Source organism: Streptomyces sp. NPDC104313, from assembly GCF_055583985.1.
This window is the reverse complement of sequence record NZ_JBVJMW010000013.1, coordinates 54,876-112,546: the sequence shown is the minus strand read 5'-3', so window position 1 is coordinate 112,546 and position 57,671 is coordinate 54,876. Positions and strand designations below refer to the sequence as shown.

At 70.6% G+C, this 57,671-nt stretch carries 42 protein-coding genes, 1 tRNA gene, 3 pseudogenes, 1 CRISPR repeat array and 1 riboswitch (1 of these 48 only partly in view); of the genes and pseudogenes, 12 read left to right on the top strand and 34 right to left on the bottom strand.

Features of this window, described 5'->3' with window-relative positions:
* Window positions 1–201, bottom strand: partial view of an NUDIX domain-containing protein gene (locus ACZ60Q_RS27085; protein WP_469639747.1) — the 5' end (the start) only. The gene continues 369 nt to the left of window position 1, outside the view; 201 of the gene's 570 nt are visible here — the first part of the coding sequence; it begins with the start codon at window positions 199–201; its stop codon lies beyond the left edge, outside the window.
* Window positions 202–536: 335 nt separating this feature from the next.
* Window positions 537–1,010, bottom strand: coding sequence for a hypothetical protein (locus ACZ60Q_RS27080; RefSeq protein ID WP_469639745.1), 474 nt, complete (start codon window positions 1,008–1,010; stop codon window positions 537–539).
* Window positions 1,011–1,206: 196 nt separating this feature from the next.
* On the opposite strand from ACZ60Q_RS27080, the gene ACZ60Q_RS27075 reads away from it, so the two are divergent.
* Both ACZ60Q_RS27075 and ACZ60Q_RS27070 read left to right on the top strand, forming a co-directional pair.
* On the top strand, window positions 1,207–2,025 hold the full coding sequence (locus tag ACZ60Q_RS27075; protein WP_469639991.1) for a helix-turn-helix domain-containing protein: 819 nt from the start codon (window positions 1,207–1,209) through the stop codon (window positions 2,023–2,025).
* Entirely contained in the window at window positions 2,003–2,230 is a 228-nt protein-coding gene (locus tag ACZ60Q_RS27070; RefSeq protein WP_469639744.1) for a DUF397 domain-containing protein, read from the top strand. Before ACZ60Q_RS27075 ends, ACZ60Q_RS27070 begins: the two co-directional genes overlap by 23 nt.
* A gap of 280 nt (window positions 2,231–2,510) precedes the next feature.
* On the opposite strand, the gene ACZ60Q_RS27065 is transcribed toward ACZ60Q_RS27070, so the two are convergent.
* Complete coding sequence (locus ACZ60Q_RS27065; protein WP_469639740.1) at window positions 2,511–3,911, bottom strand: cystathionine beta-synthase; 1,401 nt, start codon at window positions 3,909–3,911, stop codon at window positions 2,511–2,513.
* 159 nt (window positions 3,912–4,070) lie between these two features.
* Here ACZ60Q_RS27065 and ACZ60Q_RS27060 point away from each other — a divergent pair, with 159 nt between their 5' ends.
* From ACZ60Q_RS27060 to ACZ60Q_RS27050, 3 genes are all read left to right on the top strand, one after another.
* Window positions 4,071–5,072 (top strand): SGNH/GDSL hydrolase family protein, encoded by a 1,002-nt coding sequence (locus ACZ60Q_RS27060; RefSeq protein ID WP_469639990.1) that lies wholly within the window; start codon window positions 4,071–4,073, stop codon window positions 5,070–5,072.
* Window positions 5,073–5,358: 286 nt separating this feature from the next.
* The gene (locus ACZ60Q_RS27055) at window positions 5,359–6,579 is read left to right on the top strand and encodes an acetyl-CoA C-acetyltransferase (RefSeq protein WP_469639738.1); all 1,221 of its coding nucleotides are present in this window, start codon (window positions 5,359–5,361) and stop codon (window positions 6,577–6,579) included.
* A gap of 334 nt (window positions 6,580–6,913) precedes the next feature.
* Complete coding sequence (locus ACZ60Q_RS27050) at window positions 6,914–7,765, top strand: hypothetical protein (RefSeq protein WP_469639988.1); 852 nt, start codon at window positions 6,914–6,916, stop codon at window positions 7,763–7,765.
* 45 nt (window positions 7,766–7,810) lie between these two features.
* Here the strand turns inward: ACZ60Q_RS27050 and ACZ60Q_RS27045 are convergent, their stop codons facing one another.
* The 3 genes from ACZ60Q_RS27045 to ACZ60Q_RS27035 all read right to left on the bottom strand — a co-directional run bounded on the left by ACZ60Q_RS27045 (window position 7,811) and on the right by ACZ60Q_RS27035 (window position 9,528).
* Complete coding sequence (locus ACZ60Q_RS27045; protein ID WP_469639737.1) at window positions 7,811–8,128, bottom strand: hypothetical protein; 318 nt, start codon at window positions 8,126–8,128, stop codon at window positions 7,811–7,813.
* A gap of 178 nt (window positions 8,129–8,306) precedes the next feature.
* Window positions 8,307–9,191: a Bax inhibitor-1/YccA family protein gene (locus tag ACZ60Q_RS27040; RefSeq protein WP_469639735.1), complete on the bottom strand. Its 885-nt coding sequence runs from the start codon at window positions 9,189–9,191 to the stop codon at window positions 8,307–8,309.
* Between the two features lie 251 nt (window positions 9,192–9,442).
* Window positions 9,443–9,528: transfer RNA gene (locus tag ACZ60Q_RS27035), tRNA-Leu, on the bottom strand.
* Window positions 9,529–10,106: 578 nt separating this feature from the next.
* On the opposite strand from ACZ60Q_RS27035, the gene ACZ60Q_RS27030 reads away from it, so the two are divergent.
* Both ACZ60Q_RS27030 and ACZ60Q_RS27025 read left to right on the top strand, forming a co-directional pair.
* Complete coding sequence (locus ACZ60Q_RS27030; protein ID WP_469639733.1) at window positions 10,107–10,877, top strand: ABC transporter ATP-binding protein; 771 nt, start codon at window positions 10,107–10,109, stop codon at window positions 10,875–10,877.
* 118 nt (window positions 10,878–10,995) lie between these two features.
* A complete protein-coding gene (locus ACZ60Q_RS27025) occupies window positions 10,996–13,530 on the top strand; it encodes an ABC transporter permease (RefSeq protein WP_469639731.1) in 2,535 nt (844 codons plus the stop codon).
* 97 nt (window positions 13,531–13,627) lie between these two features.
* Here the strand turns inward: ACZ60Q_RS27025 and ACZ60Q_RS27020 are convergent, their stop codons facing one another.
* The 15 genes and pseudogenes from ACZ60Q_RS27020 to ACZ60Q_RS26950 all read right to left on the bottom strand — a co-directional run bounded on the left by ACZ60Q_RS27020 (window position 13,628) and on the right by ACZ60Q_RS26950 (window position 30,124).
* The gene (locus ACZ60Q_RS27020; protein WP_469639729.1) at window positions 13,628–14,929 is read right to left on the bottom strand and encodes a class I SAM-dependent methyltransferase; all 1,302 of its coding nucleotides are present in this window, start codon (window positions 14,927–14,929) and stop codon (window positions 13,628–13,630) included.
* Window positions 14,930–15,260: 331 nt separating this feature from the next.
* Window positions 15,261–16,646, bottom strand: a complete 1,386-nt coding sequence (locus ACZ60Q_RS27015; RefSeq protein WP_469639727.1) for an NAD(P)/FAD-dependent oxidoreductase — start codon at window positions 16,644–16,646, stop codon at window positions 15,261–15,263.
* 431 nt (window positions 16,647–17,077) lie between these two features.
* The gene (locus tag ACZ60Q_RS27010) at window positions 17,078–18,019 is read right to left on the bottom strand and encodes a Ppx/GppA phosphatase family protein (RefSeq protein ID WP_469639725.1); all 942 of its coding nucleotides are present in this window, start codon (window positions 18,017–18,019) and stop codon (window positions 17,078–17,080) included.
* Window positions 18,016–18,630, bottom strand: coding sequence for a DUF501 domain-containing protein (locus tag ACZ60Q_RS27005; RefSeq protein WP_469639723.1), 615 nt, complete (start codon window positions 18,628–18,630; stop codon window positions 18,016–18,018). The genes ACZ60Q_RS27010 and ACZ60Q_RS27005 overlap by 4 nt, the downstream gene beginning before the upstream one ends.
* 92 nt (window positions 18,631–18,722) lie before the next feature.
* Window positions 18,723–19,202: an FtsB family cell division protein gene (locus ACZ60Q_RS27000; RefSeq protein ID WP_469639722.1), complete on the bottom strand. Its 480-nt coding sequence runs from the start codon at window positions 19,200–19,202 to the stop codon at window positions 18,723–18,725.
* 93 nt (window positions 19,203–19,295) lie between these two features.
* Window positions 19,296–20,576, bottom strand: a complete 1,281-nt coding sequence (gene eno, locus ACZ60Q_RS26995; RefSeq protein WP_398360480.1) for a phosphopyruvate hydratase — start codon at window positions 20,574–20,576, stop codon at window positions 19,296–19,298.
* 324 nt (window positions 20,577–20,900) lie between these two features.
* A complete protein-coding gene (locus tag ACZ60Q_RS26990; protein WP_469639720.1) occupies window positions 20,901–21,605 on the bottom strand; it encodes a transglycosylase family protein in 705 nt (234 codons plus the stop codon).
* A 5-nt stretch (window positions 21,606–21,610) separates the two neighbouring features.
* Window positions 21,611–21,793: riboswitch (cyclic di-AMP (ydaO/yuaA leader) on the bottom strand.
* Window positions 21,794–22,082: 289 nt separating this feature from the next.
* Entirely contained in the window at window positions 22,083–23,153 is a 1,071-nt protein-coding gene (locus ACZ60Q_RS26985) for a transglycosylase family protein (RefSeq protein ID WP_469639718.1), read from the bottom strand.
* Window positions 23,154–23,328: 175 nt separating this feature from the next.
* Complete coding sequence (locus tag ACZ60Q_RS26980) at window positions 23,329–24,645, bottom strand: cytochrome P450 family protein (RefSeq protein ID WP_469639716.1); 1,317 nt, start codon at window positions 24,643–24,645, stop codon at window positions 23,329–23,331.
* A 253-nt stretch (window positions 24,646–24,898) separates the two neighbouring features.
* Complete coding sequence (locus tag ACZ60Q_RS26975) at window positions 24,899–25,906, bottom strand: nucleoside triphosphate pyrophosphohydrolase (RefSeq protein ID WP_469639714.1); 1,008 nt, start codon at window positions 25,904–25,906, stop codon at window positions 24,899–24,901.
* 43 nt (window positions 25,907–25,949) lie between these two features.
* The gene (locus ACZ60Q_RS26970; protein ID WP_469639712.1) at window positions 25,950–26,606 is read right to left on the bottom strand and encodes a SurA N-terminal domain-containing protein; all 657 of its coding nucleotides are present in this window, start codon (window positions 26,604–26,606) and stop codon (window positions 25,950–25,952) included.
* 141 nt (window positions 26,607–26,747) lie between these two features.
* On the bottom strand, window positions 26,748–28,385 hold the full coding sequence (locus ACZ60Q_RS26965; RefSeq protein WP_469639710.1) for a protein kinase domain-containing protein: 1,638 nt from the start codon (window positions 28,383–28,385) through the stop codon (window positions 26,748–26,750).
* Window positions 28,382–29,011, bottom strand: coding sequence for a hypothetical protein (locus ACZ60Q_RS26960; RefSeq protein WP_469639708.1), 630 nt, complete (start codon window positions 29,009–29,011; stop codon window positions 28,382–28,384). The genes ACZ60Q_RS26965 and ACZ60Q_RS26960 overlap by 4 nt, the downstream gene beginning before the upstream one ends.
* 124 nt (window positions 29,012–29,135) lie before the next feature.
* Window positions 29,136–29,324, bottom strand: a pseudogene (locus ACZ60Q_RS26955) (cysteine hydrolase); the annotation flags it as partial.
* 53 nt (window positions 29,325–29,377) lie between these two features.
* Entirely contained in the window at window positions 29,378–30,124 is a 747-nt protein-coding gene (locus tag ACZ60Q_RS26950) for an N-acetyltransferase (RefSeq protein WP_469639707.1), read from the bottom strand.
* 101 nt (window positions 30,125–30,225) lie between these two features.
* On the opposite strand from ACZ60Q_RS26950, the pseudogene ACZ60Q_RS26945 reads away from it, so the two are divergent.
* Window positions 30,226–30,453 (top strand): annotated as a pseudogene (locus tag ACZ60Q_RS26945) (hypothetical protein); the annotation flags it as partial.
* 202 nt (window positions 30,454–30,655) lie between these two features.
* On the opposite strand, the gene ACZ60Q_RS26940 reads toward ACZ60Q_RS26945, so the two are convergent.
* The 9 genes and pseudogenes from ACZ60Q_RS26940 to mfd all read right to left on the bottom strand — a co-directional run bounded on the left by ACZ60Q_RS26940 (window position 30,656) and on the right by mfd (window position 45,298).
* Complete coding sequence (locus ACZ60Q_RS26940; RefSeq protein WP_469639705.1) at window positions 30,656–32,635, bottom strand: hypothetical protein; 1,980 nt, start codon at window positions 32,633–32,635, stop codon at window positions 30,656–30,658.
* Between the two features lie 63 nt (window positions 32,636–32,698).
* Entirely contained in the window at window positions 32,699–33,490 is a 792-nt protein-coding gene (locus tag ACZ60Q_RS26935; RefSeq protein ID WP_469639703.1) for an HNH endonuclease family protein, read from the bottom strand.
* A 133-nt stretch (window positions 33,491–33,623) separates the two neighbouring features.
* A complete protein-coding gene (locus ACZ60Q_RS26930; protein ID WP_469639701.1) occupies window positions 33,624–34,238 on the bottom strand; it encodes a recombinase family protein in 615 nt (204 codons plus the stop codon).
* 507 nt (window positions 34,239–34,745) lie between these two features.
* Window positions 34,746–36,110 carry a DUF1214 domain-containing protein gene (locus ACZ60Q_RS26925; RefSeq protein WP_469639699.1) on the bottom strand — a complete coding sequence of 455 codons (1,365 nt, stop codon included), beginning with the start codon at window positions 36,108–36,110 and terminating at the stop codon, window positions 34,746–34,748.
* Between the two features lie 358 nt (window positions 36,111–36,468).
* Window positions 36,469–37,377 (bottom strand): hypothetical protein, encoded by a 909-nt coding sequence (locus ACZ60Q_RS26920; RefSeq protein WP_469639697.1) that lies wholly within the window; start codon window positions 37,375–37,377, stop codon window positions 36,469–36,471.
* Window positions 37,378–37,628: 251 nt separating this feature from the next.
* Window positions 37,629–40,613 carry a Tn3 family transposase gene (locus tag ACZ60Q_RS26915; protein WP_469639695.1) on the bottom strand — a complete coding sequence of 995 codons (2,985 nt, stop codon included), beginning with the start codon at window positions 40,611–40,613 and terminating at the stop codon, window positions 37,629–37,631.
* A 125-nt stretch (window positions 40,614–40,738) separates the two neighbouring features.
* Window positions 40,739–41,015 (bottom strand): annotated as a pseudogene (locus ACZ60Q_RS26910) (GntR family transcriptional regulator); the annotation flags it as partial.
* On the bottom strand, window positions 41,012–41,551 hold the full coding sequence (locus ACZ60Q_RS26905; protein ID WP_469639693.1) for a GntR family transcriptional regulator: 540 nt from the start codon (window positions 41,549–41,551) through the stop codon (window positions 41,012–41,014). The gene ACZ60Q_RS26905 and the pseudogene ACZ60Q_RS26910, both read right to left, overlap by 4 nt.
* 213 nt (window positions 41,552–41,764) lie before the next feature.
* Entirely contained in the window at window positions 41,765–45,298 is a 3,534-nt protein-coding gene (gene mfd / locus ACZ60Q_RS26900) for a transcription-repair coupling factor (protein ID WP_469639691.1), read from the bottom strand.
* A 638-nt stretch (window positions 45,299–45,936) separates the two neighbouring features.
* Between mfd and ACZ60Q_RS26895 the strand changes: the two genes are divergently transcribed.
* Window positions 45,937–46,647: a helix-turn-helix transcriptional regulator gene (locus tag ACZ60Q_RS26895; protein WP_469639689.1), complete on the top strand. Its 711-nt coding sequence runs from the start codon at window positions 45,937–45,939 to the stop codon at window positions 46,645–46,647.
* Between the two features lie 138 nt (window positions 46,648–46,785).
* On the opposite strand, the gene ACZ60Q_RS26890 is transcribed toward ACZ60Q_RS26895, so the two are convergent.
* The gene (locus tag ACZ60Q_RS26890; protein WP_469639687.1) at window positions 46,786–49,371 is read right to left on the bottom strand and encodes an ABC transporter permease; all 2,586 of its coding nucleotides are present in this window, start codon (window positions 49,369–49,371) and stop codon (window positions 46,786–46,788) included.
* Window positions 49,368–50,156, bottom strand: a complete 789-nt coding sequence (locus ACZ60Q_RS26885) for an ABC transporter ATP-binding protein (RefSeq protein ID WP_469639685.1) — start codon at window positions 50,154–50,156, stop codon at window positions 49,368–49,370. Before ACZ60Q_RS26885 ends, ACZ60Q_RS26890 begins: the two co-directional genes overlap by 4 nt.
* Window positions 50,157–50,657: 501 nt before the next feature.
* On the opposite strand from ACZ60Q_RS26885, the gene ACZ60Q_RS26880 reads away from it, so the two are divergent.
* Together ACZ60Q_RS26880 and ACZ60Q_RS26875 are read left to right on the top strand one after the other, a co-directional pair.
* Window positions 50,658–52,526: an MFS transporter gene (locus tag ACZ60Q_RS26880; protein WP_469639683.1), complete on the top strand. Its 1,869-nt coding sequence runs from the start codon at window positions 50,658–50,660 to the stop codon at window positions 52,524–52,526.
* A gap of 503 nt (window positions 52,527–53,029) precedes the next feature.
* Window positions 53,030–54,130, top strand: a complete 1,101-nt coding sequence (locus ACZ60Q_RS26875; RefSeq protein ID WP_469639681.1) for a MarR family transcriptional regulator — start codon at window positions 53,030–53,032, stop codon at window positions 54,128–54,130.
* Between the two features lie 267 nt (window positions 54,131–54,397).
* Window positions 54,398–54,914: a CRISPR direct-repeat array (repeat unit 29 nt; unit sequence GTGGTCCCCGCGCATGCGGGGTTGGTCCC).
* Between the two features lie 362 nt (window positions 54,915–55,276).
* Here ACZ60Q_RS26875 and ACZ60Q_RS26870 read toward each other — a convergent pair.
* Window positions 55,277–55,792, bottom strand: a complete 516-nt coding sequence (locus ACZ60Q_RS26870; protein WP_469639679.1) for a hypothetical protein — start codon at window positions 55,790–55,792, stop codon at window positions 55,277–55,279.
* Window positions 55,793–55,801: 9 nt separating this feature from the next.
* The gene (locus ACZ60Q_RS26865; RefSeq protein ID WP_469639677.1) at window positions 55,802–57,253 is read right to left on the bottom strand and encodes a helix-turn-helix domain-containing protein; all 1,452 of its coding nucleotides are present in this window, start codon (window positions 57,251–57,253) and stop codon (window positions 55,802–55,804) included.
* Window positions 57,254–57,412: 159 nt separating this feature from the next.
* Between ACZ60Q_RS26865 and ACZ60Q_RS26860 the strand changes: the two genes are divergently transcribed.
* Window positions 57,413–57,565, top strand: a complete 153-nt coding sequence (locus ACZ60Q_RS26860) for a hypothetical protein (RefSeq protein ID WP_469639675.1) — start codon at window positions 57,413–57,415, stop codon at window positions 57,563–57,565.
* Window positions 57,566–57,671: the final 106 nt, after the last annotated feature.

The following is a 57,671-nucleotide window of genomic DNA, read 5'->3' as shown; positions in this document are numbered from 1 at the left end:
TTCCCGAATCCCGCCGAGGGAGCCAGGCAGGACCCAGATGTCTTGTGCCACGGGCTTGACCATGAGGATGCGGTTCCGGGGGTCACGGACCAGGACTTGCGCGCCGAAGCTGTGTCTCAGCAAGGGCCTGGTGGGCGCTTCCTCTTCTGCGGTGAGCAGCGCGCCGACAAGGTCGGTCTCGATGGTCTCGGCTTTGGTCATTTCAGAGCCTCCCTAGCAGGGTCAAGGTGATGAGAGCGGTACTCAGTGCCGCAGCCGGGGCTACGAGGAACTTCCAGAGCAGGCCGGACGAATCGGGCCGTCGTGGGTGCGGTGGGGTCACACGTAGCCCCGGTAGGTCGTGGACCGGGCGTTCAGATCGGCTGCGTCTCGACGGGCCAGTTGCTCGGACACCATCCGTTCAACCCGGGCAATGCAGTCGTCGCAAGCGAACATGTCGGCGTCGCCTGCCGCTGTCCGTACGGGACCGAACCACCGGGACCACGTGCACTCTTTGCCGCAGCCCAGCCAGCAGGGACCGAGGATCGATTGAAGAATCATGGTGAGGTTGAGCCGTAGAACTTTTCGGCCGGTCGGAAGATGATCCGGGGGCCGGTCATGACGTAGGGCTGCCGTCCCTCTAGCACCAGGATTCGGCTGCTTGCACCTGCCCCCCGCATATCCACGACGCGGTAGCAGCCCTCATCGAGGGGGAGGTAATCGCCCACCTGCACCTCATAGTGCTGGACCTCCAGCGGCAGTGTCCCCGGGGGGCGGAGGCTTTCCAGGGTGGCACTTGGACGCCCGGCAAAGGACTCCAACTTCTCCGCCAGGCGTGCCGCCGCAACCACGCTGATGTTGCCGGAGACAGAGACCACGGGCAGCCCGCTCACAGAGTCGGGTCGCACTCGTTCGAAGAAGATGTTGCAGCCCCGTAATGCGCGAGTGAGCCGGGTGGCAGTGGCGGTTGCGTCTGCGGCTGTGGGCGCGGCGAGTTCCTGTGGCACCGTCGGCAGCGGGAAGCGGGTCATGTCGGCACTCCTGGTGGGGGCTGTCGTCACGGCGGCAGGTCGCCCTTCGTTCCCACTCGGGCACGGGCTGCCCCGTGACATCACTCTCCCCGTTTCAACGAGCCGGGTACACGAAGGGCGTGTAACCAAATACCCTGAGTGGACAAGCTTTTGAGAGGAGGTCAAGGCGTTGGAGTTGGAGCCAGAGCAGGACGCAATGCCAGCGACACCAGCGGGGATGCTGGCCACCCGTGCCACACGGGCACGGGCTAAGACCGGTCTTTCTTTGCGCGCGGTCGGTGCGAAGATCGGCTACCCGCACACTTACCTCAGCAGGGTCGAACGAGGGGAGCAGCCCCCTTCAGAAGCGCTTGCAGAAGCCATGGACGACTTCTACGGGACAGACGGCCTCTTCGCGGACTTGCTCCGGGTGGTAGTCGCGGCGGAGGTTCCTGTTTACGGCCGTAAGGTCCTGGAACAGGAGACGCGTGCCGCTCGCATCCAAACGTTCAACAGCAGTGTCGTACCCGGGCTGTTGCAGACCGAGGCGTACACCACCGCCTTGTTCACCGAGTCGATGCCGGGCAAGGACGCAGAGAAGGTTGCGCTCCAGGTTGCCATGCGATCACACAGGCGGGCGGTACTGGACTCGGCCACACCCCCGTTCTACTGGGCGATCATGGATGAAGCCGCGTTGCGCCGGCCGGTTGGCGGTTCAGCGGTCATGGTGGAGCAGATCCGGCACATACTTCACGTGATCGAGGCTTCCAGCGCGGTACGGGTGCAGGTGCTCCCCTTTGGGCGTGGAGTGCACCCGCTGTTGGGCGGTAGCTTGAGTTTGCTCACCCTTCGGGATGGCACGAGCTTCGCTTACGTCGAGAGCTTCGCGTCCGGCACGTCGGTTGACGCCCCTTCTGATGTCCTGGACTTGACGACGCTTCTGGACATCACTCGTTCGAAGGCCAATGACAGCGAGGACAGCGTCTCTCTGTTCCGCGAGTATCTGAGAGAGTATGGAAATGATCTTGAGCCCTGATGGAAACGCAGCCGCCCCGATGTGGGTAAAGAGCAGTTACAGCAACGGCCAGGGGGCGGAGTGCGTCGAGTGGGCACCTTCGGTCGCCGCCTCTACAGGCATCGTCCCTGTTCGCGATTCCAAGGCCCCTGAGCGCCCCTCCCTGGCCCTGTCGCGGTCCGCGTGGACTGGTCTGGTGGAGTACGCCAAGGCAGCTACGATCTAGCGCAGAGCAACCAAAGAGGCCCCCTCCGCTCGGAGGGGGCCTCTTTGGTTGCTGGGGGCCGCACGGGACGGCCTACGAGCCTTACGGGACCACGGGGGCGGGCTGGATGACTTCCCAGACTTCGCCCCACGACGATTCCGAGATTGCGGGCAGGAGCAGTTGGAGCTGCTGAGCTACCCACTCATCGCGTGTCGGTCGGCTGTCCTTGGTGTTCTGCGTCTCTGCCATCAGCGTCTCGTTCCTTCTCGTACCGTTGATGTTGACGCGACCCCCCACGGGGTTAGGTGGTGAGGGCCTGCACGTTCCCGCTGTCAGCCAGGTACGCAAGGAGGTCTTGCCGGGTGATGATTCCGGTGGGCTTGCCGTCCACCAGGACCACCGCCGCGTCTCGTCCTTCCAGCGCGGATGCCACCTTCGCCAACGGTTCTGCGGAACCGACGACAGGTAGAGCCGGGCTCATGTGCTTCTCCAGCGGATCGCCCGATCCGGCGCGGTCGGCGTACAGAGCGCGCAGCAGTTCCCGTTCCTCCACGGCTCCGATCACCTCCCCCGCCATCACGTCCGGGTGTCCCGCTCCCGGTGCTACCACCGGCATCTGAGACACCCCGTACTTCCTCAGCACCTCGATCGCGTCGCCAACGGTCTCGGTGGGGTGTACGTGCACGAAGCTCGGGATGCCGTCCGTCTTCTGTGCCAGCACGTCACCCGCCGTGGGCTCTGCGATGGGGTCGCTGAACCCATGTTGCGCCAGCCACTCGTCGTTGAAAATCTTGCTCAGGTAGCCGCGCCCGCTGTCGGGGAGCAGCACCACGACGACGTCCTCGGGACCGAGCCGCCCCGCGACCTCCAGGGCCCCGACGACCGCCATGCCGCAGGAGCCGCCGACGAGCAGCCCCTCCTCCTTGGCGAGCCGCCGCGTCATCTGGAAGGAGTCCTTGTCCGACACCGCGACGATCTCGTCGGTGACGGTGCGGTCGTAGGCGCTGGGCCAGAAGTCCTCGCCGACGCCCTCGACCAGATACGGACGGCCGGAGCCGCCGGAGTAGACCGAGCCCTCCGGGTCCGCGCCGATGACCTGGACCGCGCCCTCGCTGATCTCCTTGAGATAGCGTCCGGTGCCGCTGATCGTGCCGCCGGTGCCGACGCCCGCGACGAAGTGGGTGATCTTCCCCTCCGTCTGCTCCCACAGTTCGGGACCGGTGGTCTCGTAGTGCGAGCGCGGGTTGTTCGGGTTGGAGTACTGGTCGGGCTTCCAGGCGCCCGGCGTCTCGGTGACCAGCCGGTCGGAGACGTTGTAGTACGAGTCCGGGTGCTCGGGGTCAACGGCGGTGGGGCAGACGACGACTTCCGCGCCGTACGCGCGCAGCACGTTGATCTTGTCCGTGGACACCTTGTCCGGGCAGACGAAGATGCACTTGTAGCCCTTCTGCTGGGCGACGATGGCGAGCCCGACGCCGGTGTTGCCGCTGGTCGGCTCGACGATCGTGCCGCCGGGCTTCAGCTCCCCGCTCCGCTCGGCCGCCTCGATCATGCGCAGCGCGATGCGGTCCTTCACCGACCCGCCGGGGTTGAAGTACTCGACCTTGGCCAGGACCGTCGCCTGGATACCTGCCGTGACGTTGCGCAGCCTCACCAGCGGGGTGTTGCCGACAAGACTGATCATCGAATCGTGGAATTGCACCGTGTACTCCGGGATCTCCGAGATGGTCCGGCCCAGAGTATGCGTACGGGACGCACTCCGCGTACGGGAAGGAGTACACCGAGCCCCTGGCGGGGCAAGTAGGTACGTGTACGGCTGTACGGCGAGGAGGAGGTGGACCGGACTGTGTCGAGAGCAAGGGTGGCACGGCGGATCGCGGCGGGCGCGGCCTACGGCGGTGGCAGCATCGGGTTGATCGGTGCGGCGGCCGTGGGCGTGTTCCTGGCGGAGGTCCAGCTCGCGAAGAGGCAGGTGGGCGGGGGGACGGCTCCGGTCCCACCGAGCGCGGACGGGCGGTACGGAGTGGCGTTCGCCGGGCCGAACGACGCGATGCGGCTCGGGATGCTCGGGGACTCGACGGCCGCGGGCCAGGGGGTGCGGCGGGCCGGGCAGACCCCGGGCGCGCTGCTGGCCTCCGGGCTCGCGGCGGTGGCCGAGCGGCCGGTGGACCTGCGGAACGTGGCCCTGCCGGGGGCGCGGTCGGACGATCTGGAGCGGCAGGTGTCGCTGCTGCTGGCGGATCCGGCACGGATCCCGGACGTCTGCGTGATCATGATCGGGGCGAACGACGTTACCCACCGGATGCCCGCGACCCAGTCGGTGCGCTGTCTGACGACGGCGGTGCGCAGGCTGCGGACGGCGGGGGCGGAGGTGGTCGTCGGGACCTGCCCGGACCTGGGCACGATCGAGCCGGTCTACCAGCCGTTGCGCTGGCTGGCCCGGCGGGTGAGCCGGCAGCTGGCGGCGGCGCAGACCATCGGCGCGGTGGAGCAGGGCGGTCGCACGGTGTCGCTGGGTGATCTGCTGGGCCCGGAGTTCGCGGCGAACCCGCGCGAGCTGTTCGGCCCGGACAACTACCACCCCTCCGCCGAGGGTTATGCCACGGCGGCCATGGCGGTACTGCCCACCCTGTGCGCGGTGCTGGGCCTGTGGCCGGAGACCGACCGGCTGGACGGCGGGCGCCGCGAGGACATCCTCCCGGTGGCGAAGGCCGCGTCCCAGGCGGCCCGGGAGGCCGGTACGGAGGTCACGGGGGCGCGCGCTCCCTGGGCCCTCCTCAAGCACCGCCGGCGGCGGCGTCTGCCCGCCTCCACGGAACCCACGCCGCACCCGCACCCGGACGCCGCCCACGGGCACGCATAGGGGCCGGGCACACCGATCGATCCCGAGGGCCCCGGCCGCACCGGCCCGACCGTCGGTGCGGTCGAGCCGCTGCGGTCCGACGGTCCGGTGCGGTCCGACCGGTGCGGCCCGACCGTCCGGTGCGGTCGGACCGGTCCGACTCGACGGAGAGAAGAAGCCTGAGCGAGCGCTTAGAAAAGAGTCCCGCATCACACGGCCCGCCGGGTGACCCCGGCGATACGTCCGGGTAACTTCCAGGGGAGTTCTGCCCGTCCACACAGCCTTCCAGCCCCCTTGGAGCCGCGTGATGCCCGAAGCCGTGATCGTCTCTGCCGCCCGTTCACCGATCGGCCGCGCCTTCAAGGGATCCCTGAAGGACCTGCGCGCGGACGACCTGACCGCCACGATCATCCAGACCGCGCTGGCCAAGGTCCCCGAGCTGGACCCGAAGGACATCGACGACCTGATGCTGGGCTGCGGCCTGCCCGGCGGCGAGCAGGGCAACAACCTCGGCCGCATCATCGCCGTACAGATGGGGATGGACCACCTCCCCGGCTGTACGGTCACCCGCTACTGTTCCTCCTCGCTGCAGACCAGCCGGATGGCGCTGCACGCGATCAAGGCGGGCGAGGGCGACGTCTTCGTGTCGGCCGGTGTCGAGATGGTGTCCCGCTTCGCCAAGGGCAACTCCGACAGCTGGCCCGACACGCACAATCCGCTGTTCGCCCAGGCCGAGGCCCGCACCGCCGCCCGCGCCGAGGAGTCCGGCGCGAGCTGGCACGACCCGCGCGAGGACGGCCTCGTGCCGGACGCGTACATCTCGATGGGGCAGACGGCGGAGAACCTGGCCCGGTCCAAGGGCGTCACCCGCCAGGAGATGGACGAGTTCGGCGTACGGTCGCAGAACCTCGCCGAGGCGGCCCTGAAGAACGGCTTCTGGGAGCGGGAGATCACCCCGGTCACCACCCCCGACGGCACCGTGGTCTCCCAGGACGACGGCCCTCGCGCGGGCGTCACCATGGAGGGCGTGCAGGGCCTGAAGCCGGTCTTCCGCCCCGACGGTCTGGTCACCGCGGGCAACTGCTGCCCGCTCAACGACGGCGCGGCCGCACTGGTGATCATGTCCGACACCAAGGCGCGCGAGCTGGGTCTGACCCCGCTGGCCCGGATCGTCTCCACCGGCGTCAGCGGCCTCTCCCCCGAGATCATGGGGTACGGACCGGTCGAGGCCAGCAAGCAGGCACTGAAGCGGGCCGGCCTGACCATCGACGACATCGACCTCGCCGAGCTCAACGAGGCGTTCGCCGCCCAGGTCATCCCCTCCTACCGGGATCTCGGCCTGCCGCTGGACAAGGTCAACGTCAACGGCGGCGCGATCGCCGTCGGCCACCCCTTCGGCATGACCGGCGCCCGCATCACCGGCACGCTGATCAACAGCCTCCAGTTCCACGACAAGCAGTGGGGCCTGGAGACGATGTGCGTGGGCGGCGGCCAGGGCATGGCGATGGTGATCGAGCGGCTGAGCTGAGACGCGGCGGAGGGCAGGAGCCGCCTGAGCACGAAGGTGGCACCTGCCCCCTGCGGGGGTGGAGCCCGGCGCGACCACCGGCACGAGCGTCTCGGCCGACCCCGCCGAGCTCCGACCGTGACCGAATCTCCCCCAGGATGTGATCTGCATCCGGGGGAGATTCGTTTCCGCAGGTCACCGCCGATACGGGGCTAAACATCGGACCGAAAGACCTGTCCATTTCGTGACGTAATGCACTGACAGCGCGTACCGGTACAGGCCAAGCTGATGTAGGAAGTCGGGGGTATCGATAGAAAGCGGGAGTATGTCAGTGAGCGCCATGTCATTTGCCCTGTTGCTGACCACCGCCGCTGCCACGGCCGTCGGCGCCGCCGCACTGCACGCCGCTCACGGGCTGCGCAAGCAGGTCGCGGCGCTGCGCACGGAGCTGGCCGCCGGTCACGCCCTCAGCGCTTCCGTGCCACCACAGAGCCGCAGTACGGCCACTCCCGCCGAGGAGATACGCGCGGCCGTCGCCGAAGCACTCGCCGAGGAGCGCGAGCGTGAGCTGGCCGAGGCGCGCGCCTTCTGGGCCGCCCAGGAAGCCCGTGACGCCGCCGACGCCCCGTCCCTGCTGGGCGGCCTGTCCGGCCTCGGCGACGACGCCCCGTACTACCTGCCCCGGCAGGCCGACTTCGCCGGTCTGGAGTCGATGGACCTCGAAGCGGCCGAGGCGATGGAAGAGCTCGCGGAGCTGAGCGAGCGGACCCTCGCGGAGCACGAGATCGGTGAGCTGACCGACCTCCCGGAGATCGCGGAGTTCCCCGAGGACTCCCCCGAGCTGGCCGCCGCCCGCCGCCGCCACCCCTCGCACCCCGACTTCATCCCCGCACAGATACCGGTGGTCACCGACCACGAGCGCACGGTGAACCGGCTGGAGGAGCTGGCGGACACCGCGACCGAGCTGACCGACGTGCGGCCCGGCCCGCTGGGCACGCTCGACGTGTACGTCTTCGCCGACGGCACCACGCTCTGCATGACCCCCGGTCACCGCGAGACCGCCGAGCGCCTCGCCGACGCCCTGCGGGCGGGCCGGCAACCGGTGCTGCTGGGCGGCTCGGGCGTCTCGGGCGCCTACGCGCTGACCTTCTCCTGCGGCGAGGACAACGTGTACATCCTCGCCGACCGCGTCATCGCCTCTTTCTGACCGGGATCCACCCCGTACCGCTCCGGCTCCCCGGGCGCGGGCCGCTCACGCGAAAGCCCGCGCCGCCGCTTCCCCGACATACCGCACGGCCTCGTCCAGCTCCTGGGACGGGGCCGTTTCCAGTGCCACGGCCAGGTCCCGCCCCGCGACGGCGAGTTGGTCGCCCACCGCGAACATCCCGGCGTCCGGCAGCTCACGCGGCTCGGCGGCCGGGTTCTCCAGGCGCTGGGCCCTGGCGGCGAGCTCGCGGGCCGCGGTCAGCGCCTCGGCCGCCGCACCACGCTGGAGGCGGCTCTGCGGGGCGGAGCGCAGCCGGTCGGCGAAACGGTCCACGGCCAGGATCAGGGGCGTCATATCGAGCACCCGGCCGACCCTACGCGGCCTTCCCGCCCGGCCGCCAACGCCCCGGGGGCCAGGAGCCCCATCGCGGGGCCATGGGAAAGGGAACGGCGGCGGAACGCAGAACGGCCCGCGGGCGCGAGGCCTGCGGGCCGTTCCGGTGTCGCGGGTACTGCTGGTGCTACGGGTGCTCTGCGGTCGGTCAGTCGTCGCCGCTGAGGATCGCGACCAGGCGCAGCATCTCGATGTAGATCCACACCAGGGTCACGGTGAGGCCGAAGGCCGCCAGCCAGGACTCCTCGCGCGGAGCGCCGTACGCGATGCCGTCCTCGACCTGCTTGAAGTTCAGGGCGAGGATGCACGCGCCGATGACGATGGCCACGATGCCGAAGATGATGCCGAGCGCACCGCTGCGGAATCCGAGGCCGTCACCGCCGCCGAACACGGCGAACAGGAGGTTGACCATCATCAGCAGGGTGAAGCCGATGGCGGCCGCCATCACGAAGCCGTAGAAGCGGCGCGTGACCCGGATCAGTCCGGTGCGGTAGGCGATCAGCACACCGGCGAAGACCGCCATGGTGCCGATCACCGCCTGCATCGCGGCGCCGGGAGCCCAGTAGACGCTGACGATGTTGCTGATGACGCCGAGGAAGACACCCTCGAACGCGGCGTACGTCAGGATCAGCGGCGGCGAGGGCCGACGCTTGAACGAGTTCACCATCGACAGCACGAAGCCGATGATCGCGGCGCCGATGGCGACGCCGATCGCCGTGCCGACGTTCTCCTTGTCGACCGGCAGCGTCCACCAGGCGGCGGTCGCGGCGACGATCACGGTGCCGAGCGTCATCGCCGTACGCGTCACCACGTCGTCGATGGTCATCACGTCGGGACGGGCGGGCGCCTGCGGGGCGCCCTGGATGTCCGTCTGCGCGTAGGGGTTGGTGGCGTACGGGTTGGCGGCGGTGCCCTGCGCGTACGGGTTGGCACCCGTCGCGGTGGCCCCGGCCTGCGGCGTCGCGTTGAAGCCCGCGTGGCCGTTGTCGCGGCTGAACCCCCGTCGCGAGAAGACCGGGTTGCTGCTCCTCATCTCACTCCTCCATGGCCACACTGCGTGGCCTTGGCACAAGAGTAATGGGTGGGCAAAAGAATCACCCCAGTGCCAGGGGAGGATCTTTGCGCCGGCCCGCGTCGGGGCTCCCGAGCGGCCGGGAGGACCGGCGTACGAAGCCGGGGTCACGGGGCGCACAGGCGGCCCGGCTCACAGGACCGGACGCCGGTCACGGCCTGGGCCGTCCGGGTCACGGTCCGGGCCGTCCGGGTCACGCTCTGTGTGGCGCGTGGTGCCCGGAGCCGGACTCGAACCGGCACGCCCCCGAGGGGCAGCGAGGTTTAAGCTCGCCGTGTCTACGTTCCACCATCCGGGCGTGCCGCGCGGCTCCGCTTTTGGCTACCGACCATAGCCGGGGACCTCCCTCGACCAGCGGAACAGTGGCGCGATGTTGTCTTATTTTATTGACCGCTTGAGGGTCCGTCAGGACATCCGGCCCGCGCTGACCACATACCCGCGGCCGATCTTGGGCAGTCCGCGCGCCGCACGGGAATGACGGAAAGTCGCCGCACTCGTACAGCCCAACGCGCCAGGTCCGCGCCAGGCTTCGCCAGGGCATCCGCCACCCTCGGGTCCGACGCCGATCCGGCCCCGGGTCCGGCATCGCTCCGGGAGGGTCCGCCCGCCGTCCGTGCCGCTCCCCGCCCGCGTCCCCGCGCACTCACGGTGGGTGACCACGAAGCGGTGGCCACGACTCCGGTCAGGGTCGGTGTCATACCCGAGGAGGACGGATCCACGCCCTCGATGCGACTCAAGACGGCCACCCGAACGGGCATCGGGAGTGACGACCGGGCGCGATCGGGACGTAACGATGGAGTAAGTCCCCGGGGTACGGCTCAGCGCCCGCCCCAGCACGGCCCATGCGTCCGCGTCACCCGAACCAGGAGCGTCCCTGTGACCACCACCCCCACCGTTCACCGCGCCACCACGGTGGCTGCCCGCGCCACGGAGCTGTCGAAGGTCTACGGCGAGGGCGAGACGCAGGTCGTCGCCCTGGACCGGGTGACCGTGGACTTCCCGCAGGGCGAGTTCACGGCGATCATGGGCCCCTCGGGCTCCGGCAAGTCGACGCTGATGCACTGCGTCGCCGGGCTCGACAGCTTCAGCAGCGGTTCGGTGCGCATCGGCGAGACCGAGCTGTCCACGCTGAAGGACAAGCAGCTCACGCAGTTGCGCCGGGACAAGATCGGCTTCATCTTCCAGGCGTTCAACCTGCTGCCGACGCTCACCGCGCTGGAGAACATCACCCTGCCGATGGACATCGCGGGCCGCAGGCCCGACGCCGCGTGGCTGCAGAAGGTGATCGACATGGTGGGGCTCTCGGAGCGGCTGAAGCACCGCCCGACCGAGCTCTCCGGCGGTCAGCAGCAGCGTGTCGCCGTGGCCCGCGCCCTGGCCTCGCAGCCCGAGATCATCTTCGGTGACGAGCCGACCGGGAACCTGGACTCCCGCTCCGGCGCCGAGGTCCTCGGCTTCCTGCGCAACTCGGTGCGCGAGCTGGGCCAGACCGTGGTGATGGTGACGCACGACCCGGTCGCCGCCTCCTACGCGGACCGGGTCATCTTCCTCGCGGACGGCGCGGTCGTCGACCAGATGATGCACCCGACCGCCGACGGGGTCCTCGACCGGATGAAGGCGTTCGACGCGAAGGGCCGCACGAGCTGACGCCGTCGGCGGTCGGCCGACACCGCCGCCGCACCGGCTGACGCGGGCGCCGGCCACTGCCCGGCCGCCGCCCCGCGCCCCTGTCCCCCTTCCGGAACCCATCCCAGGACACACAGACATGTTCCGTACCGCCCTGCGCAATGTGCTCGCGCACAAGGCCAGGCTGCTGATGACCGTGCTCGCCGTCATGCTCGGCGTAGCGTTCGTCTCCGGCACCCTCGTCTTCACCGACACCCTCGGCAACGCCTTCCGCAACCAGTCCGCCAAGAGCTACGACAACGTCGCCGTCGCCGTGGAGACGTACGCCGGCGGGCGCGACGAGAAGACCCCCGGCATCGACGAGGCCACCCTGGAGAAGATCCGGGGCCTGGACGGCGTGGCCTCCGCCACCGGCCGGGTCTCCGGCTTCGCCGGGGTCGCCGACCCGGACGGCAAGCTGATCGGCAACGGCTGGTCCAACACCGGCGCGAACTTCGCCCCCGGCAAGGACGGCAAGGACGCGAGTTACGTCTTCACCGACGGCTCGGGCCCGGCGAAGAACGGCTCGGTCGCGCTGGACAAGGACACCGCGAGCAAGGGCGAGTACCGCGTCGGCGACCCGGTGCGGGTCGCGACCAACGGCCCGGTGAAGGAGTACACCCTCTCGGGGATCTTCACCACCGAGGACGGCGCGGTCAACGCGGGCGGCAGCCTCGTGCTGTTCGACACCACGACCGCCCAGAAGCTCTTCGTGAAGCCCGGCGTCTTCCAGAACGCCACCGTCAGCGCGGCGGGCGGCGTCTCCGACCAGAAGCTGCTGGGCGCGATCAAGCCGCTGCTGCCCAAGGACGCCACCGCGCAGACCGGCAAGGCGCTGGCGGACCGGCAGGCGAAGGACATCGAGAGCGGGCTGGCCGGCCTCAACGGCATGCTGCTGGCCTTCGCGGGCATCGCCCTGTTCGTCGGCATCTTCCTCATCGCCAACACCTTCACCATGCTGATCGCCCAGCGGACCCGTGAGCTGGCCCTGATGCGGGCCATCGGCGCCACCCGCCGCCAGATCAAGCGCTCGGTGCTGCTGGAGGCCGGGGTCGTCGGTACGCTCGCCTCCGTCATCGGCTTCGTCCTCGGCCTCGGCCTCGCCACCGGTCTGCGCTCCGCGATGGGCCTCCTGGGCGGCAAGATCCCCGCCGGCCCGCTGATCGTCTCGCCGACCGCCGTCGGCTCCGCCTTCGCGGTCGGCATCCTGATCACCGTGCTGGCCGCCTGGCTGCCCGCCCGCCGGGCCGCGAAGATCGCCCCGGTGGCCGCGATGAGCAGCGTGCACGCCACCGCCTCCACCAAGTCCCTGGTCGTACGGAACTCCATCGGCGGCGTGATCGCCCTGATCGGCGCCGCCGGGATCGTCGGCGGCGCGGGAACCGGCGGCACGTCCGGCCGGCAGCTGGTCGCGGGCGGCGCGTTCTTCGCCCTGATCGGCGTCATCGTCCTGATCCCGCTGCTCTCGCGCCCGGTCATCGCGCTGGTCCGGCCGCTGCTGAAGAAGCTGTTCGGCGTCTCCGGCAAGCTGGCCTCGCAGAACGCGGTCCGCAACCCGCGGCGTACCGGGGCCACCGCCTCCGCGCTGGCCATCGGGCTGACCCTGGTCACCGGCATCTCGGTGCTCGGCGTCACGCTCGGCCAGGCCATCGACAAGATGACCACGGACAACATCAAGGCCGACTACATGGTCTCGATGGCCAGCGGCGACATGCTCGACGAGTCCGCGCTCAAGGCCCTGGAGAAGGCCGACGGCATCTCCGCGCTCTCCCCGCAGCAGTCGGCCTGGTTCGAGGTCGACGGGGAGTACCACTCGGCCTCCGGCGTCACCCCGGGCGAGGTGGAGAAGGTCTTCTCGCTGACGATCGAGTCCGGTTCGCTGGCCACGCTGAAGGAGGGCCAGGTCGCGGTCGGCTCCAAGACCGCGAAGTCGAACGGCTGGAAGACCGGCGACACGCTCCCGGTGAAGTTCGAGGACGAGAAGAAGGGCGAGCTGACGATCGGGGCGCTCTACAAGGAGAACGAGTTCCTTTCGCCCTTCGTGATCCCCAAGGAGCTGGCGGACCAGCACAGCACCACCTCCCACCCCGAGATCCGGGAGATCTGGATCAAGGCGGAGGGCGGCGCGAGCGCGGCCAACGAGCAGTCGATCGTGGACGCGCTCGGCGACAACCCGGCGATGAGCGTCATGGACCAGCGGGACATCCGTGACACGTTCGGCGGCTTCATCAACACCGCCCTGAACATCATGTACGGGCTGCTCGCCATGGCCCTGCTGATCGCGGTCCTCGGGGTCGTCAACACCCTCGCGATGTCGGTCTTCGAGCGGCAGCAGGAGATCGGCATGCTCCGCGCGATCGGTCTCGACCGCACTCGCGTCAAGCGGATGATCCGTCTGGAGGCCGTCGTCATCTCGCTCTTCGGCGCGGTGATCGGGGTCGGCCTCGGGGTCTTCCTCGGCTGGGCGATCGGCCAGACCCTGTCCGCCGACATCCCCGGCTACGCCCTGGTCATCCCGTGGGACCGGCTCGGCCTCTTCCTGCTCCTGGCCGGCCTGGTGGGCGTCCTCGCCTCGCTGTGGCCCGCCCGCAGCGCCGCGAAGCTCAACATGCTGACGGCGATCAAGACCGAGTAGCCCTGGTCCGGAAGGCCCGTACGTGGGTACGGCGAGGGGCCGGTGCACCGCTCTCCAGCGGTGGGCCGGCCCCTCGCCGTATGCGTACGGCCACGGGTCAGGCGCCCGTGCCCTCCGTCCAGGCGCGGGCGCGCAGCGGCATCCGGGAGCCGTCGTCCAGCGGGCGCACCGCGAGGATCTGGTTGACGCCGATCCTGTTGTTCTCGAAGGAGAGCGCCGAGGCGGCCATGTACAGCCGCCAGACCCTGGCCCGGCCCGGGGAGGTGGCGCGGACCGCCCGCTCCCAGTGCTGCTCCAGGTTGGCCACCCACCGGCGCAGGGTCAGCGCGTAGTGCTCGCGCAGCGCCTCGACGTCCCGGGCCTCGAAGCCGGCCCCCTCCAGGGTGGCCAGGGTGCGGGCGAGCGGGGCCAGTTCGCCGTCGGGGAAGACGTAGGCGTCGATGAACGCGTCGATGCGGTAGGCGTCCTCGTCCCCCTCGGGGCGGCGGGCGATCTGGTGGTTGAGGAGTCGGCCGCCGGGCTTCAGGAGTGCGTAGAGGTCCTCCGCGTACTCCCGGTAGCGAACCGATCCGACGTGCTCGGCCATGCCGATCGAGGAGATCGCGTCGTACGGGCCGTCGCGGACGTCCCGGTAGTCCTGGACCCGGATCTCGATCCGGTCGGTCAGGCCCTCCTCGGCGATCCGCTTGCGGGCGTGGGCGGCCTGCTCCTGGGAGAGGGTGACGCCGGTGACCCGCGCCCCGTACGTACGGGCGGCGTGGATGGCCATGGAGCCCCAGCCGCAGCCGACGTCCAGGAGCCGGTCGCCCTCCTTCAGGCCGAGCTTGCGGCAGACCAGGTCGAGCTTGTCCCGCTGGGCGTCCTCCAGGGTCTCCCCGTCCCGCCAGTAGGCGCAGGAGTAGACCATGGAGGGGCCGAGCACCAGGGCGTAGAAGTCGTTTCCGACGTCGTAGTGGTGGCTGATGGCCTCCTTGTCGCGGCGTCTGGTGTGCAGCGGGCCGGTGCGGCGGCGCACCTCCTCGGCGGGCGGGGCCGGGGGCGGCCAGGGGCCGGCGAGGTCGAGGAGGCCGCGGGCGAAGGCGCGGACCTTGGGGTCGCGGACCGGGTGGACGGAATCCTTGGCGTCGGCGCCTCGGTCCCAGAGCAGCCCGGCCAGATGGCCGAGCGCTTCGTACAGATCGCCCTCGATGTCGATCTCCCCGGCCACCCAGGCGCGGGCCAGGCCCAGTTCGCCCGGCTTCCACAGGAACCGGCGCAGGGCGCGGCGGTGGCGGATCACGAGGACCGGGGCGCCGGGCGGCCCCGATTCGCTGCCGTCCCAGGCCCGGATGCGGACCGGCAACGGTTCCGAGAGCAACTCTTCGGCAAGAGCGGTCAGCCGCGACGCGGCGTCTGCCATGGCGCACACCTCCGTGGTGTTTCCCCGACAAGCACAACAAGCACAAGGCGAACAGACATGCTCGTAGCCCCGCCGCGACACCCCGGGTGACGTGGCGAGGTACACCTGCGTCAACTCTCCCCGCACTCTCCGTCATCCCGCTACCCGGCAACGAAACGGCAAAGCCCATGTATGCGCCATCCACATGGACGGGAACAGGCCACGGCCCGCCGTCGGGCCCCGGCCCGGGCCGGGGCCCGGATACGCCGAAGGGGCCGTCCGCACCACGGATGGCGGACGGCCCCTTCGGGCGTCGTACGGTGCGCTCCCCGCGGAGCACTTCACCGGGAGGTCAGGAGGCCTTGGCCTTCTCGCCCTCGGGCTTGGCCGCGGCCGGAGCCGGGGCCGGCTTCGCGGCCTCGTAGAACTCCTCGCGCGGCGTCTCCATGGCGCCGAGGGAGACGACCTCGCGCTTGAGGAACATCGCCAGCGTCCAGTCGGCGAAGATCCGGATCTTGCGGTTCCAGGTCGGCATGGCCAAGCCGTGGTAGCCGCGGTGCATGTACCAGGCGAGACGGCCCTTGAGCTTGATCTTCACCTTGCCGATGACGATCATCGCGACGCCCTTGTGCAGGCCGAGACCGGCGACCGCACCCTTGTTGGCGTGGCTGTACTCCTTCTGCGGGAAGCCCCGCATGCCGGAGATCACGTTGTCACCGAGGACCTTCGCCTGACGCAGCGCGTGCTGGGCGTTGGGCGGGCACCAGGCGTTCGGGTTGCCGGCGCGGCGGCCGATCATGTCCGGCACCTGGGCGTTGTCGCCCGCGGCCCAGACGTAGTCGGTGCCCTGCACCTGGAGCTTCTCGGAGGTGTCCACGTGACCGCGGGGGCCGAGCGGCAGGCCGAAGCGGGCCAGCGCCGGGTTCGGCTTCACACCGGCGGTCCACACGATGGTGCTGGAGTCGACCTCCAGGCCGTTCTTCAGCACCACGTGGCCGTCGACGCAGGAGTCCATCGAGGTGGAGAGGTAGATCTCCACGCCGCGGCTCTCCAGGTGCTCCTTGCCGTAGGCGCCCAGCTTCGGGCCGACCTCGGGAAGGATCTTGTCGGCGGCGTCGACGAGGATGAAGCGCATGTCCTCGCGCTTCACGTTGGTGTAGTACTTCGCCGCGTCGCGGGCCATGTCCTCGACCTCGCCGATGGTCTCCGCGCCGGCGAAGCCGCCGCCCACGAAGACGAACGTCAGCGCCTTGCGGCGGACGTCCTCGTCGGTCGTGGAGTCGGCCTTGTCCAGCTGCTCCAGGACGTGGTTGCGCAGACCGATGGACTCCTCGATGCCCTTCATGCCGATGCCCTGCTCGGCGAGGCCGGGGATCGGGAAGGTACGGGAGACCGCGCCCATCGCGATGACCAGGTAGTCGAAGGGCAGCTCGTAGGCCTCGCCGACGAGCGGCGCGACCGTGGCGACCTTGCGGTCCTGATCGATGGTCGTGACACGACCGGTGAGAACCTCGGCCTTGGGCAGCACACGTCGCAGCGGGACGACGACATGCCGAGGCGAGATGCTGCCGGCAGCAGCTTCGGGGAGGAAGGGCTGGTACGTCATGTACGACCGCGGGTCGACGACCGTGACGGTCGCCTCTCCGTATCGCATCTTCTTCAGAATGCGACGAGCTGCGTACAGGCCTACGTACCCACCGCCTACAACGAGGATCCTGGGACGCTCCGTGGTGCTCATGCCATCGAGTATCCACCCCACCCCAGGGGGGTGCTCGTGAGCCCCTTCACAAGGATTGACCAACCCTCTGCTACACTTCGCCGCCCACGTGACCCAGGTCATGGGCACGAAAGGGAACCACAGCACCGCGGAAAACGTTGTTCACCGCTTGTGAGCTGGCCCTTGCCCCTTCGGGAGGGGTGGACCACCCCTCCCCTTCATACGGACGCAACACTCCCGGAACGTGTGCGCGGCACCTCCGGGGCGACCAGTTCCGGCCTGATGGGCCCCAACTGCGACCAACAGGGCCCCATTCCTTGTGAAGAAGTTCACGAACTTTCTCGCGGCGTGTCCCCGAAGCGTCCCCCGGACGGGCCGGAGAAGCCGGCTCATGGCTCAACGGCGCAGGTGACGAGGCGATTGAGCGGGCAGCCCGAGGGCTGCCCGCCCGGCTACGCGGCGCTCCAGGCGATGCCGTCGAGGATGTCGTGCTCACTGACGACGACCTCGTGGGCTCCCGTCCGCTCCATCACGGCGAGCAGGACGAGCGCCCCCGCGCCGATCACGTCGGCCCGGCCCGGGTGCATCACGGGGATCGCGGCGCGTTCCTCGTGGGTGGAGCGGAGCAGGTGCTCGGTGATCGCGCGGACCTGGCCGCGGGTGACCCGGGAGTGGTGGATGGCCCCGGAGTCGTACTCCGGCAGTTCCAGCGCGATCCCGGCGAGGGTGGTGACGGTGCCCGCCAGGCCGACGAGCGTACCGGCCCCGGTGAGCGGCACGGTCTGCTCGACGAGGTCGAGTGCGGCGTCGACGTCCGCCCGGATCGCCGCGGCCCGTTCGTGGCTGGGCGGGTCCATGACGGTCCCGTCCACGACCAGGTGACGCTCCGTCATCCGTACGCAGCCGATGTCCACGGACCGGGCCGCCTCCACCCGGACCGAACCGAGGACGAACTCGGTGGAGCCGCCGCCGATGTCGACGACCAGATACGGCCTGTCCAGGTGGTCGCTGCCCGCCAGCTCCTTGGTGGCCCCGTCGAAGGAGAGCTGCGCCTCCTGGTCGCCGGTGATCACCTCGGGCTCGACGCCGAGGATGTCCCGGACCCCGGCCACGAAGTCGGCGCTGTTCTCCGCGTCGCGGGAGGCGGAGGTGGCGACGAAGCGAATCCGTTCGGCGCCCAGCTCCTCGATGGCCGCCGCGTACGCGCGGCAGGCGGCGAACGTCCGCTCCAGTGCCTCGGGGGCGAGCCGGCCGGTCCTGTCCACGCCCTGGCCCAGGCGGACGATCGTCATGCGCCGGTCCAGCTCGGTGAAGGAGCCGGTGGCGGGGTCCACGTCGGCGACCAGGAGCCGGATGGAGTTCGTGCCGCAGTCGACGGCGGCGACCCGGGTCATGCGCGCTTCCCGTCGGCGGGGCCGTCCAGGGGGCGGAAGGCGAAGTGACCGCCGTCGCCCTCCTCCACCGTCCAGCCGTCGCCCTCGCCCGTCGGCGTGCACGGCGTGACGCAGGGGCCCTTGGCCCACCACTCGGGCAGCATCGCGATGGCCTCGTCGCCCAGCGGGTTCACCCCGGGGCCGGCGGCCAGCGAGTGGCCGACCAGGACGTGCAGGCACTTCACCCGGTCCGGCATGCCGCCCGCGCTCGGGAAGCCCTCCAGGACCTCGATGGCATCGCGGCGGGTGATGTAGTCCTCGTGCGCGGCCCGGTAGGCGCCGGCCAGCTCGGGGTCGGTCTCCAGACGGGCCGTCATCTCCCTCATGACCCCGTTGGCCTCCAGCGTGCCGATCGCCGAGGCCGCCCGGGGGCAGGTCAGGTAGTACGTCGTCGGGAACGGCGTGCCGTCCTCCAGACGGGGCTGGGTCTCCACCACGTCCGGGTTGCCGCACGGGCAGCGGTGCGCGATGGCACGCAGACCGCGCGGCGGGCGGCCGAGCTGCTGCTCGAACGCGGCGATGTCCGCGTCGGTGGGCTGGGTGGACTCGGTCTGCGGAGGGGGCGTTTCCATGCCTGCCTTGGTTCTGCTCGGAAGCTCGTGGAGGTGGAGGTGGAGGTGGAGGTGGAGGTGGAGGTGAAGGTGGGGATGGAGGTGTGGGCCGGTCAGTCGCGGTCGGCCCGGTCGGCGCTGTCCACGCCGTCCCAGAGGTTCGCGTGCCACGGGCGGTCGCTCGCGCCCGGCTCACCGCGGCGGTCCTGGGCCGCGTCGGGGTCGGCCACGGTGTAACCGGTCTCCCCGGGGAGGACGTAATGGAGGTGCTGGCGGGCCAGCCGCATGATGTACGCGTCGTCCTGGAGCCGCGCCTTCTCGTCCCGCAGCTCCTCGGTGCGCCGCTCCGCCTGCTGCGAGAGCCGCTCCTGCTCGGCGATCTCGTCGCGCTGGGAGACGTACTGCCGCATCGGGTAGGCGAGCGCCACGACCATGGAGCAGACCACCAGCGCCAGGAACGCGGCCCGGCCGGTGAGCCGGGAGCGGCGGGCCTGCCGGCGGTTCTGGGATCGGTACACGCGGGCCGCGGTCTGCTCGCCGAGCAGCCGCAGCCTGGTCGCGGTGGAGAACCGGTCGCGGTCCTTCCCGGCCATGTCTCCCGCCTCCCCGTTACGCACGTCCGTCCCCACACACGGTACGGGACCGGGTGCGGGGACGGGCGGAGGCTACCGTCTTGACGCTACGGGTCAGCCCTTGAAGCGCGGGAAGGCGGAACGGCCCGCGTACACCGCGGCGTCGTCGAGGATCTCCTCGATGCGCAGCAGCTGGTTGTACTTGGCGACACGGTCCGAACGGGCCGGGGCGCCGGTCTTGATCTGGCCGCAGTTCACGGCGACGGCGAGGTCGGCGATGGTGACGTCCTCGGTCTCGCCGGAGCGGTGCGACATCATGCACTTGAAGCCGTTGCGCTGGGCCAGCTCGACGGCGTCCAGGGTCTCGGTCAGCGAACCGATCTGGTTGACCTTCACGAGCAGGGCGTTGGCGGAGCCCTCCTCGATGCCGCGGGCCAGACGCTCGGGGTTGGTGACGAAGAGGTCGTCGCCGACGATCTGGACCTTGGCGCCGATGCGGTCGGTGATGACCTTCCAGCCGGCCCAGTCGTCCTCGTACAGCGGGTCCTCGATGGAGACCAGCGGGTACGCGGAGACGAGCTCCTCGTAGTACTCGGTCATCTCGGCGGCCGAGCGGGACTTGCCCTCGAACTCGTAGACGCCGTCCTTGTAGAACTCGGACGCGGCGACGTCGAGCGCGAGCGCCACGTCACGGCCCGGGACGTAGCCGGCCTCCTTGATGGCCTCGACGATGAGGTCCAGGGCGGCGCGGTTGGACTCCAGGTTCGGGGCGAAGCCGCCCTCGTCGCCGAGTCCGGTGGACAGGCCCTTGGTCTTGAGGACCTTCTTGAGCGTGTGGTAGATCTCCGCGCCCCAGCGCAGGGCCTCGGAGAAGGACTCCGCGCCGATCGGCGCGATCATGAACTCCTGGATGTCCACGTTGGAGTCGGCGTGCGAGCCGCCGTTCAGGATGTTCATCATCGGAACGGGCAGCAGGTGCGCGTTCGGGCCGCCGAGGTAGCGGAAGAGCGGCAGGTCGGACGCCTCGGAGGCGGCGTGCGCGACGGCCAGCGAGACGCCGAGGATGGCGTTCGCGCCGAGCGAGGCCTTGTTCTCGGTGGCGTCCAGGTCGAACATCGCCTGGTCGATGAGGCGCTGCTCGGTGGCGTCGTACCCGACGAGCTCCGGGCCGATCTGCTCGATGACGGCGAGGACGGCCTTCTCGACGCCCTTGCCCTGGTAGCGGTTGGGGTCACCGTCGCGAAGCTCAACAGCCTCGAACGCGCCGGTGGAGGCGCCGGACGGAACGGCAGCACGGCCCGTGCTGCCGTCGTCGAGGCCAACCTCGACCTCGACCGTGGGGTTGCCCCGGGAGTCGAGGATTTCCCTGGCTACGACGACGTCGATGGACGGCACGAGGCATCTCCTTCTGGGATCTGACACTGGTTGTGCAGGGTCACTGCGGCCTTGCGACACGAGCCTATCGGGCCCGGCCCCGTCGGCCGGCCGACCGCCCGCCTCCTGGGACGAAAAAGAACCCAGGGACCTGCATCACGGGACAAAACTCTAGAAATCTACCGACCGGTAACAACAAGAGGTGAACGAACGCGGGCCCGTCGGCGCCCGCCTCTCACGAAGAACCCGGCCCGGCGCGCCGGGGGGACGGGCGCGCCGGGCCGGGAAGCCGTGCGGGGAGAAGTGCCGCCGGACGCTTCTCCCCCGGAGAGGAGAGACGGCGGGTTACTTCAGGTGGAGCTGCTGACCCGGGAAGATCAGGTCCGCGTCCTTGACGATGTCGCCGTTGAGGTCGAAGAGCTTGCTCCAGCCACCCTTGACGTCTTCCGCCTGGGCGATGCTGCTCAGGGTGTCGCCGGCCTCGACCTTGTACTCGCCGTCGCCCTTCTGGACCTTCTCGCCGGTCGGGGTGGTGACGGTCTTCTTGCTCTCGGCCTGCGGAGCGGTGCGCTGCTCGGAGCGCGTGGTGGGCTGCTCGGCCTGCCGCTCGGGCTGCGCCTGCGCGGGCTTGCTCTCGCCGGAGCCGGAGCCGGTGTTCACGCCCGGGTCCACACCGTCGTTGGTGAGGCCGCCGGCGCCGGCGCAGGCCCAGGCACCCGGGCCCTGGATGTCGAGAAGCTTCTCGGCGGTGGCGATCTGCTGGTCCTTGGAGGCCAGGTCGGCGCGCGAGGCGTACTGCGTACCGCCGGCGGCGGCCCAGCTGGACTGCGAGAACTGCAGTCCGCCGTAGTAGCCGTTGCCGGTGTTGATGGACCAGTTGCCGCCGGACTCGCACTGGGCGACGGCGTCCCAGGTCTCGACGGAGGCGGCGGAAGCGCTGGTCGCACCCAGCAGCGGGACGGCGACGGCGGCACTGGTGACACCCGCGAGGGTGGCGATACGGGTGGCCTTGGACGGGCGGCGGTGCTTGCCCTTGCTGTTCAGCAGCATGGAACGAATCTCCTCACCGACGCCTACGAGGTGAGCTGTCGGGTTCGGGCTGATGAGTTGCCCGGTCGCGTGGTACTGCTCGCGACTTCACCCCTAGCCGGTCCCGTACATCCCCGTCGGTTCGACGAGGCGTCCGGACCCGGCGGCCTACCTGGGTCCCCCGCTCCTGCCTACGGCGCTTACGCGTCTGTTCCCTTCGACCGACGGCAGGATTCGGCGTGACGGTCGACGGGGCCCGCGGTGCGAGCGGCTCCGACCGTAAACACAGGGAACCCCGACATTCAAAGATGGACATAGGGGGCAATCGACTCGAACTCACGGCGACCTGCGGGCCGTTTCCGCAGGTGGGGGGCGATACAGCCGGACCGGCCTGACGGAATACGCCAGTTGAGGCAAAGAGATCCATGTCTCACTTACGCAAAAGCGGACATAGGCCTCTTAACTGCCCCGATTTTCGAGGTGTTCCCCCGCATTCGATCAGTCGCCGGCGGGCACCTCGGCGCCCGCCGGCGCGGCCTGGTCCGCGCCCTTGCCCGCGGCCTTGCCCGCGCCCTGGTCCAGGCCGAGGTCCAGGTTCTGGCCGGGCAGGATCAGGTCCGGGTCGGGGCCCAGGAGGTCTTTGTTCGTCTCGTACAGACCGGTCCAGCCGCCGGGGAGCTCCTGGGCGTCGGCGATCGCCCAGAGGTTGTCCCCGGGCCGCACCGTGTACCCGTCGGCGGTCGCCGCGCCGCCGTCCCGCGCGTCGCCGTCGCCGCGCGAGGCGTGCCGGCCGGACTCGCGGGGGCCGTCCTCCTGGCCCGCGCCGGCCTCCTCGGGCGCGGGGGCGCCCCGGTGCTTACCCCCCTCGCCGTCCTCGCCCGTAGAGGCGTCGGGCGCCGTGGACGGGTTCGAGGCATCGGGGGCGTCGGAGACCGGCGGGGCGGAGGGCGTCACCGAGGAGTCGGGGGCCCCACTCCCCTTCTCCGCACCACCACCGCCACTGCCCGCCTCGTCGCCCTTCCCGCCCTTGCCGGATCCATCGGCTTCTCCGGACTTACCACCCTTGCCGGATTCGCCGGTCGTATCCGCTTCGTCGGTCGGGGTGGCCGTCGGGTCCGCCGAGGGATCGGCGGACGGGTCCGTGGACGGGTCCGTGGACGGCGAGGTGCCCGGGTCGACGCCGGGCAGACTGCCGTCCACCGCGAGGCCGGAGATCACCGCACAGCTGGGCCACGCCTTCGGGCCCTGGTCGTCCAGGACCTTCTCGGCGACGGAGATCTGCTGCGAACGGCTGGCGAGGTCGGCCCGGGGCGCGAAGGCGGTGCCGCCGTACGCCGACCAGGTCTCCTGCGTGAACTGGAGCCCGCCGTAATGGGCGTTGCCGAGATCGGCGCTCCACATGCCGCCGCTCTCGCACTCCGCCACCCGGTCCCAGGTGGTGGCCTCGGCCGCGTGCGCACCGCCGGCGCCGAGCAGCGGGATGGCGATGGCCGATCCCGTCACCCCTGCGGCGACGATGATGGCGGGTGCCTGACGAGGGCGGCGGTGTCTGCCGTTCGCGGAGCCCATGGGTATGCCTTCCGTGCGACTGACAAGCGAGTGGCCTGAGCGCCGCGCAGCGGTCTTCGTGCCTGCTTCGGCGCACAAGTGACGCGTGAGCAAGGTGCGGCCGACGCGTCGAAACGTGAACCTAGCGGGACTCGAACGTATGTCACAAGTCGATGCAGCGCAGATCACGTAAAAGTCACAGAGTTGACGCTGTGTCACTTCCATCGGATCGGCTTCCCGGTTCGAACGCGACAGGAAGGGTGCGCAGCCCACGCATGATGAGCCCGCCGCGCCAGCGCAAATCCCCAGGTTCTCCCGCAAGTCGCAGGTCAGGAAGGCGCCTCAACAGCGTGGCCAGCGCGATCTGACCCTCCAGCCGGGCCAGCGGCGCACCCAGGCAGTAGTGGATGCCGTGCCCGTATCCGAGGTGCTGATTGTCACGCCGTGCAAGGTCCAGGGTGTCCGGATCCGTGAACCGCTCCGGGTCACGGTCGGCCGCCGCCAGCACCACCAGTACGGGGTCCCCGGCGGCGATCTCCTCGCCGCCCAGGGTCAGCGCCTCGGTGGCGTACCGCCAGGTCGCCATCTCGACCGGCCCGTCGAACCGGAGCAGCTCCTCGATGCCGGTGGCCAGCAGTTCGTCCTCCCCCGCCGCCAGGGAGGCCTCCAGCCGGGCGCGCTGCTCGGGGTGGCACAGGAGCGCGTAGGTCCCGTTGCCGATGAGGTTGACCGTCGTCTCGAACCCGGCGAACAACAGGATGAACGCCATGGCGGCCGCCTCGTTCTCCGTGAGGTGCTCGCCGTGGTCACTGGCCCGGATCAGCGCGGAGATCAGGTCGTCGCCGGGGTTCTCCCTCTTCCGGTGGATGAGTTCGACGAGGTAGCCGCGCATCTTCTTCACCGACCGGGCGACCCCGCCGCGCGGCCCGCCGCCGTGCCGGATCATCATGCCCGCCCAGTCCCGGAAGTCGTCCTGGTCCTCGCGGGGGACGCCGAGCAGGTCGCAGATGGCGTAGATGGGGAGCGGGAAGGCGAGGTCATGGATGAGGTCGGCGTTCCCCTTCTCCACGAATGCGTCGATGAGCCGGTCCGTCAGCTCCTGCACGCGGGGCGCGAACTCCGCGACCCGGCGCGGAGTGAACGCCTTGGACACGAGCCGGCGCAGCCGGGTGTGGTCCGGCGGGTCGATATTCAGCAGATGCGTCATCAGCTCCGCCTTGCGCTCCCCCGGGATCCCCGTCTTCCCCTTGGCGTGCGGCGACTCGGCGTGGTTGGCCGGGTTCTTGGAGAGCCGCGCGTCGGCGAGCGCCTCCTTGGCGTCCCCGTACCGGGTCACGAGCCAGGCCTCGACACCGCTGGGCAGCGCGGTGCGGTACACCGGGCGGTGCTCGCGGAGCCAGGCGTAGGCGGGGTAGGGGTCGGTGGCGAACTCCCAGGTGAAGAGTTCGGGGGCGCCTTCGCGGGCGCCTTCGCGGGCGGTGGAGGAGTGGGGGCAGGCGGGGGTGTCGTTCACTCCTCGACGTTATCGGCCGGGGTGCGGGGGCGGTACGCGTGGACCGGCGTCATGCCGAGGAGGTCCGCGTAGGGCGGCAGGGGGACTCTCCGGACGGCCGTCGGGTCCGCCGCACACCGGAGACGGAGCGGTCAGCCTCCGCCCGGTACGGCGCACGGAGCGGTCGGCCTCCGCCCGGTACGGCGCTTCGAGTTCGTCGTCCACGCCCGTCCCCCACCGCTCCCCCCTCTTCGGGCCCCTGGTGCCACCGTCCTCAACCCGCGGCGCTCTCCGCCGCCAGGATCGCGTCGCGGTAGGCGCGGGCGGCGGCGCGCAGGGCGGCCTCCGGGTCGGCGCCGTTCGCTTCGGCGGAGACCGCGAGGGCCAGGAGCTCGTAGCCGATGGTGTCGCCGACGGGCAGGGGAACGGCGAGGCCCGCCGTACGGACGCGGCTCGCGAGCTTCGCGGCGAGAGCCAGGCCGGGCTGGCCGAGAGGGACGCCCTCGGTGACCGACGTGCGCTGCTTCTCGATCGCCTTGGTGCGCAGCCAGTGCGCGTGGACGTCCTCCGGGGTCTCGGCACTCTCGTCGCCGAAGACGTGCGGGTGGCGGTGGATCAGCTTCTCGACGAGGCCGCCCGCGACATCGTCGATGGCGAAGGGCTCCGCCCCGTCCTCCGGGCGGCCCTCCTCGGCGATCCGCGCGTGGAAGACGACCTGGAGCAGGACGTCGCCGAGTTCCTCGCGCAGTTCGTCCCGGTCGCCGTCCTCGATCGCCTCGACCAGTTCGTACGCCTCCTCGATGGCGTACTTGGCGAGGCCCCGGTGCGTCTTCCGTGAGGTCCAGGGGCACTCGCGGCGGATCCGGTCCATGACCTGGACCAGGTCCAGCAGACGGGCCCCGGGCAGGTCGTAGGAGCCGGGGAGCAGTTCCAGGTCCGGCATGGCCACCCGGCCCGAGCCGCCGAGCCGGGCCAGGCCGTCCGTCAGACGGCTGTCGCCCTCGCCACCGACCAGGACGATGACGGTCCGGCCGCCCGCGCAGTCGGCGACCAGTTCATCGGCGGAGGGCATGGCGTGCTCGACGCGTACGCCCGCCTCGCGGAGGTAGGGGAGCTGCTGGTGGTCAGGGTCGGCGACGATGACCCGGTCGGCCGCGTGCAGCGTCTGCCAGGCCGGCCAGGACAGCAGGCCCGGCGCGACCCGGTGGCTGGCGGTGAGCAGGACGATGCGGCCGGGGTCGGCAGAGGACTGGACAGAGGTGTCGGGGGCGTCAGCGTTCACCCCGCGAACCTACCTCCGGGCCCGGCGCCTTCGGCCCGCCGGTTCAGGCGCCCGTCGGGGAGTCCTTCGGCGGGAACTCGGTGCGCTGGGTGATCCAGGGCGCGCTGTAGTTGCCGAGCTGCATCTTCCGGTCGTCCCAGGTGCCGAAGCGCGGGTTGACGTCGATGTCGAGGGCCTTCGACGCCTTGGTGAGGGCCTCGCCGACGACCTGCTGGCCGGCCGGTGTGCCCAGGTCCGCGCCGAGCGCCTCGGCCAGCTTCGGGAGCTGCACCTCCTGGCGCATGTCGGCGTCGATCTGGTCCGGGGCCACCCAGCGCTGCTGGAGCATCATCGCCTCGAACCGCTCCTCGCCGCCCTGCTGGGCGCCGCTGGCCTTCCGCATCTCCTGGATCTCCTTGCGGCTGACCGTGACCCCAGCGTCGGCGGCGGCGCGGTCGAGGACCCGGCCGAAGATCAGCCCGTGCAGCTTGGCGCGGTTGAGCTGGCCCGACTTGTTCACCAGCTGGGCGGCCTCCGGGGAGCTGTCCTGGGCGCTGCGGACGTCCGCGGCGCGGCCCTGGACCGTCGACACCTCGATCCGGTCTCCGCCCACGACGGCCGCGGCGCCGGGGTGGGACTGGTTGCCGCAGGCCGAAAGGAGCGGAGCGGCGACGAGTGTCGCGGCGAGGACGGTGAACGCGGTGCGACGACGGCGGTGCAAAGGAGCCTCCCGGGGAGAGTTTGTGCATCAGTGCACAAAGCCTTGCGGAGATCGATGTTAGGCAGTGGAGGTGGCCGGTGCCACCGATTCGGCCAACGATTCGGGAGGAGTTGGGGATGTGGCCCGGTATGGGGGCCGCTGTCAGCCTCCGCGGACGTCCCGCTGGTGGCTGAGCAGGCGGCGCAGGTCCATCGGCAGCGGGTGGTGCGGCCCGTAGGTGCGCTCGGCGTCGTACAGCAGGGCCTGGAGCTGTGCCCGTCCCGCGGTGTGGTCGCCGACCGCCAGGAGCAGCTGCCCGATGCGGTGCCGGATGTCGAGGGCGCGGCCGGGGTCGGAGGCGATCGGCCCGTGGGCGTTCTCGTAGTACGGGAGGACCGCGCGGTACTCGACCAGCGCGGCCCCGGCCTCGCCGAGCTGTTCGAGGCACTGGGCGGCGTCGTAGCGGAACTGGAGGGCCTGGGCGTCGGCCCGGCCCGCTTCGGCGGCGCGGTCCTCGGCGAGGCGGCGCAGCTCGGGCAGGGCGCGGCGGTACTGCCCGTCGTCCATCAGCGTCGCGGCGTACTGCTTGCGCAGGATGCGGACGACCGGTGAGTGCTCGCCGTGCTCGGCGGCGGCGGCCGGGAGGGTGGCGCCGAGCACGTCCACGGCCTGGGTGATCCGGCCCTCGCCGAGCAGCTTCTTCACCTCGTCCACGGCCCGCGCGACATCCGGCCGGCCGGGCGGCGGGGTGCTCCGCGGCGGGCGGGCGGGGCGTGCGGGGGTCGGCACGACGGCCGGGGGCGGGGTGAAGGGCGGCGGGGCGCCGAGTGAGGGGGCCGTCGCGGCGAAGGTCGCGGGTGCGGGCACGGACGCCGGGGTCGCGGCCCGGTCCGGCCAGGGGGCGTACGGCCGCAGGAACGGGCGCGTCGGGTCGAGCGGCCCGGCAGGGGTTCCGTGCTTCGGCAGCAGCGGGGCCAGGTCCTCGTACACCTCCTGGGCGGAGGCGGGCCGGTCCTGGGGGTCCTTGGCGAGGAGCCGCAGCACGAGGGCCTCCAGCGCGACGGGGAGCTCGGGGCGGGCCGCCCGGACCGGGATCGGGGGCTCGTAGAGGTGGCGGTGCAGGACGCCGAGCGCGGTGGACCCGGCGAACGGCACGTCACCGCTGAGGAGTTCGTGCAGGAGTACCCCGAGGGCGTACAGGTCGGTGCCCGGGCCGACCGCGCCGCCCATCGCCTGCTCGGGGGCCATGTAGGCCGGGGAGCCGATGGGGGAGCCGGTGTGCGTGAGGCGGGTGGTGTCCGTGTCGAGGACGGAGGCGACGCCGAGGTCGAGAACGGTGACGGTGCCGTCGGGACGGACCATCACGTTCCGGGGCTTGAGGTCGCGGTGGACGATCGGCACCGCGTGCACCGCGCAGAGGACCGCGCAGAGCTGGGCGGCGACCGCGACGGCCCACGGCCAGGGGTACGGGCTCCGCTCGGCCAGGTGGTCGGCGAGGTCGGCGCCCTCGACGTACTGCATGACGAGGTAGAGGTCGTCGTCGTCGCTGCCCGCGTCGTGGACGGTGACCAGGCCGGGGTGGTCGACCTGCGCGGTGACCCGGCACTCGCGGACGAACCGGCGGCGCAGTTCGTCGGCCGCGTCGCTGCCGGTGGGCCCGGCGACCCGGTCGGGGCGCAACAGCTTCACCGCGACGCGGCGGTCCAGGCGCCGGTCGTAGGCCGTCCACACCTGCCCCATGCCGCCCTGCCCGAGGATGGTCGCCAGTTCGTACCGGTCGGCGATGACCCGCCCGATCACCGGCCCTCGCCCTCCCCGCTGTCCTTGTTCTCCTTGTTCTCCTTGTTCTCCTTGCGGAGGTAGTCGCTCAGCTCGTCCAGCTCGGCACGGACCTGGTCGAGGCGCTGGGGCGCGGGGGTGGGCGTGGGCGGCGGCGTCCGCACGGTGTACGGGTTGGGCTGCTGACTCTGGTGCTGCGCGGGGTGCGGCTGGTGGTGCTGGTGCTGCCCAGGGTGCGGCTGGTGCTGGTGCTGCCCGGGGTGCGCGGGAGCGGCGAACGGGGTCGGGGAGCCGGACGAGCTGTAGTGACGGATGTCCGTGTACAGGTAATAGGTGATCACCCCGGCCAGCAGGCCGATGATCCACGCCATCATGAACAGCACCGCCGCGTCCGACATGGCGTCGGGGTCTTCCGGTGTGGCCACGATGAAGGCGAAGAGCGCGATGTTGAGGACGATCACGACCGCGAGCAGGAACCGGTCGCGCGGCCTGCGGGTGACGATCGCGAGCCGCAGCATCGCCACCCAGCCCAACAGGCCGCAGCTCAACACGGTCACCGTCACGAGGATCACACGCACCGTCGTGAGCGTCGCCGAGGACGGCCGGGATGTCGTCTGCTGCTGCGGCATCGGGCCGTAGCCGTGCATGTGCTGCTCCTGGGACGCGTATGTCGGACGTGTGGGGTGAGCGTATACACCTCCACCGACCGGCCGTCCCCGGGTCGCACCCGACCGTTGTGGTCACCCCGCCCTCCGGGCCCGCCGTCCCCGGTCACCCGGCCTGTGCCAGGGCTCCGCCTCCGAAGTCCGCCTCGGCCGACGGCAGTACGCGCACCCGGCGCCCGGGGAGGCGGAGGTTGCGGTAGATCTCGTTGGGGTGCGCGAGGGACGCCTCCGGAGCGGCGTACGGGCCGGGGCCGGGCCGGACGGACGTGGTGTGCCCGTCCGCGACGAGCACCACGAGAGCCGAGACGGAAGCGGGGACGGGGGAAGAAGCGGCGGCGGGAGGTGCCGTCACAGCCGGTGCCGTACCCAGACGTTGGGCTCGACGTAGACCGCGTACCCGTGCGCGAGCGCGCAGTGCACCGGGACGAGCGCCCCCGGCACCTCCACCGGGCCGTCCGTGTCGAACGGCAGCCCGGTCCACTCCCGCCACTGGTCGAGCGAACCGCTCACGGTCATCGACACGGTGGCGACCGAGTCGACCACCCCGCCCGCACGGGCGTGGACCCGCAGCCAGGGATCCTCGGGCAGCCCGTCCTCGGGGCGGGTCAGCCGGGCGTACTCCTCCATCGGCAGACCGGCCCGCAGGTGCTTGCCGCTCGGCCGCACCGGGGCGACGACCTCCCGGAAGCCGAGCCGTTCCGCGTTGCCGCGCATCGCGGCGAGCATCCGGCCCGATATCCCCTTGCCCTGTTGGCCGGTGGCCACCGTGATCTCGATCGCGCCGACCGTGTCGGGCGTACGCCCGCGCCGCAGGTCCGCGAACGCCCACAGCAGCATCCGGTCCCAGCCGCCGACGGGCAGTTCACCGCGACCGGGGGCGTCCAGCACGAAGGGCACGCTGTAGGAGCGCGCGACCACGACACCCTCGGGGTCGGTCGCGACCAGCACGTACTGGGGGAACTCGACGGCGATCCGTGCGAAGTTCGCCCAGCCGACGATGTCCTCCAGCACGAACTCCGGCCAGGTGTCCGGCATCCGGTCGAGCGCGTCAACCAGGTCCGGGCGCTCGGCGAGGGTGGTGATATTCAGCTCCATACGCGCGACCCTAAACAGCCTCATCCGCTCCGACCAGCGAATATCGTCCCGGAACCACCGTGCGTTCACCGGCGTGATCCGGCCGGAGCCGTGAGGTGTGCGAGGCACTGGAGATCAAGAGCGCGAGCATCATGCCCAACGCGATCCAGTGTCCGGCCGGAACGGATCTGATCATCCAGGTCTCCCGGGTCTTCGGCCCCTGCGACGACAAGAAGGGCGGCCCCATCCCGACCACCACGGTCTGCGGCCGCAACCTGTCCGGGGAGCACCCCGGCGACGCGGGCGCCGGGGGTGGCCAACTCGTTGAGGGGGACTGTGTGTCACCGTCGCGGCGTACGCGAACCAGATCCAGGTCCTGGCCCTCAGGAACGCGGAGCTGGAGGCAGACACCCGGCGGCTTCAAGCCCAGCTCGACGGAGGGCAAGAAGGAGTGATCAGGCAGCTCAGGCGCCTGGGCTCAGGCGCCTGGGCTCGGGCAACGAGTCTTCTTCCGACAGGCCAAGGCTGCCGCTCACTGATGGATGAAGCCGGTCACTCGGTCGCCGTGAGCAGTTGGTCGATAGCCATGCGAATGGACTCGTCTTCGGTAAAGGCTCGCCAGCCGCCGAAGTAATGGAGTCGCCGGTCACTGGTCGGCAGGCCGCGCAGCAGGTGAGTGGCGGGCTGGGCGGCATCGCCGATCCGAGCCAGATGGCGCACCGCGTGGAGCATGACCGGCAGGTAGGCCCCCTTGGCCAGGTCCCGCACGGCCTCCAGGAGAGCCGGGACGGTGCTCTCGGTTTCACCGGTCGCGGCCCATAGGGCGTGCGCGGCCTCGACGCTGGTCCAGGCGTCGGCGGCGCCGACCATCGTCCGAAGTTGATTCGCGAAGGGAGCGGCGTGCGGGCCGAGGTCGGCCAGCTTGCGCAGGGTGGGGTGGGAGAATCCGCCCTCAGCGGCAGCAGGGCCCAGGACCTTCCATGCCGTGGTCGGCTCGCCGCCGACCCGCCAGTACGCCCAGGCGGCGAGAACCGCGTCCGCGTGGGCGCCTCCCGTCGACCGGGCCAGCAGCAGTTCGCGTCCCCCACTACCCGCCGAACCGATTCCGGCCAGGGCTGTCGCCGCCGCAGCCCACCGCTGGCCGTCCGCCAGCAGGTCAAGCAGCTGTGGCACTGCTGCCTTCGCGGCGGGCCCCCAGGCGGCGAGCACTTCGCAGAGCTGACCGAGGGTGCGAACGTCCGTGGTGGTGCCGAGTCGGTCACAGATCGCGGGCAGCAGTAGCTCCGCATGGTCAGGAAGGCGGATCACTACCTCGTGGAGAGCGGGGAGGGCGGGGAAGTGGCCCGAGCCGGCACTGCCCCAGGACGCAGAGGCCGGCGCGAAGCCGGACGGGGTGCCGGCCACAAGCTCGGCCAGGCCCGGAACGCAGCGTGGATCGTTCATTCGGGCCAGCGCCCACAGGGACCCCTCGGCAACCGTCTCGCCCCGTCGACTCGGCCGGACGGCGGTATCGCCGAGCAGCCCGGCGACCGCGTCCGCATGAACAGCGGCTGACGGACCGAGGCAGGCAAGCAGTTCGACTGCCCGGTACCGCACTTCGGGGGCCGGATCGTCCAGTCGCGACACGATGGCCGGCAGCAGCGCATCCGCCGGCGACCGCCAATGCGACAACAGCCCGCCCGCCCGCTCCAGGGCACCGACCCGCTGCGCCTCATCGGGGTGGTCGGCGAACAGACCCCGTGTGAACACGGGGGACGTGACTGCGAACAGCCCAGCAGTCCATCGCTGAACACCCCGTACTCCGCTCTCCACCGAGCTGGTGTGCTGCCACAACTCCACGCTCGGATCACGGACCGCGTCCAGTACGAGATCCAGCTGCCTCGCCGCGAGGCCGGAGTCGCCGGCCGCGAGCGCGTGCACGGCCGCGAGGCGAAGCTGGGGCTCCGGATGGTCGAGCAACGAGAGGAGGAGGGAACCGACTTCGTCCGACCGGTCACCAACCGGCTCCCGCGTGACCGCCCGGCCGAGTGCGAGAACGAGGTCGAGACGGCTCACGAGGTCGCTCTCCGCCCACCAGCAGCGCAGGAGCGCGGGCACCAGGAGAGCACCGGGGCTTGCGCAGACACCCACGATGTGGGCCACGGCCCGCCGGATCTCCGGATCGGGATCGGTCAGCAGATGGAGGACATCGGGCAGCGCTCGTTCCCACATCGGTGACCAGCCGGGATCCAGGAACCTTTCGGCGACCTGTCCTGCCTCCGCCGCAAGCCTCGCCACCAGCTCCAGCATCGCGCGACGACTCCGCACGTGCGGTTCGGCAGCCAAACCGAGCAGATAGGGCAACGCGGCCGGGGCGGCGGAACAGATCCAACCACCCTGGTGAAACAGCAGGTTGAGCAGTTCGGACGCCGCCTCGTCCACGTCATCCGAACTCGGACCGGCGCATCGGTGCAGCAGGCCGGGCACATCCTCGGCGGACCCGTAGTTGTGCTCCAGACCCGCCCAGTCGACCGCTTCCAGCCCCTCCCACATGCGTGTGACCCTACCCCCGGCCGGGACGTGGGCGACGAGGCTTCACCACCAGGAACGGCGAACTCACATGCCGCATTGCCGCAGCATCATGCTCTTGTCCGGGCCCGTGACCGGCAGGTCGTACTTCAGCGCCACCTGCGCGAACCTCACCGCGTACGAGCACCGGATCTTCTTGTCCGGCGGCAACCAGGACGCGGGCCCCGAGTCCCGCTTCGCCGAGTTGGCGCGCCCTTCGACAGGGAGCAGATTGAGCGCGTCGTTCGCCAGCTGCTTGCGCTTGCTCTCCGGCCATCGGGCGGCGCCCATCTGCCAGCTGTAGGAGAGCGGAACCACGTGGTCTATCTGCACCTCGGTGGCCTTCGCCTTCTTCCAGGCGATGTCCTTGCCCGTGTAAGGGTCGTACAGGTTCATCGCGACGACCACGCAGTCGGAACCTGAACGGAACCGCACCTGCCTCCCATGGAGTTTCAACAAGTCGTTCCGCGTGTCACAACCATTCCTCGCAAGCGGCACCCCGTCCGCCGTATCCATCCACGCGTAGCCGAACTCCTCCCGTTCGTAGCCCGTCTTCGGCCCACGCCCCTTTGTGGTGAGTCCTTGGATGAGCTTGCGCGCGCCGGCCTTGTCCGCTTCCGACGTGAGCGCGGCGAGCCCCGGCTTGGTCCCGTCGGGATTGTCCAGCGGGCTCACGCCGAAGCCCTCGGCGGACCCCGCGCCGCCGTCGGTCCCGCCGGTCGTGCCGGCTCCGCCGCCGTCGGCCGCGAGGCCGTCGAGGCCGCAGCCGCCCGCCAGGGCGATCGCGACGAGAGCGCCGATGGCGGGCAGGGCCGCTCGGTACGTACGGGGAGCTATCACGTGAAGCCGTTCTGACGGGGAGAAAACCGAACGCCGAGAATCCTAGGGGCGTCTGCCCCGCCGGGGGTGTTCCATGACGGGGCCTACCGGGCTTGGTGCCATGGAGACGGCGCCATGTATGGGCCCCGGTGTCCTAGCTCAGACACCAGCCGCAAAGTAGCGATCCGCCCCTTGGGGTCAGCTGCCGACGGGTACCGCTGCTGGGTTGAGGGTCTTGTGCACGACGCCGACCGACACCTTGACGGCGACGGCGATCTCGCGGATTGACTGGCCTTCGGCTCGGCGGGCGAGGATCACGCGCCGCTTGTCGTCGTCCACGACGGGGCGCCGGCCGCCGACGCGACCGCGGGCGCGGGCGGCCCAAGCCGTTTTTCGTTTTCTTCACGATGTCGCGGCGCCGGTCTTCGGCAAGGGCGAGGGCCAGGTCGAGGATGAGTGAGCGTTCGGTGTGCTCGCCGGTTGCGATGCCGTCCAGCACCTTGACCGCGATGCCGCGTTGGAAGAGGTCGTTGAGGACGATCAGTCCTTCGAGGAGGTTGCGGCCGAGGCGGTCGACTTCCTGGACGGTGAGCATGTCGCCGTCGCGGAGGTAGTCGAGGGCGGCGGTCAGGCCGGGCCGGTCGTCGACGGCGAGCTTGCCGCTGATCTTCTCCTCGAAGACTTTGAGGCAGATCGGGCCGAGGGCGTCGTGCTGGCGCAGGGTCTTCTGCTTGTCGGTGCTGACGCGGACCAGTCCGATAAGCGCCACGGGGCAGCCCTTCCGTTCATCAAACGTCTTCAGGCAGCGGTCTGAACGCTAGCAGTTGATGAACGGGAAGATGAACGGTTCCCGCAAGGAACCGGGCCACGGGACGGCTGCTCGCCGCGTGTTCGGTAAACGGTCGATTGATGAACGCGGCGCACGTCTCGGCCCTGGAGTTCCAACCCTCCAGGACCCGACGGTTTCGCCGAGACGCTGACCGGCACCCGCCAGAAGACCGGACAGCGCTCGCCCGGCTCCCCGCACCCCGTGGCTCGCCGATCCGCCCGACCGCGGCCCGGCGCGACACCGGGCCGGACCCCTGTACCCGCCCCGGGGTGAACGCTCTGCCGACCTGCCGCCCAGGTGGGGGTTCGTTCACCCAGAACGAACCCCCACCTTCCCCGGCCGTCCGCCGATCGTTCAGGGTGGTGAACGAACCTTCGTGTACGGGAGTGGGCAGGAGACGGGCCGGGTTCGGACAGCAACGGCCGCTGGCCGGTGTGTGGCGTGGTGCTAGGCGGGGACGGCGGGCGGCGGGGTCCACTGGCCGTCGAGGATGGCGTCCTCGGGCCAGTAGGCGCGCAGGTAGAGGGAGAACTCCTCACCCGCGGGGGCGGGCAGCCAGTTGGCGTCGGGGTCGTCGGGCCGGGCGGTCTGGACGGTCAGGGTGAGGGAGCCGTCGGGGTTGGGCTTCAGGTCCTTGTTCTTCGTGCCGAGCGAGTAGCGGTTCAGCTCGTTGGGCGCGAAGAAGTGGTGCTGGTTGTAGAGGGTCAGGGACCAGAAGCCCCGGGCGGGCGGGAGCTGTCCGGCGGGGAAGGTGACGGTGTAGGCGCGGTCACCGTCCAGGCGCTCGCCCGTCTCGTCGAGGTCGAGGTAGAAGTAGGCGGTCTCGTTCGGCGAGTTGACGAAGATGTTGGCCTTGGCCATGGCGGTGCGGGAGAGGTAGTCGGTGCCGAACCGGGCGCCGTCGTGCTGGGTGGTCCAGTGGTTCCCGGCCGGTACGCCGATGTTGCGGAACTGGAAGAGCGGGCCGATCAGGTCCTTCTCTGCGGCGACTGCGGTGTCGCGCAGCAGGGCGGCGTGGGCCTTGACGACCGTGGGGTCGGTCAGTGAGCCGATCCAGTCGTACAGAGCCTCCTCACCAGGCCTGGCGGGCACCTCGGTGAGCAGGGCGGGCAGGTCGTCGAAGAACGTGGTGGGGTCGACCCAGTGGGTCTCGCTGTCGCCGCTGTCGCCGCCGAGGGGAGGCAGGCTGGGGGCCTTGGACCAGTCGGTGGTCTGCAGTTTCCCGGTGTACTCCGCCAGCGGGTACATCATGATCTGGTTGATGAGCGGCTGGATCGCCGCGCGGTCGGCATCGGAGTCGTCCATGAACACCCGGGGGATGACCGCCGAGACGGCCGTGTCGAACCGGAACACCCCGGCGATGCCCTCGGGCACTACGCCGTCCCACGCGGCGGGGGCCAGCAGGTACAGGCCGGGCGCGGAGCCGTACATCTTGCCCAGGGGGGCGTAGGACTCGGTGCGCTGGTCGACGATCTGGTAGACCCAGAACCGGTCCCCGAAGTCGGGGACCTGCAGGACGGCCGGTCCGCTGCCGACGGTGACCAGGCCCATGCCGTAGGCGACGTCCTGGTTGGGGCAGGCGACCTGCCGTTCGTCGGGAGAGATGTAGTCGTGCAGCATCGCGAGGCGTCCCGGCGGCGCCACCGGCATCACCCCGCCGGCCAGCCCCGGCTCGGTGACCTGCTCGAAAAGGACGTTGCGGTTGTGCACGTTCTCCAGCGCCCAGCCCCACAGATACGCCTGTCGTGCCAGCGACGCCACATACGTGGGCGTCATCAGCTCACCCGGCATCGGCTTCCCGGAACCCGTCACGGCGGTCCATCCCTTCTGCGGCGGAAATCTTCAGGCATCCAACCTCGCCCGACACCGCGGGCATCACAAGGTGGCCCTGGTGGCGCACGGGCGCACTCCCGGGCGCGAACGCCGCCCCCGCGCCCTCACTGCCTCCGTGTTCGTCCGCGCCGGCCAGCGGCAGCCCGTCCAGCTCACCCTTTGGTGACCAGCCCTGCGGCCCGTCACAGATTTCGGACTTCGGTCCATCCGCGTGACACAGTCCTCTGCCGAGGCGAATCGCCGAGGTCGCCGGACCGCTCGCGCCCGGCGACGCCCGCCGCTGGCACGGGCGGTCGCCGCCGGGCGCGCACCACCGGGGTGACCGGGCGGTGGGGTATCAGCAGGAGACAAGCAGGGACGCGGTGACCGTGCAGGTGGCCGTCGCGGTGTCGGTGGTGGGGTCGGGGTCTGCGGGGGTGCTGCCGGTGCGGGTGGCCGTGGCGGTGAGGGTGCTCCCGGCGACGAGCAGGCCGAGGTCGGCGCGGAAGCTTCGTTCGGTGGCTTCACCGACGGCCAGGGGGCCGTAGGCGCAGGCCACCTGGCGGGCCGTGTGGTCGTAGGTGCAGTTGGCGGGCAGGCCGGTGACGGAGGTGACCTCGGTGGGCAGCTGGGTGGTGACGGTGGCCTGGGTCAGCGGGGAGGGGCCGAGGTTGCGGGTGCTCTGGACGTAGTCGATGCCGCTGCCGAGGGCGAGCGGGCTGCGGGACGCCTTGAGACCGACGGCGACGTCGGCGGTGCGCGGGCGGACGGTGAAGTCGAACGACTCGGGGGTGAAGGTCTGCGACGCGCCGCCGGAGATCCCGGTGAGCGTGAGGGTCCGGGTGCCGGGCTCGGCCCTTTCGGGGACGGTGGTGTGGAAGTGCAGGACCGAGTGGAAGGCTCGCTGGTAGGAGTACCAGCCCGCGATCTTGGAGCCTCGGCCGAGCTCGCAGCTGCTCAGGCCTTCTCCTTCACTGGTGCAGTCCGCCGGTGAGAACGGCATGCTCCCTCCGGCGGCGGCCAGCCGCAGGATGGTGCTGCCCTTCGGGCCGGCCGTCTTGTCGAGGGTGACCGTGATGTCGACCGGGGCGCCCGGTTCGGCGGAGGTGGTGGAGAAGGTGACGCGGTAGTCGCCGCTCGACACGGTGACGGCAGGGCCTGGGGCGGGGGCAGGGCTGTCGGCCGCGGTGGCCGCCGGTCCCACGCAGGCCAGCGCGAAGGGCAGGACGACGGCGGCCAGGCGGCGGACGACGGGGGTGGGAAACATGGCGGGAACTTCCTCCAGACAGGGGCGGATGTCGCGACACGGCCACCCGAAGGAAACCGGATCGCCGACAAGATCAACTGAGTGGGGCGGGTATCGGTTACCCGGGAGGCGCCCGGCGGCCGCAGCCCGCCGGGCAACTCGTGCAGCCGGAAGGAACACCGGCGCCCTGGTACTCGCGGAGATGATCGCGGGCGACCGCAGGGACCACTGACCGACCGCCTGTGAAACGGCCAGGCAGTGCGAGGTGCGCCTCACCGTGCCTGCGTGGTCGACCGGTCGGCAGCATCCGCCGGAGTACGGGGGCGGAGCACCATGAGGCCCAGGTCGAGGCTCTTGTCCATGTCCAGCCGGAACGTGCCGTACGGGTTGACGTTCGACCAGAACAGCGCGGTCAGGCCGCGCCTGTCCTCGTCGCCGAGCTTCCTCGCCCACTCCGGTTCGGCCAGGACCTGCTGCACCAGCAGGGTGTTTACGTGCACGAGCGCGGACTGGAGCAGGTGCAGGGCGAGCATCGAGGTTTCGGCGTGCTCCTTGTCCGGGCCGGTCAGGGCGCCGTCCTTGCCGTAGTGCAGCACCGTGTTTGCCGAGTTCCAGTTCTCCACGACCTGGAGACCGCCGTGGATCTCGCGGCGCAGGCCGGGGCTGGCCAGGTAGTCGCATGCGAAGACCGTGCGGACCGCGCGGCCGAGTTCTTCGAGCGCGGCGTAGGTGGGGTGCTTGGGGCCGCCGCGGGTGAAGCGCCTCAGCACCTGCTCAGCCTCAGCGGTGCCGAGCCGGAGTGCGGTGGCGTACTTCACCATCTGGTCGTACTGCTGCTCGATCAGCTCCCAGCGGATCGGCCGCGTCAGCGAGGCGCCGAGGGCGGGCCAGCCGGGCGGGGTGTCGTCCGGGCGGTACAGGCGGATGCTGCCGATGTTCTTCAGCCTGGGCAGCAGGCGGAAGTTGAGCAGTTCGGTGAAGGCGAACCCGACCACGCTCGCGCCGTGGGTGTCGACGTACTGGGACTCGATCTCGGCATCGGTGCAGTGCCGCAGCAGGCCCTCGATCATCGCCGCGACCTCGGACGACGAACAGGACTTGAGCTGGGAGTAGATGCAGACGTTCTTCCGCTCGACGTGCCAGTAGATCATCACGCCGTTGCCGCCGTAGCGGGCGTGGTACTCGGTCATGAAGTTGCTGGACCAGGAACCGAACTTCTTCGAGTCCGACGCGCACGCGGTGCCCTGCCCCCACCTGGCGGCATCACGGGCGGCGAAGGTGCCGTTTACCAGCCGGGTGACCGCGGCGCGGAGGTTGTCGACGGTGATGAAGTGCCGGCGCACGTGCCGCAGGGCGGCTTCACTCTCGCCGTGCTCGCCGGTGGCCACGATCGCGCGGATGCCCATGTTGGTGCCCAGCGCGAAGAGGGCGAGCAGGAGGCGGCGCTGGAGGACGTCACGGTCGATGCGCTCGTAGGCGGCCACCGAGGAGAACTCCTCGGTGAAACCGGTGAGGAAGTCGGCGTTCTTCAGCACATCCAGGAGGTCCAGGACGCCCCAGCGTCGTACGACCTCGTCCTTGAGTGCCTGGAGGCCGGTGGGCTCGGCCAGCGGCTCCAGCTTGGGCACGGTGATCCAGGGCTCACCCTTGCGGGTGGTGACCTTCACCCCGCCCGCCGAGCCGTCCGTGAGCGCCGCCGAGAGCCGGTCCAGGCCCGCGGTCATGCGCTTCTCCAGGTCCGCGATGAACGCCCGCGGGTTCAGGGGCTGGCGGATCGCGGCGTAGTGCACGGTGCGGGTGGCCTCGAAGTCGCCGGGCAGGTCGTGCTCCGGATTGCACCAGCGGGCCGCGCCCTCGACGTAGATCTCGCGGCGACGCACCGCGTCCCGCAGCGCCACCAGAACGCACAGCTCGTACGGGATGCGCTCGACGCGGCCCTTGTCATCGACGACCGCCTCGCGCCAGTCCCTGCGCACCACGCCATCCATCGGCACGACGTCCGTGGCGTCGTAGAAGCGGGTCTTGCCGTCGATGTCGGCGTACGTCTTCAGCAGCTTCATCGCGTCCATCACCGGCCGGTAGGCGGTGTTGTCACACCTGAAGCCCAGCGTGTTCAGCAGCGGCGGCAGCATCTGCCGGTAATACGAACTGTAGGAGGAGCGCAGGGTGGTGCGGACCTTGGCCTTGAACACCTTCTCGTTCGCCTTCGCCTCGGCCACCAGCTCCCGCAGCGTCTTCTCACCCACCACCGGGAACAGCGCCCGCCGTACGACTTCATCAGGTTTGTCGACGGCGGCCGTCGCCAGCTTGAAGAGGATGCCCTCCTTGCCGCGGACCTTCTTCAGCTCGGCCGTCAGCTGCTTCTCCACCCGCCGCTCGGCACGAGCATTGATCTTGTGGACCAGGGCGACCAGCAGTTCGACCAGGGCGTCGGTGATCTCCGCCTGCCGGGACCAGCACAGTGCCGCGAGCAGCGTGATCCGCACGTCCGCGCTCGTGTCGCGGAAGTCCGAGGGGTACATCTTGATCGCCCGCGCCCGCCACGCGGCCACCAGCTTCTCCGAGCAGTCCGTGAACAGCCCCTCGGGCAAGCCCAGTCTGCGGACGTCGTTGAGCTTGGTGATCTCGGTGAGTAGGGAGTCCAGACCGACCGCGCCCGGGTCGCGCTTGAGTGCGGCCAGCAGGGTGGTGCCCGTCTCGTTGCCCTCGGCCACCAGAGACAGCAGCCGGTCCCTGCCGGCCTCGCCCAGACGCTCGATGACGCGCGTGCAGAAAGCCGCCTCCCACCGGCCCCGGGCCGCAACCAGGATCTTCTCGACGCGGGTCCGGCCCGGCGGCTCGATCTTCCGCGCCCGGTACTCGACCAGCAGAGCGTCGCGCTGCCGGGCCTCCACCAGCTCGACCGGGCACACCTCCGCAGCCAGCCACCCGGTGAGCGCCTCCTCGTCCGCGAGCGTCGCCGGCCGGAACCCGAGTGCCTCACGGATCTGCTTGCGGTGGTACTCGGCAGTCCGGCCGACCAGCGTGTACTTCGTGAAGTCGGTGGCCGGGACCTTCACCAGATCGGCGACGTACTCCACCGCGACCGACGGGACCTCTTCCAGCACATCGGGGAACCGGCCTTCCAACTCGAAGAACTTCAGCAACAGGCTGAAGCCGAGCCGGGTCGTCCCGCTCTTGTTCGCCACCAGGTCCCAGTCGCCGTCTACCAGCGTCCAGCTCGCCAACAGATCCTCTGGCGACCACTCTTGTCGCACGCCCGCCCCCTTTGGCCTCGATCACCCGATCAGACCAACGACGGTGTCCAGGGCCGGGAAACGGGGCGCGCTCGGCTACCCGCGACCTACTTTGCGGCTGGTGCCTGAGCTAGGACACCGGGGCCGTATGCGGCAGGCCGTATCGTGCGCTGCCGGTGTTCGCGTACGGTCACCGACGCACCCGCCCTGCCGACCACGAGGTGCTCGCCCTTGAGGAGCTGCAAGGCCTTCTGAACGGTGGCGTTCGCGGCGCTGAACCTCTCCTCCAACCGGGCGGTGGAAGGAAGGCTGTCACCCGGGGCCAGGTCCCCGGACATGATGTCGTCCCGCAGATCGGCCGCGATCCGCTCGTGCAGGGGGGCGGCCGTCCGCCTTGTCCGTCTCCGGTCCTCGCACCGTCATCCGATCCTGATCTCGTACCGCAGCCTCTGCCCCCGGGGAGGCATGACCATCACATCGACCTGAATCGGCCGGTCCGCCGCGTCAAGCGTGAGCCGGGTCAGTTCGAGGACCGGCTCGTCGGCCTTCAGGGCCAGCTCCGCGCACTGGCTCCCGGACGGCATGCGGGCCGCCACATCCTCCTGCGCCCGGACTCCTACGTGCCCGAGTTCGGCGAGCAGCCGTACGGCTCCTCCCCGGATCTTCGCCGTCCCGGCCAGGCCGGTGCCCCGCGCGATCTCCACGGGATAGTAGGTGTCGGTCAACTCGCAGGGCTCGCCGTCGAGATACATGATCCGCCGCCGCGCGACGACCGGTCCGCCCCGACCCACCGCGAGCAGGTCGGCCACCCGCTCCGGGGCGGTGACTTCACCAGCACTCACGATCTTCTGGGTGCCTCGTCGCCCGGCCGCCGCTGCCTCGGCACTCCAGACGTCGCCTCCGCCCTCCGTCGGCGTCAGGTAGTGAGTGGACGCACTGATCACTTCGCCCTCACCCATGGTCTCCTCCTTCGCCGACGACGGGCCAGTGCCGATGCACACGGTAGGCGACTCCGTCGAACACCCCGAAGAGCACCTTGCCGCCTTTCGCGAATAGCGGTACGGCCTTCCCGTTACGACCGCGGTCCGCGGCACCGTAGCCCCCCGGGGCCGGACGCGTCGTGCCCCGCCGGTCAGCCCGGCGGGGCACGATCGCTCGCGGATCCCCGGGTCCTACGACCCCAGGATCGTCGTCAGGAACTCCCCCGTCCACGCCAGCAGTTCCCGGCCGATGACCGGCTTGCCGCCGATCTTTCCGGTCGTCGGGCGCGGGACCAGGATCTGGTGGGCGGTCGGCTTGATGACCGCCTTGGGGTGCAGGCGCTTCAGGCGCAGTTCCTGGGACTCGCGCAGCTCCACCGGGGCGAAGCGGATGTTGGAGCCCTGGAGGACGATCTCGCCGACACCGCAGGCGCGGGCCAGCATGCGCAGGCCCGCCACCAGGAGGAGGTTCTCGACCGGTTCGGGCAGCGGGCCGTAGCGGTCGGTCAACTCCTCGCGGACCGCGCGGATGTCGTCCTCCGAGGAGGCCGAGGCGATCGCCCGGTACGCCTGGAGGCGCAGCCGCTCGCCGGGGGCGTAGTCGTGCGGGACATGCGCGTCGACCGGGAGCTCGATCTTGACCTCCAGCGGGGGTTCCTCCTGCTCGCCGCCCTCCATCTGAGCCCGGTAGTCGGCGACCGCCTCGCCGACCATGCGGATGTACAGGTCGAAGCCGACACCCGCGATGTGGCCGGACTGCTCGCCGCCGAGCAGATTACCCGCGCCGCGGATCTCCAGGTCCTTCATCGCCACGTACATGCCCGCACCCATCTCCGTGTGCTGGGCGATCGTGGCCAGGCGCTCGTGGGCGGTCTCGGTCAGCGGCTTCTCGGGCGGGTAGAGGAAGTAGGCGTAGCCCCGGTCCCGGCCTCGGCCCACCCGGCCGCGCAGCTGGTGGAGTTGGGACAGGCCGAAGTTGTCGCCGCGCTCCACGATCAGGGTGTTGGCGTTGGAGATGTCGATACCGGACTCGACGATCGTCGTGGAGACCAGGACGTCGAACCTCTTCTCCCAGAAGTCCACCACCACCTGTTCCAGGGCCGACTCCGACATCTGGCCGTGGGCCGTGGCGATCCGCGCCTCCGGGATGATCTCGCGGAGGCGGGCGGCGGCCCGGTCGATGGACTCGACCCGGTTGTGGATGTAGAAGACCTGGCCCTCGCGCAGCAGTTCACGCCGTACGGCCGCGCCGATCTGCTTCTCCTCGTACGGGCCGACGAAGGTGAGGACCGGGTGGCGTTCCTCCGGCGGGGTGGTGATCGTGGACATCTCGCGGATGCCGGTGACCGCCATCTCGAGCGTACGGGGGATGGGGGTGGCGGACATCGTGAGCACGTCGACGTTGGCGCGGAGCTTCTTCAGCTGCTCCTTGTGCTCGACGCCGAACCGCTGCTCCTCGTCCACGATGACCAGGCCGAGGTCCTTGAACCTCGTCTCGGAGGAGAAGAGGCGGTGGGTGCCGATGACCAGGTCGACGGCCCCGTCCTTCAGGCCTTCGAGCGTGGCCTTGGACTCCGTCTCCGACTGGAAGCGGCTCAGCGCCCTCACGTTGACCGGGAACTGGGAGTAGCGCTCGGTGAACGTGCCGAAGTGCTGCTGGACCAGAAGGGTCGTGGGGACCAGGACCGCCACCTGCTTGCCGTCCTGGACCGCCTTGAAGGCGGCCCGGACCGCGATCTCCGTCTTGCCGTAGCCGACGTCGCCGCAGATCAGCCGGTCCATCGGGACCGTCTTCTCCATGTCCTCCTTGACCTCGGCGATCGTGGACAGCTGGTCGGGCGTCTCCGCGTACGGGAAGGCGTCCTCCAGTTCGCGCTGCCAGGGGGTGTCCGCACCGAAGGCGTGGCCGGGGGCCGCCATCCGGGCGGAGTAGAGCTTGATCAGGTCGGCGGCGATCTCCTTGACCGCCTTCTTCGCCCGCTGCTTCGTCTTCGTCCAGTCCGCGCCGCCGAGCCGGTGCAGCGTCGGAGCCTCGCCGCCGACGTACTTGGTGACCTGCTCCAGCTGGTCGGTGGGGATGTAGAGGCGGTCGCCGGGCTGGCCGCGCTTGGCGGGGGCGTATTCGACGAGGAGATACTCGCGGGTCGCGCCCTGGACCGTGCGCTGCACCATCTCCACGTAGCGGCCCACACCGTGCTGCTCGTGGACGATGTAGTCGCCGACCTCCAGCGTCAGCGGGTCGATCGTCTTGCGGCGGCGGGCCGGCATCCGGCCCAGGTCCTTGGTGGCGGTGCGCTGGCCGGTCAGGTCCGTCTCGGTGAGCACGGCGAGCTTCAGCGCCGGGTCGACGAACCCCTGCTCGATGGCCCCGCAGGAGACGTGCACCAGGGACGGGGTGATCCCGGTCAGGTCCGCGTCGAGGCGGGCCGCGATGCCCTCGCCGCTCAGCACCTCGACCGTACGGGCGGCGAGGCCCTGGCCCTCCGTCACATACACCGTGCGCCAGCCGTCGGCCAGCCAGCCCTTGGTGTCGGCGAGCGCGCGGGCGGTGTCGCCCCGGTACGCCTCGGGGGCGCGCATGGAGAGGTGGAGGGTGTCTTCGTCGTGGTCGGCGGCGTCGGCCGCGAACGGCGAGAAGGACCACCACATCATGCCCAGCTCACGGGCCCGGTCCCGGACGTCCGCGATGCCCCGCAGCGAAGCCGCGCCCACGTCGATGGGGGCCTCGCCGCCGCCCGCGCTCGCCGCCCACGACGCCTGGAGGAACTCCTGGCTCGTGGCGACCAGGTCGGCCGCCCGGGTGCGGACCCGCTCCGGGTCGCAGACGATCGCCATCGCGTCCTTCGGCAGGACGTCGAGCAGCAGCTCCATGTCGTCGACCAGGACCGGGGCCAGGGACTCCATGCCCTCGACCGCGATGCCCTCCGCGATCTTGCCGAGCAGCTCGCCCAGCTCCGGGTGGGCCTCGGCCAGTGCCGCCGCCCGCTCCCGTACCTCGTCGGTCAGCAGCAGCTCGCGGCAGGGCGGGGCCCACAGCCCGTGCGCCGCGACCTCCAGGGACCGCTGGTCGGCGATCTTGAAGTAGCGGATCTCCTCGACCTCGTCACCCCAGAACTCCACCCGAAGGGGGTGCTCCTCGATCGGCGGGAAGACGTCCAGGATCCCGCCCCGTACGGCGAACTCGCCGCGCTTCTCGACCAGTTCCACCCGGGAGTAGGCGGCGGCCGCCAGCGCGTCCACCACCTCCCCCAGATCCGCGCTCTGCCCTCCGGTCAGCGCCACCGGCTCCAGCTCGCCGAGCCCCTTGACCTGCGGCTGGAGCACGGAGCGGATCGGCGCGACGACGACGGAGACCGGACCGGTCTCCGGGTCGTCCGCGCGCGGATGGGCGAGCCGCCGCAGCACGGCGAGGCGGCGGCCCACGGTGTCCGGGCGGGGCGAGAGCCGCTCGTGCGGCAGGGTCTCCCAGGACGGGTACTCCGCCACGGTGTCCGGCGGCAGCAGCGTGCGCAGCGCGGCGGCCAGGTCCTCGGCCTCCCGGCCCGTCGCGGTGACGGCCAGCACGGTCCGGCCGGTCCGACGGGCCAGCGCGGCGACGGCGAACGGGCGCGCGCCCGGCGGGCCCACCAGGTCGACATGGGCCCGGTGCCCGTCCCCGGCGGCCGTCACCGCCTCGGCGAGCGCCGGGTCCGTAACGACGACATCCAGCAGACCGTGCAGACTCATGAAGTTTCCGTCCGGGATCAGATCAGGGGTAGCTCAGGGGTTCCTGGCAGCCGGCCGCTGCCAGGGGCAACGCGAAGGGCCCGACACGTGGGACGGGCCGGGGTTTCCAGCGTACGGCTCGGGGGTGACAGTCGCGCCCGCAACGGGCGAGCGGGTGGCGGACGACGGCCGGGCCGCGCCCGCTTCACGCCCGCCCGCCACCGACGCCCGCGTCCCGGGCCCGGCCGCCCGCTTCACGCCCGCCCGGCCGCCCGGGTACGCGCCCGCCCCACCGCCCGTCGCGCCAACGCCGCCGCTCGTCGACGGTGGCGCACCGTTCGTCTCCGTCCCCCACACAGTTCTGCCGGGGATCCTCACAGGATTGATTCAAGCGTCTAGTCTTTGCCCGACCCTTGCACGGACACGCGGGTGAGTGCGCGGCCGCGCGCGTCACACCTGCGGTACCGGGCACAGAGCACGGGCATGGGGCGGGCGGAACCGGGCGCGGTCAACGGCACAGAACACGAGCGCGGAACCGGGCACGGAACACGGGCACGGGCACGGTCAACGGCACGGCGGAGCGAGCAGCGGCCTGGGCGGGCGGCGCGGGGCGATCCCCCTCGGTCCGCGCCCCACGGCATCAGGCATCGGGGGCGTACGTGGGCGAGAACGAGATGTCTGTCTTCGGGGTCACCGAGACCGAGGAGGAGACCTACCGGCACTTCCTGCGCAACCCCGGCACCCGCGCCGACGACCTCCACTTCCGGCCGCACTCCCGGTCCCGGGAGGCGCGCGCCCGGATCGCCCGGCTCCAGGAGCTGGGGCTGCTGCGCACCGAGGACGCCGAGCGGCGGATCTTCCCGGCGGATCCCGAGGTGGCCCTCACCCGGCTGGTGGACGTCCGGCTGCACGAGCTCCACCAGGAGCTGCAGCACGTCACCCGGTCTCGGCACGTCATTGACGGTCTACGCGCGGAGCAGGGAGCCCGTACGCCCCCTCCCGGCACCTCGCGGGGCGCGCTCCTCGCCCACCGCAGCGCCCTGGTCTCCAACATCATCTCCCTGTTCGAACGGATCCGGGACCAGGCCGACGAGCTGTCCCGGGCGGGCGAGGGCACGGAGAGCGGTGAGGGCACGGGGGTCGGTGAGGGCACCGGGGTCGGTGAGGGCACCGTCGCTCCCCGTCCCTCCGGCATCGAGCGGCGAGTGCTGGTGTCGATGTGCACGGCGGGCAAGGACGAGGCGGGCGCGCGGGAGCTGGGAGTGTCGGTGCGGACCTACCGGCGGCACGTCGCCGATCTGATGCGGACGCTCGGCGCGGCCAGCCGGGCGCAGGCCGCACTGCTGGCCCGGGAACGCGGCTGGATCTGAGGCCCGAGCGCCTCGGAGGGTGGGCGACGCGGGGCCGGGAACGGGCTCGGCCCCGGGACGTTTGGAGGAACGTCCCGGGGCCTGCGGGTCATCCTACGGTGACGCCCGGAAGGTCACCGTTGCCGGGAGGGCGCCGCGTCACCCGTCCGCGGCGATGGCGTTCAGGACGTTCATCCGGCCCGCCCGGAAGGCCGGGACGAGGGCGGCGAACAGTCCGACGAGGGCGGAGCAGGCGAAGACCGTGAGGATCGTCGGCCACGGGATCGCCAGGACCTCCAGACCCTCCAGCGCCAGCAGCTTCTGGGCCGCGGTGCCCCAGCCCATCCCGAGTCCGAGTCCGAGCAGCGCCCCGAAGAGGGCGATCACGACGGACTCCAGCCGGATCATGCGGCGCAGTTGCCGGCGGGAGAGCCCGATGGCGCGCATCAGGCCGATCTCGCGGGTCCGTTCGACCACGGACAGGGCGAGGGTGTTCACCACACCGAGCACCGCGACGATGATCGCCAGGGCGAGCAGGCCGTACACGATGTTCAGCAACTGGCCGATCTGGTCCTTCAGCTGCTCCTTGAAGTCGGCCTGGTTCTGCACCTTGTAGACCGGGTACTCGGCGAGGGCGCTCTTGAGGGCCGCGTACGCCTCCTTCTCCTTGCCCTCCTCCGCCTTGGCGAACATCACCACGTTCTGCGGCATCCGGTCGGCCGGAACGTAGGACGCCGCCGTCGTGAGGTTGATGTACATCGCGCCGCGGTCGATGTTGGTGTCGTCGGAGGTGATGGCCGCGACCTTGAGCTTCGCGGTCTCCCCCGCCTTGAAGGCGACGGTGAGCGTGTCACCGATCTTGATGCCGTGCAGCTCGGCGTAGCCGTCGCCGACGGAGATGGCGTCCTTGCCGTACGCCTTGGCGAGGTCGCCGGAGAGGACCGTGCGCCGGACGTCCTGCTGGTACGTCGGGTCGGCGGCGATGATCTCCTCGTCGTCCGCCTTTCCGTTCGGGGCGGTGATCTTCGTCTTGATGAAGGTGTAGTCGCTCATGTGCTCCAGGCCGGGGACGTCGCGCACGGCGTCGGCGGCCTGGGGCACGATCGGGCGGCCGGTGCTGCCGTCCTGGACGATGAAGTCCGCTCCGACCGACTTGTCGAGCTCCTCGGTGGCCGATGCCACCATGGAGGACCCGACGACGGACAGGCAGGCCACCAGGGCGAGCCCGATCATCAGGGCGGCTCCGGTCGCTCCCGTACGCCGGGGGTTGCGCAGGGCGTTGCGCTCGGCCAGCCGGCCGACCGGGCCGAAGAGCCGCAGGACGACGACGCTCAGGGCCCGCACCACCACACCGGCCAGGAGCGGGCCGATCACGATGAAGCCGATCAGGGTCAGCAGCACGCCGAGGGCGAGGAACATCGAGCCTTCGGTGGCCTTGTCCGCCTGGCTCGTCGCCCACAGGGCCGCACCGCCCGCCGCCGTCAGGAACAGGCCGATACCGGCCCTGATCCAGCCGGACCTGCCGTCGGCGGGGGTCCCGGCGTCGCGCAGCGCGGCCATCGGCGAGACCTTGCCGGCCCGGCGGGCCGGGATGTACGCGGCGAGGACGGTGACGACGACGCCGAGCACGAGGCCGATCACCGGGGTCGTCCAGGCGACGGTGAGGTCGCCGGTGGACAGCTCCATGCCCACGGCGCCCATCGCCTTCATCAGCCCGACGGCGAGGCCTATGCCGGCCGCGATGCCGAGCACGGAGCCGACGATGCCGAGGAGGACCGCCTCCACCAGCACGGACCGGTTGACCTGCTTACGGCTGGAGCCGATGGCCCGCATCAGCCCGATCTCACGGGTCCGCTGGGCGACCAGCATCGAGAAGGTGTTGACGATGAGGAAGATGCCGACGAGGAAGGCGATTCCGGCGAAGCCGAGCATCGCGTACTTCATGACGTCCAGGAAGGAGCCCATGGAGTCCTTGTTGGCGTCCGTGGCCTCCTGCTGGGTCTGGAGCTTGTACGCGGCCGAGCCGTCGAGGACGGTGGCGACGTTCTTCTTCAGCTGGGTGTCGCTGACGCCGCTCTTGGCGCTCACCAGGATCTGGGTGAAGACGTCGGGGGCGCCGAGCAGCTGCTTCTGGGCGGTGGCGGTGTCGAGGTAGACGACGGCCGCGCCCGGGTTGGTGACGGTGAAGGACGCGATGCCGCTGATCTTCGCCGTGATGTCGCCGGTGGCGGTGATGGTGCGCAGCTCGTCACCGATCTTGAGCTTGTGCTTCTTTGCGGTGTCGGCGTCGATCATCACGTCGGTGGGGCCGCGGGGTGCGTGTCCGGAGGTGATCTCCATCGAACGCAGGTCGTTCTCGGTCCAGTTGCCCGCGATGGTCGGGGCTCCGGTCTCGGAGCCCATGTTCTTGTTGTCACTGTTGACGACGGTGACCGCCATGGAGAAGACGGCGCCCTCCGCCTTCTTCACGCCGTCGGCCTTCGCGACCTCCTGGACGGCGGAGGCGGGCAGCGAGGCGGGCTTGCCGTTGTCGGGCTGTTCGTCGTTCCCGCCGGCCGTCTTCGGGCTGACGGTGACGTCGGGCGAGGTCACCGCGAAAAGCTTGTCGAAGGTGGTGTTCATCGTGTCGGTGAACACGAGCGTGCCGCAGACGAACGCCACGGACAGCAGAACCGCCACGGCGGAGAGGGCCATCCGGCCCTTGTGCGCGAGGAAGTTGCGCACCGAGGTCTTCCAGACGGTCATGACGTCCGCCCACGGGCGTCGAAGTGCTTCATGCGGTCGAGGACCTGGTCAGCGGTCGGGTTGTACATCTCGTCGACGATGGAACCGTCGGCGAGATACAGCACCCGGTCCGCGTAGGAGGCGGCGACGGGGTCGTGGGTGACCATGACGATGGTCTGGCCCAGCTCGTCGACCGACTTGCGGAGGAAGGACAGGACTTCGGCCCCCGCGCGGGAGTCCAGGTTCCCGGTGGGCTCGTCACCGAAGATGATCTCCGGCCGGGCGGCGAGCGCCCTGGCGACGGCGACGCGCTGCTGCTGACCTCCCGAGAGCTGGGTGGGGCGGTGCCCCAGGCGGTCGGCGAGCCCGACGGTCTCCACGACCTGCTGGAGCCAGGCGGCGTCGGGCTTGCGGCCCGCGATGTCCATCGGCAGCGTGATGTTCTCGATCGCGTTGAGCGTCGGGAGCAGGTTGAACGCCTGGAAGATGAACCCGATGCGGTCGCGCCGGAGTTGGGTGAGCTTCTTGTCCTTGAGCTTGGTGATCTCGGTCTCGTCGAGGAATATCTCGCCCGACGTCACCGTGTCGAGCCCGGCCAGGCAGTGCATCAGGGTCGACTTGCCGGAGCCGGACGGGCCCATGATCGCCGTGAACTGCCCGCGGGCGATGTCCACGTCGACATGGTCGAGCGCGACGACCCGGGTCTCCCCGGTGCCGTATGCCTTCAGGACCTGACGCGCTCGCGCCGCGACGGCCGTACGCCCTCCAGTGCCCCCGTGCCTGGGAATGGTTACAGCCGTTGTCACGGTATTTCTCCTATGTCGATCGATGACTGGACGTCATTGGGTACGGTCCGAGTCTGGGTTCGGGACGGTGTCCGGCGCGATGGTGCCCAGCGCAGTCTTCAGGTGGGGTTTTCCCCACCTGCCCCCCTGCGGCGGGCCATAGCGGCGACGTAAGAACAGGTTAAGGAAACGTCCCCGGCCGTCACGTCCTCCGCCGGGAGGAACGGGCCCTGGCCACTATGAGGGGGCGCCCCCTAGGGGACTCGTCCCTCAGGCGGAGGCGAGGTCAGGGACACCATTCGGCCCGGCGGGGCCGCGGGCAGGGCGGCCGCCCAACCGGAGCGGAGGGGTCCGCCGGTCTCCCCCTTCCCCACCCGGCGCTTCCTCCCGGCGCTTCCTCCCGGCGGTCCCACCCGCCGGTCCTTCCCGCCGGCCCTCAACCGTTCTCCTGGACCCGCCCCGTCCGACACTCCCGAATGAGACAGTGCCCCGGGGAGATACGTTCATAGGGAAGGAAACCCGGTGAGCGACACGGACGACAAGAACGACGTGGGCGCGGACGGCACAGGGGCAGGCGACAGCGACATACCGGGGGCCGGCGGCACGGGCGCGGGCGCGGGCGCGGGCAGGGGCACGGACGCCAAAGCCGACCCCGCCCCCGGCGCGGGTACGGATACGAGCTCGGGTACGGGTACGGGTACAGGTACGGGTACGGGTACGGGCTCCGGTCCCGGCCCGGAAGGGGAAGGGGAAGGGGAAGGGGAAGGGGAAGGGGAAGGGGAAGGGGAAGGGCATCGGGACGGTACGAGCACGCCTCCCGCCCTCACCACCCCCCGGGGTCGCCGACCCGTCGTGGCGGCGCTCATGCTCGGCATGGCGCTGGCGGCCATCGACGGCACCATCGTGTCCACCGCCGTCCCCCAGATCGTCGGCGACCTGGGCGGCTTCACCGTCTTCTCCTGGCTCTTCTCCGGCTATCTGCTGGCCGTCACCGTCACGCTCCCCCTGTACGGGAAGCTCTCCGACACCTTCGGCCGCAAGCCGGTCCTGATAGCCGGGATCATCCTGTTCCTGATCGGCTCCATACTCTGCGCGGCTGCCTGGAACATGGCCGCGCTCATCGCGTTCCGCATCGTCCAAGGCCTGGGCGGCGGCGCGCTCCAGGGCACGGTCCAGACCATCGCGGCCGACCTCTACCCGCTCAAGGAACGCCCGCGCATCCAGGCGAAGCTGTCCACGGTCTGGGCCACCTCCGCGGTCGCCGGACCGGTGGTCGGCGGGCTGCTCGCCGGGTACGCCGACTGGCGGTGGATCTTCCTGATCAACCTCCCGGTCGGGGCGGTAGCCCTCTGGCTGGTCGTCCGCCACCTCCACGAACCCGCACGCCCCCGCCCCGCCGCCCGGCCCCGCGTCGACTGGGCGGGCGCGCTCGCCGTCTTCGCGACCGGTGCCCTGCTGCTCACCGCGCTCGTGCAGGGCGGTGTCGCCTGGCCCTGGCTCTCGGCGCCCTCGCTCGGCCTGTTCGGGGTGAGCGCGGTGCTGGCCGCGCTCACCGTCGTGATCGAACGGCGGGCGGCGGAGCCGATCATCCCGGGCTGGGTGTGGCGTCGGCGCACCATCGCCTCGGTCAACCTGGCGCTCGGCGCGCTGGGCCTGCTGATGGTCGCACCGACCGTCTTCCTCCCCACGTACGCCCAGTCGGTGCTGGGGCTCGGCCCGATAGCGGCCGGGTTCGTGCTCTCCGTGATGACGCTGAGCTGGCCCGTCACGGCGGCCCTGTCCGACCGGGTCTACAACCGCATCGGCTTCCGGCTCACCGCGATCATCGGCATCGGCGCCGCCCTGCTGATCCTGCTGGCCTTCCCTCTTCTCCCCTACCCCGGCGAACCCTGGCACCCGGCCCTCCTCATGCTCCTGCTCGGCGCGGCCCTCGGCCTCTTCCAGCTCCCCCTGATCGTGGGCGTCCAGTCGACGGTCGGGTGGGCGGAGCGCGGTACGACGACGGCGTCCGTCCTCTTCTGCCGCCAGGTCGGCCAGAGCATCGGCGCGGCACTCTTCGGGGCCGTCGCCAACGGCGTCCTGGCCGCCCGCCTCCTCGACGCCCCGGTGACCGGTCTCCCCGACGACCTGGACACGGTGGCCCGCGCTCTGGAGGACCCGGGCACCCTCTCCGCGGCGGCGACGGACTACCTGCGCCGGGCGGTCGACGCCGCGGTGGATTACGTCTATATCGGGGCGGCCGGAGCCGCGGCCCTGGCCCTGCTCGCCCTGATCACCCTGGCCCCGCGCCGCTTCCCGGTCATCGTCGAGACGGCCGGGGCCGCCGGGATCACTACGGAGGCCGTCCCGGAGGCCTCCGGGGCGGCGGACCGGCAGGGCAGCCCCTCCTAGACGCGGCCTGCCCATACGCTGCCCACGCGCTCGATCGTTGTGCTCAGGCTGCCCTGCGGCGGCCGAGTAACCGTGCGGTGGAAGGCCCGCCCTTCCGACAGGCCGGGCAGGCTTCCGTCCGGTCCGGTGTACAGCTCCGCCCCACGACGGGAGTCATCCCCCGAAGCTCGGGTCCCGGGCCCCGGAGTTCGGGACGGTCAGGTCACTCTTCCGGGGGTACGTGAGCGAGGCCCCGGCCCGAAGCTCGGGTGCCGGGACTCGGGCGTCGGGATGCGAGACCCGGGATTCGAGCGCCTTCTCTAACCGGTTGGTAGAAGAAGGGGGTTGGGGAAAACCTCCCCTACCTCCCTGACCCGTCACGGCCAGGAAGTATGACTAATCGTGACAGCTTGCGGCACAGCGTCACGACTGCCTACGGTGCGAGAACCAAACGACCCCGACGCGGTGTTAGAGCACCAGGCCGGGGTCTCACCGCAAGATCGATAACCGAGAAAGCCGATCCCATGGCTACCCAGCACACTAGCTCCGCCCTGCCCACCCCCGCACGCTCCGCCGCGTACCCGATGGCCAAGCCCGGCTACGGCAAACGCTCCGCACCGGACCAACTTCCTCGTACACGGCATGACTTCGCTCTCCTGCCGACGCGTGAGCGGTACGTCGCCGGGTTCGTCGACCACCTCCCCGAGGGCGCGGCGATGAGCGTGAAGACCCTGGCGAAGCAACTCCCGCTCTACGGCCAGCAGGCCATCTCCACCGCCCTCACGGCCCTGTCCGTCGCCGGACACCTGCGCCGCGTCCGGTGCCCCGTCGGCGAGGGCGACGAGACCCGCTGGGTCTTCCGCACCTTCTGGTCGCGCACCGCACGCGACAACGAGTGGTGGAACACCTACCTCGCCACCGAGAAAGCCGCCCTGGCCACAGCCCCCGTACCGGAAGCCTCCGCCCTCGACACGGCACCGCCGCCACCGTGGGCCCCGGCCGAGGAACCGCCGCCGCCAGCCCCGGAACGCCCCGGCACGGAGCAGGCCCCCGAGCCCATCGCCGTACCGCACCAGCGGCCCTCTTCCCAGACACCGGGCACCGAGCCAACTCAGGCTCCACCGCCCGCCCCAGGCACTTCCCCGGCACCGCCCCGCAGCTCCGAGGCCGGCCCTTCCGCCGCCTACCTCGCCCTGGCCCGTCTCGGTCGTGACGATCACCGCCTCACCCTCTCCGCCGACGACTGCACCGCCCTGGAAGCACAGGCGACGGAATGGCTCACCCGAGGCGTGAGCGTCGACTACCTGACCAGCGCCCTGACGGCGGGGCTCCCCGCCAAGGTCGACAGCCCGCTCGGCCTCGTCCGCCGCCGCCTCACGGACAAGATGCCGCCCCGACTGCCCGTCCGGAACGCCTCACCCGGTGCTCCTGCCCCAGCACGCCGCATCCTCGTGGAATGCACCGACTGCGGCCGCCCCGGCCGGCCACAGGCCCTCCCCGACGGCCTCTGCCACCCCTGCCGCGAAACCCACTCCGGAACCGCCGAGAACACGCCCACACCAGCTGAGATCTCCGCCGTCAGGGCCCACATGGCCAACCTCCGCGACCTACTGAAGACACCTTGAGCCACCCCGGCGGACCAGAACGCGTGTCCCGGCGCCGGAAATCACCGCCAAACGCACGCAGTGAAGCCCAAGCCCGAGGTCCCGGACAAGATGCAACCTCGCCATAGGGAGAATGAGCCTCCCCGCACAGCCGACGGAGGCAGAATTACGCTCTGACACACCCGGCCACGAACGATGACCGCTTTGCCACACAGGGGATATATGTCCGCTTCTCAAGAAGTAAGTAAAAACAGCCCCCCGGCCACATAAACCCGCAGGTCACGAACTGTGGTCCCCGCGCATGCGGGGTTGGTCCCTGGATGGACAGTTTCGGCATGGTGCTCATGGAGTGGTCCCCGCGCATGCGGGGTTGGTCCCGAATTCGGGATAGTGGTCATTTCTTCTGGTCCGTGGTCCCCGCGCATGCGGGGTTGGTCCCTCGACCGTGCTCATCCCGATCAGTCCGACGAGGTGGTCCCCGCGCATGCGGGGTTGGTCCCACCTCGCACACCTGGAGGATGACCAGCTGGAGGTGGTCCCCGCGCATGCGGGGGTGGTCCCTCAAGTCCTCAGCTGCGGAGAGCCGCAGCGGCGTGGTCCCCGCGCATGCGGGGGTGGTCCCGCGATCCGCGCACGGCGCGGGCCATGCTGCGGGTGGTCCCCACGCGTGCGGGGTTGGTCCCTCGCCGGGGCCTACGGTCTGCCCGGCACGTACGTGGCCCCCGCGCGTGCGGGGTTGGTCCCGTCGGTCGTCAGGTACCAGCGGCCGGAGTCGAGTGGTCCCCGCGCATGCGGGGGTGGTCCCATGCTCGGCGGAACCGGCCGGCTCATCGGGAGGTGGTCCCCGCGCGGTGCGGGGGTGGCCCTTCGAGACCGACGGCGACGTTGTCCGTCTCTCAGTGGTCCCCGCGCGCGCGGGGTTGGTCCCGACTCGTGGACGGCGCGGGTGGTCTCGCGTCCGAGTGCTCCCCGCGCATGCGGGGACCCCTGGGAGTCACGCCGTCCCGCCTCAGCGACGGGTGCTCCCCCGCACGCAACGGCGTCCCTTCTCCTCGGCCCCCTCCATGGCCCACGCTCCGCGAGTCGACAACGGATCCCGGCGACCGGAACCACCCATGATAGGCAAGTCACTGCTTGCCTATCATGGGGTCATGGCGGACGATGTCTTCAAGGCCCTGGCCGACCCCACGCGACGGCGCATCCTCGACGAGCGGCCCCCGCTGGCCAGACCACGTCTACGGGCATGCCTGCCTGCCGGGCCTGCTCGACGGTGTCGGCGGTGCCGCCGCCTTTGCCTGACGGAGGCGTACCGTCCCAGACCGCGACGAGGCGGTCAGCACGGCGCAGCAACTCCGAGTTCGCTGCCTCGTACGCAGCTCGGTTTGCTGTCGGGTGCGGCAGCGTCACAACCTCCTTGGCGGCCTCGACCAGGTGGTCAAAGACCGCCGCGTGCTGGGGCTTCACTTTCGCGGCGCGGTAGTCCTGCGAGGGAATCACCGCAACGAGGCGGCCACCAATAGCGGAGACTTCCTCCGCGAAGAGACTGTCCGCGCCGGCGGCAATGCACGACACTCCGGTCAGGTCCTCGCTGTGCTCGGCGAGCAGCTCGCGCAGCGCGGCGCGCACCAGAGGTACGGTCTCGTCGGTCAGGTCCATGTGCCCGGTCACGGCAAGTGTCGTCATGCGCGGTCCTCAGCTCGACAGCAGGTCGCGGATACTATCGCGCGCCTCGCGTACCGGACGCGAGGCGCTGTGTCCCACGGTGTATGGGTAAAGGTGCCCCAGCTGTGTGCGGACACGCCCCGACTGCGTGCCTCGCGCGGCTTGCACCGCCAGGGTCGTCTCGGCGGCGGCTCCCTGGATGTCTCCGGTGAGGAAGGCGCACTCGGCGAGGCCGATGCGGTCGAGTGCGTGGGAGCGTCCGGCTTCTGGGCCGCGGGTCGCCAGAGCGGTCCGGATCTTGTCCGCGGCCTGGGTGGCGTGACGGCGCGGGTCGGCGCGGGCGAGGTCGAGGAGCCGTCCTCCGGTGACGCCCGCGAGCTCGGCTTCGTCGAAGTAGGCGATCCAGTACGGCTCGTCGTCCACCTCGGCGGCGGCAAGGTCCTCGGCAGCCTTGGCGGTGGCCCGCTGAAATCCTGCGGTTCGCCCCTGCGCGGCGTAAGCCCAGGCCTCGCGAGTGTGGAGCATGGCGCGGACTCGGGGGCCGATCACATCGCGGGCGCCCTCCTGGGCAAGGTGGATCAGCTGAAGTGCATCGTCTGCCCGGTCCCGGTAGAGCATCTGCCGGGCCATCCCGGCCAGGATGTTCGCCCCGAATACGACGTCGCTTCCGGCGTGGGCGGCGCGGAGGGCGAGGCGGTAGTAGTCCTGTGCATGCCGGTGCAGTCCGGAGTCCCACGCCATGGTCGCCGCAGTGCCGGCCAGCTGAGCCATGACGCGGTACAGCCGGTCCGCCACGGCTGGGGCCTGGTGGTCGTCAAGGGCTCCGGATACCTCCGCGAGCTGGCCGAGGACGGCCTTCCTTCGTAGGCCGCCGCCGTACTGGTGGTCCCACTGGCGGAACGCCTTCGCGGTAGTCTCCAGTTCCTCGACCTCGCGTATGCCGAGCCGCCCCGGCCGACGGGGCCCTGCGACGGTGGCCGCCGGGACGAGCCACCCTTCGAGGCTGTCGAGAAGCGCGGCACCGGTGACTGCAGCACCGGCGAGGGCGCGGGTGAGGGCCCGTCGGTCCATCACGAGATCACTCCTGGTGAGGTGGGTGGCCAGGTCCACGGTGGCGTCAGGCCGCCACGGGATCTCGTCTGCGTCTGGCCGGTCACCTGGAGCATCTGGCGGGTTCGGTGTTGGGGCGGACTTGCCCTCCCAGGGGCGTAGTGCGAGCCCGAGTAGGGCACCTGGGATGCGGAGCCCGTCGGCAATCCGGCACACCACGTCGAAGGACGTCACGCGCTGGGAACCGCTGATGATCGTGGACACCTTGCCGGGGGTGAGCTGGCAGGCTGAGGCGATGCGGTTCTGGGAAAGGCCGCCCCACTTTTTGATCAGGGTGAAGGCGGCGGCGAAGTCGTGTTCCGCGAGGGCTGCCCGTACGTCTGCTCTGTCGAGCACGTCGGGGGTGAGCAGGCCGGGGGTAGTGGCATCCATGGGCTGACTTCCGTTGCGATCCTATGCACGCGCAGGCGCCTTACTGGAGCGCCAACGAGTGTATTACCGCCTCGGTAATCCCCGCCGGTCATCCCGAAAGGAGGGCGCTGGGTCGACGCTCATATGGCGACGGAAACCGCCGGCGATGCGGAGAGGCCCATGGCGATGACGATGAAGGTGTACGAGGTGACACGCGACGGGCCTACCCGCATCGTGCACGAGGAGGCGGAGGTCGTGCCCCTCGAACAGCCCGAGGTTTCGCACCAGTTCCCGGCCTGCGAGTGCCCCGAGTGCAAGACGCCCGCACGGTGACGACGTGCTACGCCGACGGCGGCGCGCACCCCTACCTCGTTGAGGACAGCACCGGCGCCCACTGCCCTGAGCACGGCATCACCCTGCTCTGGCACAACCACGCTCC

What these genes read in the sequence shown, in the direction of transcription:
- ACZ60Q_RS27080 (WP_469639745.1), bottom strand. Translation starts at nt 1,010, where the DNA reads ATGACCCGCTTCCCGCTGCCGACGGTGCCACAGGAACTCGCCGCGCCC.
- ACZ60Q_RS27075 (WP_469639991.1), top strand. Translation starts at nt 1,207, where the DNA reads ATGCCAGCGACACCAGCGGGGATGCTGGCCACCCGTGCCACACGGGCA.
- ACZ60Q_RS27070 (WP_469639744.1), top strand. Translation starts at nt 2,003, where the DNA reads ATGGAAATGATCTTGAGCCCTGATGGAAACGCAGCCGCCCCGATGTGG.
- ACZ60Q_RS27055 (WP_469639738.1), top strand. Translation starts at nt 5,359, where the DNA reads ATGCCCGAAGCCGTGATCGTCTCTGCCGCCCGTTCACCGATCGGCCGC.
- ACZ60Q_RS27040 (WP_469639735.1), bottom strand. Translation starts at nt 9,191, where the DNA reads ATGAGGAGCAGCAACCCGGTCTTCTCGCGACGGGGGTTCAGCCGCGAC.
- ACZ60Q_RS27025 (WP_469639731.1), top strand. Translation starts at nt 10,996, where the DNA reads ATGTTCCGTACCGCCCTGCGCAATGTGCTCGCGCACAAGGCCAGGCTG.
- ACZ60Q_RS27020 (WP_469639729.1), bottom strand. Translation starts at nt 14,929, where the DNA reads ATGGCAGACGCCGCGTCGCGGCTGACCGCTCTTGCCGAAGAGTTGCTC.
- ACZ60Q_RS27015 (WP_469639727.1), bottom strand. Translation starts at nt 16,646, where the DNA reads ATGAGCACCACGGAGCGTCCCAGGATCCTCGTTGTAGGCGGTGGGTAC.
- ACZ60Q_RS27010 (WP_469639725.1), bottom strand. Translation starts at nt 18,019, where the DNA reads ATGACCCGGGTCGCCGCCGTCGACTGCGGCACGAACTCCATCCGGCTC.
- ACZ60Q_RS27005 (WP_469639723.1), bottom strand. Translation starts at nt 18,630, where the DNA reads ATGGAAACGCCCCCTCCGCAGACCGAGTCCACCCAGCCCACCGACGCG.
- ACZ60Q_RS27000 (WP_469639722.1), bottom strand. Translation starts at nt 19,202, where the DNA reads ATGGCCGGGAAGGACCGCGACCGGTTCTCCACCGCGACCAGGCTGCGG.
- ACZ60Q_RS26990 (WP_469639720.1), bottom strand. Translation starts at nt 21,605, where the DNA reads ATGCTGCTGAACAGCAAGGGCAAGCACCGCCGCCCGTCCAAGGCCACC.
- ACZ60Q_RS26985 (WP_469639718.1), bottom strand. Translation starts at nt 23,153, where the DNA reads ATGGGCTCCGCGAACGGCAGACACCGCCGCCCTCGTCAGGCACCCGCC.
- ACZ60Q_RS26960 (WP_469639708.1), bottom strand. Translation starts at nt 29,011, where the DNA reads ATGCACGGCTACGGCCCGATGCCGCAGCAGCAGACGACATCCCGGCCG.
- ACZ60Q_RS26950 (WP_469639707.1), bottom strand. Translation starts at nt 30,124, where the DNA reads ATGGAGCTGAATATCACCACCCTCGCCGAGCGCCCGGACCTGGTTGAC.
- ACZ60Q_RS26940 (WP_469639705.1), bottom strand. Translation starts at nt 32,635, where the DNA reads ATGTGGGAGGGGCTGGAAGCGGTCGACTGGGCGGGTCTGGAGCACAAC.
- ACZ60Q_RS26920 (WP_469639697.1), bottom strand. Translation starts at nt 37,377, where the DNA reads ATGTTTCCCACCCCCGTCGTCCGCCGCCTGGCCGCCGTCGTCCTGCCC.
- ACZ60Q_RS26905 (WP_469639693.1), bottom strand. Translation starts at nt 41,551, where the DNA reads ATGGGTGAGGGCGAAGTGATCAGTGCGTCCACTCACTACCTGACGCCG.
- mfd (WP_469639691.1), bottom strand. Translation starts at nt 45,298, where the DNA reads ATGAGTCTGCACGGTCTGCTGGATGTCGTCGTTACGGACCCGGCGCTC.
- ACZ60Q_RS26890 (WP_469639687.1), bottom strand. Translation starts at nt 49,371, where the DNA reads ATGACCGTCTGGAAGACCTCGGTGCGCAACTTCCTCGCGCACAAGGGC.
- ACZ60Q_RS26875 (WP_469639681.1), top strand. Translation starts at nt 53,030, where the DNA reads ATGGCTACCCAGCACACTAGCTCCGCCCTGCCCACCCCCGCACGCTCC.
- ACZ60Q_RS26870 (WP_469639679.1), bottom strand. Translation starts at nt 55,792, where the DNA reads ATGACGACACTTGCCGTGACCGGGCACATGGACCTGACCGACGAGACC.
- ACZ60Q_RS26865 (WP_469639677.1), bottom strand. Translation starts at nt 57,253, where the DNA reads ATGGATGCCACTACCCCCGGCCTGCTCACCCCCGACGTGCTCGACAGA.
- ACZ60Q_RS26860 (WP_469639675.1), top strand. Translation starts at nt 57,413, where the DNA reads ATGGCGATGACGATGAAGGTGTACGAGGTGACACGCGACGGGCCTACC.